The 57671-nt window shown below is 67.6% G+C and carries 47 protein-coding genes, 1 tRNA gene and 2 pseudogenes (2 of these 50 only partly in view); 36 read left to right on the top strand and 14 right to left on the bottom strand.

The annotated features are described in order from the left end of the window. From JOF47_RS09350 to JOF47_RS09340, 3 genes are all read left to right on the top strand, one after another. Positions 1-14, top strand: partial view of an ATP-dependent Clp protease proteolytic subunit gene (locus JOF47_RS09350; protein WP_209997307.1) — the 3' portion only. It extends 646 nt beyond the left edge of the window; only the last 14 of its 660 coding nucleotides appear in the window; its start codon lies beyond the left edge, outside the window; its stop codon occupies positions 12-14. A 158-nt stretch (positions 15-172) separates the two neighbouring features. After that, positions 173-1465 (top strand): ATP-dependent Clp protease ATP-binding subunit ClpX, encoded by a 1293-nt coding sequence (gene clpX, locus JOF47_RS09345; protein ID WP_209997306.1) that lies wholly within the window; start codon positions 173-175, stop codon positions 1463-1465. A gap of 68 nt (positions 1466-1533) precedes the next feature. After that, the gene (locus tag JOF47_RS09340) at positions 1534-2151 is read left to right on the top strand and encodes a mycothiol-dependent nitroreductase Rv2466c family protein (protein WP_209997305.1); all 618 of its coding nucleotides are present in this window, start codon (positions 1534-1536) and stop codon (positions 2149-2151) included. A 444-nt stretch (positions 2152-2595) separates the two neighbouring features. On the opposite strand, the gene valS is transcribed toward JOF47_RS09340, so the two are convergent. The 6 genes from valS to JOF47_RS09310 form a co-directional block, all read right to left on the bottom strand. Beyond that, positions 2596-5223 (bottom strand): valine--tRNA ligase, encoded by a 2628-nt coding sequence (gene valS, locus JOF47_RS09335; protein ID WP_209997304.1) that lies wholly within the window; start codon positions 5221-5223, stop codon positions 2596-2598. A 156-nt stretch (positions 5224-5379) separates the two neighbouring features. After that, positions 5380-7068 (bottom strand): glycoside hydrolase family 13 protein, encoded by a 1689-nt coding sequence (locus JOF47_RS09330; protein WP_209997303.1) that lies wholly within the window; start codon positions 7066-7068, stop codon positions 5380-5382. Next, positions 7068-7973 carry a carbohydrate ABC transporter permease gene (locus JOF47_RS09325; protein WP_342592750.1) on the bottom strand — a complete coding sequence of 302 codons (906 nt, stop codon included), beginning with the start codon at positions 7971-7973 and terminating at the stop codon, positions 7068-7070. The genes JOF47_RS09330 and JOF47_RS09325 overlap by 1 nt, the downstream gene beginning before the upstream one ends. Beyond that, the gene (locus JOF47_RS09320; protein WP_245356325.1) at positions 7970-8884 is read right to left on the bottom strand and encodes a carbohydrate ABC transporter permease; all 915 of its coding nucleotides are present in this window, start codon (positions 8882-8884) and stop codon (positions 7970-7972) included. Before JOF47_RS09320 ends, JOF47_RS09325 begins: the two co-directional genes overlap by 4 nt. Positions 8885-8886: 2 nt before the next feature. Next, positions 8887-10182: an ABC transporter substrate-binding protein gene (locus tag JOF47_RS09315; protein WP_209997301.1), complete on the bottom strand. Its 1296-nt coding sequence runs from the start codon at positions 10180-10182 to the stop codon at positions 8887-8889. Between the two features lie 9 nt (positions 10183-10191). Next, on the bottom strand, positions 10192-12339 hold the full coding sequence (locus tag JOF47_RS09310; RefSeq protein WP_209997300.1) for an alpha-galactosidase: 2148 nt from the start codon (positions 12337-12339) through the stop codon (positions 10192-10194). A 148-nt stretch (positions 12340-12487) separates the two neighbouring features. On the opposite strand from JOF47_RS09310, the gene JOF47_RS09305 reads away from it, so the two are divergent. Together JOF47_RS09305 and JOF47_RS09300 are read left to right on the top strand one after the other, a co-directional pair. Beyond that, positions 12488-13684 carry an ROK family transcriptional regulator gene (locus JOF47_RS09305; RefSeq protein ID WP_209997299.1) on the top strand — a complete coding sequence of 399 codons (1197 nt, stop codon included), beginning with the start codon at positions 12488-12490 and terminating at the stop codon, positions 13682-13684. A gap of 61 nt (positions 13685-13745) precedes the next feature. Further along, positions 13746-14114, top strand: coding sequence for a DUF488 domain-containing protein (locus tag JOF47_RS09300; RefSeq protein WP_209997298.1), 369 nt, complete (start codon positions 13746-13748; stop codon positions 14112-14114). Here the strand turns inward: JOF47_RS09300 and JOF47_RS09295 are convergent. Next, the gene (locus tag JOF47_RS09295; RefSeq protein ID WP_209997297.1) at positions 14111-15412 is read right to left on the bottom strand and encodes an amidase family protein; all 1302 of its coding nucleotides are present in this window, start codon (positions 15410-15412) and stop codon (positions 14111-14113) included. The genes JOF47_RS09300 and JOF47_RS09295 overlap by 4 nt on opposite strands. A 76-nt stretch (positions 15413-15488) precedes the next feature. Then, entirely contained in the window at positions 15489-16247 is a 759-nt protein-coding gene (locus JOF47_RS09290; protein ID WP_209997296.1) for a helix-turn-helix transcriptional regulator, read from the bottom strand. A gap of 168 nt (positions 16248-16415) precedes the next feature. Here JOF47_RS09290 and JOF47_RS09285 point away from each other — a divergent pair, with 168 nt between their 5' ends. From JOF47_RS09285 to JOF47_RS22170, 13 genes and pseudogenes are all read left to right on the top strand, one after another. Further along, the gene (locus JOF47_RS09285) at positions 16416-17177 is read left to right on the top strand and encodes a sirohydrochlorin chelatase (protein WP_209997295.1); all 762 of its coding nucleotides are present in this window, start codon (positions 16416-16418) and stop codon (positions 17175-17177) included. Between the two features lie 75 nt (positions 17178-17252). Next, the gene (locus JOF47_RS09280; RefSeq protein WP_209997294.1) at positions 17253-18968 is read left to right on the top strand and encodes a nitrite/sulfite reductase; all 1716 of its coding nucleotides are present in this window, start codon (positions 17253-17255) and stop codon (positions 18966-18968) included. Beyond that, positions 18965-19696: a phosphoadenylyl-sulfate reductase gene (locus JOF47_RS09275; RefSeq protein ID WP_342592749.1), complete on the top strand. Its 732-nt coding sequence runs from the start codon at positions 18965-18967 to the stop codon at positions 19694-19696. Before JOF47_RS09280 ends, JOF47_RS09275 begins: the two co-directional genes overlap by 4 nt. Before the next feature lie 52 nt (positions 19697-19748). Beyond that, a complete protein-coding gene (gene cysD / locus JOF47_RS09270; protein WP_209997293.1) occupies positions 19749-20693 on the top strand; it encodes a sulfate adenylyltransferase subunit CysD in 945 nt (314 codons plus the stop codon). Next, entirely contained in the window at positions 20693-22063 is a 1371-nt protein-coding gene (locus JOF47_RS09265) for a sulfate adenylyltransferase subunit 1 (RefSeq protein ID WP_209997292.1), read from the top strand. The genes cysD and JOF47_RS09265 overlap by 1 nt, the downstream gene beginning before the upstream one ends. A 53-nt stretch (positions 22064-22116) precedes the next feature. Next, the gene (locus JOF47_RS09260) at positions 22117-23247 is read left to right on the top strand and encodes an ABC transporter substrate-binding protein (protein ID WP_209997291.1); all 1131 of its coding nucleotides are present in this window, start codon (positions 22117-22119) and stop codon (positions 23245-23247) included. Beyond that, on the top strand, positions 23244-23966 hold the full coding sequence (locus JOF47_RS09255; RefSeq protein ID WP_209997290.1) for an ABC transporter ATP-binding protein: 723 nt from the start codon (positions 23244-23246) through the stop codon (positions 23964-23966). Before JOF47_RS09260 ends, JOF47_RS09255 begins: the two co-directional genes overlap by 4 nt. Beyond that, positions 23956-24852, top strand: coding sequence for an ABC transporter permease (locus JOF47_RS09250; RefSeq protein ID WP_209997289.1), 897 nt, complete (start codon positions 23956-23958; stop codon positions 24850-24852). Before JOF47_RS09255 ends, JOF47_RS09250 begins: the two co-directional genes overlap by 11 nt. 77 nt (positions 24853-24929) lie before the next feature. After that, on the top strand, positions 24930-26183 hold the full coding sequence (gene cobA, locus JOF47_RS09245) for a uroporphyrinogen-III C-methyltransferase (protein WP_210001535.1): 1254 nt from the start codon (positions 24930-24932) through the stop codon (positions 26181-26183). Between the two features lie 59 nt (positions 26184-26242). Continuing rightward, on the top strand, positions 26243-27745 hold the full coding sequence (locus JOF47_RS09240; protein WP_209997288.1) for an FAD-dependent oxidoreductase: 1503 nt from the start codon (positions 26243-26245) through the stop codon (positions 27743-27745). A gap of 88 nt (positions 27746-27833) precedes the next feature. Continuing rightward, positions 27834-28595, top strand: coding sequence for an SDR family oxidoreductase (locus tag JOF47_RS09235; protein ID WP_209997287.1), 762 nt, complete (start codon positions 27834-27836; stop codon positions 28593-28595). Positions 28596-28815: 220 nt separating this feature from the next. Further along, positions 28816-30103, top strand: a pseudogene (locus JOF47_RS09230) (IS110 family RNA-guided transposase). A 146-nt stretch (positions 30104-30249) separates the two neighbouring features. Beyond that, positions 30250-30345, top strand: a pseudogene (locus JOF47_RS22170) (hypothetical protein); the annotation flags it as partial. A 155-nt stretch (positions 30346-30500) separates the two neighbouring features. On the opposite strand, the gene JOF47_RS09220 reads toward JOF47_RS22170, so the two are convergent. After that, entirely contained in the window at positions 30501-32243 is a 1743-nt protein-coding gene (locus JOF47_RS09220) for an HNH endonuclease (RefSeq protein ID WP_209997286.1), read from the bottom strand. Positions 32244-32343: 100 nt separating this feature from the next. Further along, a complete protein-coding gene (locus JOF47_RS09215) occupies positions 32344-33372 on the bottom strand; it encodes an endonuclease/exonuclease/phosphatase family protein (protein ID WP_209997285.1) in 1029 nt (342 codons plus the stop codon). Positions 33373-33717: 345 nt separating this feature from the next. On the opposite strand from JOF47_RS09215, the gene ileS reads away from it, so the two are divergent. From ileS to ndk, 4 genes are all read left to right on the top strand, one after another. Beyond that, positions 33718-37023 carry an isoleucine--tRNA ligase gene (ileS, locus tag JOF47_RS09210; RefSeq protein ID WP_209997284.1) on the top strand — a complete coding sequence of 1102 codons (3306 nt, stop codon included), beginning with the start codon at positions 33718-33720 and terminating at the stop codon, positions 37021-37023. Continuing rightward, entirely contained in the window at positions 37020-38381 is a 1362-nt protein-coding gene (locus tag JOF47_RS09205) for a bifunctional folylpolyglutamate synthase/dihydrofolate synthase (RefSeq protein ID WP_209997283.1), read from the top strand. The genes ileS and JOF47_RS09205 overlap by 4 nt, the downstream gene beginning before the upstream one ends. Before the next feature lie 3 nt (positions 38382-38384). Beyond that, positions 38385-38828: a DUF4233 domain-containing protein gene (locus JOF47_RS09200; RefSeq protein ID WP_209997282.1), complete on the top strand. Its 444-nt coding sequence runs from the start codon at positions 38385-38387 to the stop codon at positions 38826-38828. Between the two features lie 71 nt (positions 38829-38899). Further along, a complete protein-coding gene (ndk, locus tag JOF47_RS09195; protein ID WP_209997281.1) occupies positions 38900-39316 on the top strand; it encodes a nucleoside-diphosphate kinase in 417 nt (138 codons plus the stop codon). Between the two features lie 109 nt (positions 39317-39425). Here ndk and JOF47_RS21900 read toward each other — a convergent pair whose 3' ends face one another. Together JOF47_RS21900 and JOF47_RS09185 are read right to left on the bottom strand one after the other, a co-directional pair. After that, positions 39426-39824 (bottom strand): ribosomal maturation YjgA family protein, encoded by a 399-nt coding sequence (locus JOF47_RS21900; RefSeq protein ID WP_209997280.1) that lies wholly within the window; start codon positions 39822-39824, stop codon positions 39426-39428. Beyond that, the gene (locus JOF47_RS09185) at positions 39817-40452 is read right to left on the bottom strand and encodes a vitamin K epoxide reductase family protein (RefSeq protein WP_209997279.1); all 636 of its coding nucleotides are present in this window, start codon (positions 40450-40452) and stop codon (positions 39817-39819) included. Before JOF47_RS09185 ends, JOF47_RS21900 begins: the two co-directional genes overlap by 8 nt. A gap of 557 nt (positions 40453-41009) precedes the next feature. Here JOF47_RS09185 and JOF47_RS09180 point away from each other — a divergent pair. The 12 genes from JOF47_RS09180 (at position 41010) to JOF47_RS09125 (ending at position 54360) form a co-directional block, all read left to right on the top strand. Continuing rightward, a complete protein-coding gene (locus JOF47_RS09180; RefSeq protein ID WP_209997278.1) occupies positions 41010-44480 on the top strand; it encodes an Rne/Rng family ribonuclease in 3471 nt (1156 codons plus the stop codon). A gap of 195 nt (positions 44481-44675) precedes the next feature. Then, complete coding sequence (gene rplU, locus JOF47_RS09175) at positions 44676-44984, top strand: 50S ribosomal protein L21 (RefSeq protein ID WP_068737763.1); 309 nt, start codon at positions 44676-44678, stop codon at positions 44982-44984. 48 nt (positions 44985-45032) lie between these two features. After that, a complete protein-coding gene (rpmA, locus tag JOF47_RS09170; RefSeq protein WP_068737764.1) occupies positions 45033-45287 on the top strand; it encodes a 50S ribosomal protein L27 in 255 nt (84 codons plus the stop codon). Positions 45288-45437: 150 nt separating this feature from the next. Next, on the top strand, positions 45438-47009 hold the full coding sequence (gene obgE / locus JOF47_RS09165) for a GTPase ObgE (RefSeq protein WP_209997277.1): 1572 nt from the start codon (positions 45438-45440) through the stop codon (positions 47007-47009). 9 nt (positions 47010-47018) lie between these two features. Next, the gene (gene proB, locus JOF47_RS09160; protein WP_209997276.1) at positions 47019-48158 is read left to right on the top strand and encodes a glutamate 5-kinase; all 1140 of its coding nucleotides are present in this window, start codon (positions 47019-47021) and stop codon (positions 48156-48158) included. A gap of 84 nt (positions 48159-48242) precedes the next feature. Next, complete coding sequence (locus tag JOF47_RS09155; RefSeq protein WP_209997275.1) at positions 48243-49562, top strand: glutamate-5-semialdehyde dehydrogenase; 1320 nt, start codon at positions 48243-48245, stop codon at positions 49560-49562. Positions 49563-49663: 101 nt separating this feature from the next. Beyond that, entirely contained in the window at positions 49664-49885 is a 222-nt protein-coding gene (locus JOF47_RS09150; protein ID WP_209997274.1) for a hypothetical protein, read from the top strand. After that, a complete protein-coding gene (gene nadD, locus JOF47_RS09145; protein ID WP_210001533.1) occupies positions 49878-50516 on the top strand; it encodes a nicotinate-nucleotide adenylyltransferase in 639 nt (212 codons plus the stop codon). Before JOF47_RS09150 ends, nadD begins: the two co-directional genes overlap by 8 nt. Positions 50517-50528: 12 nt before the next feature. Next, positions 50529-52199: a hypothetical protein gene (locus JOF47_RS09140; RefSeq protein ID WP_209997273.1), complete on the top strand. Its 1671-nt coding sequence runs from the start codon at positions 50529-50531 to the stop codon at positions 52197-52199. A 41-nt stretch (positions 52200-52240) separates the two neighbouring features. Beyond that, entirely contained in the window at positions 52241-52654 is a 414-nt protein-coding gene (rsfS, locus tag JOF47_RS09135) for a ribosome silencing factor (protein WP_209997272.1), read from the top strand. A gap of 73 nt (positions 52655-52727) precedes the next feature. Beyond that, a tRNA-Ala gene (locus JOF47_RS09130) sits at positions 52728-52800 on the top strand. A gap of 234 nt (positions 52801-53034) precedes the next feature. Continuing rightward, positions 53035-54360 (top strand): serine hydrolase domain-containing protein, encoded by a 1326-nt coding sequence (locus JOF47_RS09125; protein WP_245356323.1) that lies wholly within the window; start codon positions 53035-53037, stop codon positions 54358-54360. Between the two features lie 19 nt (positions 54361-54379). On the opposite strand, the gene JOF47_RS09120 is transcribed toward JOF47_RS09125, so the two are convergent. Further along, entirely contained in the window at positions 54380-55312 is a 933-nt protein-coding gene (locus JOF47_RS09120) for an NAD-dependent epimerase/dehydratase family protein (RefSeq protein WP_209997271.1), read from the bottom strand. A gap of 130 nt (positions 55313-55442) precedes the next feature. Between JOF47_RS09120 and JOF47_RS09115 the strand changes: the two genes are divergently transcribed. Together JOF47_RS09115 and JOF47_RS09110 are read left to right on the top strand one after the other, a co-directional pair. Further along, positions 55443-56147, top strand: coding sequence for a TetR/AcrR family transcriptional regulator (locus JOF47_RS09115; protein WP_209997270.1), 705 nt, complete (start codon positions 55443-55445; stop codon positions 56145-56147). 54 nt (positions 56148-56201) lie between these two features. After that, complete coding sequence (locus tag JOF47_RS09110) at positions 56202-56996, top strand: nucleotidyltransferase domain-containing protein (protein WP_209997269.1); 795 nt, start codon at positions 56202-56204, stop codon at positions 56994-56996. Between the two features lie 13 nt (positions 56997-57009). Here the strand turns inward: JOF47_RS09110 and JOF47_RS09105 are convergent, their stop codons facing one another. Continuing rightward, on the bottom strand, positions 57010-57671 hold the final stretch of the coding sequence (locus tag JOF47_RS09105) for an FAD-binding oxidoreductase (protein WP_209997268.1). Its footprint extends 712 nt past the window's final position; only the last 662 of its 1374 coding nucleotides appear in the window; the start codon falls outside the window, past its right edge; the stop codon is at positions 57010-57012.

The raw sequence follows: 57671 nt of genomic DNA, 5'->3' as shown, positions 1-57671 counted from the left end.
CCATCTCGCACTAATCGGGTGCATGCAATGGGCGGTTCGTGGGGTGTGAAATTCGCACCACGGACCGCCCGTTCGCCCATTCCGACGCTCCTCTGTCATAGAGTTAAGACAGTTCAGCATTTCCGGTTCTCTTGGACCGGTCTTACCGGTACCAGATAAGGGGACCAACACTATGGCACGCATGGGTGAAGGGTCTGATCTGCTCAAGTGTTCCTTCTGTGGGAAGAGCCAGAAGCAGGTTCGCAAATTAATCGCCGGGCACGGTGTCTACATCTGCACCGAGTGCATTGAACTTTGCAACGAAATCATCGAAGAAGAACTTGCCGAGGTTGAAGAGGGAGCTTCCTTCGAGCTTCCCAAGCCCAAGGAAATCTTCGACTCGTTGCAGGAATACGTGATTGGCCAGGAGGGCGCCAAGCGTTCGCTGGCCGTTGCCGTCTACAACCACTACAAGCGCATCCAGGGCGGAGCGGCGGCCAAGCCGGTTTCGGCGCTGTCCGATGCCAATTCGCTGGACGAAGTCGAGGTGGCGAAATCCAACATCCTGCTCATCGGCCCGACCGGTTGCGGCAAGACCTACCTCGCCCAGACCCTGGCCCGCCGACTCAACGTGCCCTTTGCGGTTGCGGATGCCACGGCGTTGACCGAGGCCGGCTACGTGGGCGAAGACGTCGAAAACATCCTCCTCAAGCTCATCCAAGCGGCGGACTACGATGTGAAAAAGGCCGAGCAGGGCATCATCTACATCGACGAAATCGACAAGATTTCCCGCAAGAGTGAGAACCCCTCGATCACCCGCGACGTATCGGGCGAAGGAGTGCAGCAGGCGCTGCTGAAAATCCTCGAAGGCACGGTCGCCGCGGTGCCGCCGCAGGGCGGCCGGAAGCACCCGCACCAGGAATTCATCCAACTGGACACCACAAATGTGCTGTTCATTGTCGCGGGCGCCTTCGCCGGACTGGAGGAGATCATCTCTTCGCGTGCCGGACGCAAGGGAATCGGTTTCGGTGCACCGCTCTCGGCGCTCAAGTCAGAGGAAGCCTCGTATTCGGACGTCCGGCCCGAGGACTTGTTGAAGTTCGGGTTGATTCCCGAATTCATCGGCCGCCTCCCGGTCATCAGCACCGTGGAAAAGCTCGACCGCGCTGCCTTGATCAAGATCCTCAGCGAGCCGAAGAACGCCCTGATCAAGCAGTACCAGAAGATGTTCAGGATGGATGGGGTCGAACTCACCTTTGAATCCGGCGCCCTCGAGGCAATTGCCGACCTGGCACTGGCCCGTGCCACCGGTGCCCGCGGCCTTCGTGCGATACTTGAGGAAACCCTCAGTGCCACCATGTTCGAGATGCCCAGCCGCGACGACGTCGCGGAGGTCATCATCACGGCCGATGTCGTGGTCAACGGCGCCGAACCCACGTTGATTTCCGAGCAACTTGCCGTCAAACGCGGCAAAAAGTCAGCCTGATTTTCATCACAGCTTGAAGCCCGCACATACTTGCGCGGGCCACCCGAGTCCACAAAGGAGCAAAGCACTTGTCCGAAAAAACCCGTGTCGATTTTTGGTTCGATCCCGCCTGCCCATTCGCCTGGGCCACCTCGCGTTGGGTGCTGGAAGTCGAAAAGGTCCGTGACGTTGAAGTCGCATGGAACGTCATGTCGCTGGCAGTGCTCAACGACGGCCGCGAAGGCCTGAGCGAACAGTACCAAGAGCTCCTTGCCAAGGCCTGGGGTCCGGTACGTGTGATCATTGCCGCAGCTGAGGCGCACGGCGAGGAAGTCATCGGCAAGTTGTACACGGCCATGGGTGAGCTGCTGCACCACGAAAAGGTTAGCGACTACGACGAGGTCATCTCCCGCGCACTTGAAACCGTGGGGCTCCCTGCGGAGCTTGCTGCCGTTGCTTCGACCGCCGACTTCGACGACGCCCTGCGCGTCAGCCACGACAAGGGCATCTCCCAGGTCGGCCAGGACGTGGGAACCCCGATCATGTCGTTGAACGGCACCGCATTCTTCGGCCCGGTCATCACCCGGGTGCCGGCCGGCGAAGAAGCGGGAACAATGTTCGACGCCACGGTGACGCTGGCAGCCTACCCGCACTTCTTCGAGCTCAAGCGCAGCCGCAACGAGCGCCCGGAGTTCAGCGTCAACTAGCCGGAAAAAGCCGTCAAGAGGCAGTACATATAGGAATTACCGGCAAGGGCTGGGGTGGAGCACAAAGTTCCGCCCCAGCCCTTGCCCGTACCTGCCGGAGTGCGTATAAAAGATATACGCATCACTACCGGAATGATGCCGAACGAAAACCAAAGACGCAGAGACGTGGTCGTGGAATCTCTTCGAACACGGTTGTAGCAGCGATACAACAAGACCTACGTACCAAGGATTTCGTCCGGTTCTCGAATCATCGCTGAAAGAGAACCTGCCGAGTCGAAGCCCCTCCGACATAAGTGTTTGTTGGCCGAAGGGGCTTCCCCTCTGTCCGCCGCAGGGTGGGCGGAAACGGGGATGCTCCACCGGTGCAGAAACACCGAGGTCGGTGACCGCGCCACATGGCGGTCACCGACCTCGGTGTTTTTTGTTGCGGCCGTGCAGTTGTGGCTAGGCCTGGACAGGTTCCTCGGCCGAAGCCAACACGACATCGTTGACGGTGATCGAGCCTTCGGCCGCAACCAGTGTCAGGTCCTTGGCATTGCCGGCGGCCAACAGGTCGCCGAGGCCGCGGCGCAGCAACTCAAGCTGGGCCTCGGGTGCCGAAACGACGCCGCTGAGAACCTCGGTGCGCTGCTTGACCTTCGCCTCGGACTTGGCCTTGCGGATGCCCGAGAGCGCCTCGCCGACGATCGGAAGCACCGCGGTGTCCGCGCCTGCAACTGCGTCGGCCAGGTGGGCCGAGCTCGGCCATTCGGCGCGGTGCACCGAACCTGCACGCCACCAGCCCCAGACCTCTTCGGTTGCGAACGGCAGGAACGGGGCGAACAGGCGAAGCACGGCATCAAGGGTGGTGGCCAGGGCGGCGAGCACGGAGGCCTGTTCCTCCTCGCCGCGGGCGCCGTAGGCGCGGTCCTTGATGAGCTCAACGTAGTCGTCGGTGAACGACCAGAAGAACGACTCGGTGATGTCCAGCGCGCGGGCGTAGTCGTAGGCGTCGAAGGCGCGGGTGGCGTCGTCGATGACCTGCGACAGGCGGGCGAGCACGGACTTGTCCAGGCCGTTGGTGATGACCGAGGCGTCGCCGGTGACGACGTTGGCCTGGGTTGCACCGAGGTTCAGCACGAACTTTGAGGCGTTGAGGATCTTGATCGCCAGGCGGCGGCCGATCTTCATCTGGTTGATCTCGTACGCGGTGTCGGCACCCAGCTTGGCGCTGGCGGCCCAGTAGCGCACGGCATCGGATCCGTAGTCGTTGAGCACGTCGGTGGGGACCACCACGTTGCCCTTGGACTTGGACATCTTCTTGCGGTCCGGGTCAAGGATCCAGCCGGAGATCGCCGCGTGCTTCCACGGGGCAACGTCGTGTAGCGCATCGGCACGCACTGCGGAGGAGAAGAGCCAGGTGCGGATGATGTCGTGGCCCTGCGGGCGCAGGTCGAACGGGAAGACCTTGTTGAAGAAGTCCTCCTCGCGGGACCAGCGGCCCACAATTTGCGGGGTCAGCGAGCTGGTGGCCCAGGTGTCCAGCACGTCGGCATCTCCGATGAAGCCGCCGGCGACGTTGCGCTGGGACTCATCGAAGCCCGGGGCCGCGTCCGCAGCCGGGTCGACCGGAAGCATCTCGTCGGTCGGCAGGATCGGGTTCTCGTAATCCGGGTCGCCCGCGGCGTTCAGCGGGTACCAGACCGGCACCGGAACGCCGAAGAAGCGCTGGCGGGAAACCAGCCAGTCGCCGTTCAGGCCGGAGATCCAGTTCTCGTAGCGCGAGCGCATGAAGGACGGGTGGAATTCGATCTGCTCGCCGCGGGCGATCAGGCGTGCTCGGCGGTCCTCGTCGCGGCCGCCGTTGCGGATGTACCACTGGCGGGAGGAGACGATCTCCAGGGGCTTGTCGCCCTTTTCGAAGAAGTTCACCGGGTGGGAAATCTTCTTCGGCTCGCCGTCGAGCAGGTTCGCGGCGGCGAGCAGCTCGACGACGCCCTCCTTGGCGGAGAACACGGTCTTTCCGGCGATCGCGGCGTAGGCCTCGCGGCCGGCCTCGGTGGTGATCCACTCCGGGATCTCGGCGATGACGCGTCCGTCGCGGCCGATGATGGCGCGGGTCGGCAGCTGCAGTTCGCGCCACCAGGTGACGTCGGTCAGGTCGCCGAAGGTGCAGACCATCGCGATGCCCGAGCCCTTGTCGGCCTTCGCCAGCGGGTGCGGGTAGACGGTGACGGGCACGTCGAAGAGCGGGGAGGTGACGGTCTTGCCGAAGAGCGGCTTGTAGCGCTCGTCGTCCGGGTTCGCGACCAGACCGGCGCAGGCCGCCAGCAGTTCCGGGCGGGTGGTCTCGATGAAGATCTGCGTGCCGTCTTTGGCGGTGAACGGGTAGCGGTAGTACGCGCCCGGCATCTCGCGGTCCTCGAGCTCGGCCTGGGCCACGGCGGTGCGGAACGTGACGTCCCACAGCGTCGGTGCCTCGGACATGTAGGCGTCGCCGGCGTTCAGGTTCGCCAGGAAGGCCCGCTGGGACACGGAGCGCGACACGTCGTCGATGGTGCGGTAGGTCAGGTCCCAGTCGACGGACAGGCCCAGGGTGGAGAAGAGGTGCTCGAAGACCTTCTCGTCCTCGACGGCCAGTTCCTCGCACAGCTCGATGAAGTTCTTGCGGGAGACGACGTCCCAGTCGCGCTGGTTCTTCGCGGGGGTGGCCGGCGGGCGGTAGCCCTCGACGTAGGAGTAGGTCGGGTCGCAACGCACGCCGTAGTAGTTCTGCACGCGGCGTTCGGTGGGCAGGCCGTTGTCGTCCCAGCCCATCGGGTAGAAGACGTTCTTGCCCTGCATGCGCTGGTAGCGTGCCAGCACGTCGGTCTGCGTGTAGGAGAACATGTGTCCCACGTGCAGCGAACCGGAGGCCGTCGGCGGGGGAGTGTCGATCGAGTAGACCTGCTCGCGCGTGGTCTGCGGGTTGAACTTGTAGGTTCCCTCGGCACGCCAGCGGGCGTCGAGGCGTTCCTCCAGGCCCTCCAGTGCGGGCTTGTCGGGAACGGAAACTGTTGCGGGCGTGTCTGTGCCCAAGGTGTCTTCTGCCATGTGTTCCATTCTTCCATGTCCGCGCCGTTACCCCCAGTCGGGGCGGGGGTGGTGCGCGCCACATGGGTTGGTCGTCTGGCGGCCGTGGCACAAGGCGCCCGCACCGTGGCCGGTTGGCCGGGTGCGGGTGCCTTGGTGCCCAGGGCGGGGTGCAGGTTACGGGGCGATCCAGAACGTGGTTTCCCCGGGGACCTGGGCCAGCACCGAGGCGGATGTTCCGCTGGAAAGCACGATCCTCGCCGGGTCGATGCCGGCCGGAAGCTCCTGCGGCGCATCGCCGAAGTTGGCAAGCACCGCCCAGCCGTTGGGCCGGACATAGTGGGTTAGCGCCTCGCCGGGTTCGGAAACCCAGGACAGGGATTCCCCGGTTTGCAGGGTGCGACGCAGGGCGAGCGCCTCCCGGTAGAACTCGAGGGTCGAGCCGGGCACGCCCGCCTGCGTGGCCGCCGAATGGTCCGCGAACCACTCGGGTTGCGGCAGCCAGGGGGAACCGCCGAACCCGAAATCGGTTGCCGCGGAATCCCACGGCAGCGGCACGCGGCATCCGTCGCGGCCCTTGACCTTGTTGCCGGTGCGGAACCAGGTGGGATCCTGCAGGGATTCGGCGGGCAGGTCGGCGACCTCCAAGAGGCCGAGTTCCTCGCCTTGGTACAGGTAGGCGGATCCGGGCAGCCCCAGCATGAATGCCGTTGCGGCGCGCGCCCGGCGCAGGCCGCGCTCGGTTCCCGGTGCCGGGGTGCTGCCGCCGGAAAGCAGCCAGGATTCAAGCCCCGCCTGGTCGGTGCCGTCGGGCAGCGCGTATCGGGAAGGATGGCGGATGACGTCGTGGTTGGAGAAGACCCAGGTGGAGGACGCACCGGAGGCCTCGGCCTCGGCCAGGCAACGGGTGACGATGTCGCGGAACGCGGTGGCGTCGAAGGGTGCCTGCAGCAAATCGAAATTGAACGCCTGGCCCAGGCCCGTGGGGTGGGCATAGCGCAGCCGGCGATGGGTGAATGGCACCCAGGCCTCGGCCACCGCTGTGCGCGGGGGATCGTACTCGTTGAGCACGCTTCGCCAGCCCGCATAGATCTCGTGGACCTCGTCGCGGTCAAAGAGCACGTCGGTGCCGTCGTCCACCTTGATCTCCAGCGACGGCTTGGAGCGCAGCGGCAGCTTCATGTCCTTGACCAGCGCATGGGCGACGTCGACGCGGAAACCGTCCACGCCGCGGTCCGCCCAGAAGCGGAGCGTGGCGTGGAAGTCCTCGCGCACCTCCGGGTTGTCCCAGTTCAGGTCCGGTTGTTCGGAGGCGAAAAGGTGCAGGTACCACTGACCCGGCTTGCCCGCATTTTCCCCGGCGACCTCGGTGACCCGGGTCCAGGCCGGTCCGCCGAAGTGCGAGGGCCAGTCCGAGGGGGGCAGTTCCCCGTTTTCGCCCAGTCCGTCGAAGAAGTGGTAGCGAGCGCGTTCGGGGGAGCCCGGCGCCGCCGCAAGGGCTGCCTTGAACCATTCGTGGCGGTTGGAGCTGTGGTTGGGCACCACGTCGGCGATGACCTTGATGTTTGCCGCGTGTGCGGCGCCGACCATCGCGTCAAAGTCGTCCAGGTTGCCCAGCCGCGGATCCACGTTGCGGTAGTCGTCTACGTCGTAGCCGCCGTCGGCAAGGGCGGAGGGGTAGAACGGGGAAAGCCAGATCGCGTCGATGCCCAGCTCCGAGAGGTAGCCGATGCGGGAGGTGACGCCGGAGATGTCGCCCATCCCGTCGCCGTTGGAGTCGGCGAAGCTGCGCGGATAGATCTGGTAGACGGCGGCCTGTCGCCACCAATTTGCGTCGAGCGCGGTGGTTGAAACGTTCTCGTTCATTATTTGATGGATCCTCTCATGACACCGGAAATAACCCAGCGTTGTGCGAATAGGTAGACAAGGAGCAGTGGCGCCATCGCCATCAGGTAAGAGGCGAAGGCGGTGGAGTAGTCGGTGTTGAACTGGCTCTGGAAGACGTACTGGACCAGCGGGAGCGTGCGGGTGGCGGGATCGGAAAGGATCACCAGGGGCAGCAGGAAGTCGTTCCACGCCCATAGGCAGGTCAGGATTCCGACCGTCGCATTCATGGGGGTCAGCAGCGGGAAGATGACCTTCCAGAAGCTGGTCCAATGGCTGGCCCCGTCCATGATCGCGGCCTCCTCGAGTTCCGGGGGGATCGACTTGATGAACGCGGTGTATACGAAGATGTTGAAGCTCAGCCCGTAGACCGTGTAAAGGAGGAACAAACCGACAGGGTTGTCCAGGCCCAGAAGCGCGGTTTCCTTGGTCACCGGAAGCATGATGATCGGGAACGGGACAAAGAGTGCGGCGATGAAGAAGTAGTACAGCGCCTTGAAGAACGGTCGATTCATGTTCCGTGCAATGGCGTACGCGACCATGGAATTGGTGATGATCGTCAGGACCACGGCAGAGGCCGTGACGATTCCGGAGACCAGCAGGGCGTTGGGGAAATCCGTTAGTTCCCATGCCTTGGAGAAGTTCTCGGGGTGAATGCTCGTGGGCAGCTCAAATCCCGTTCCACCGAGCTGGTCCGGGGACTTCAGTGCCGTGACCACGGTGAAGTACAACGGTATGAGTACCGTCAGCGAGAGCACTGCCACCAAAACGGTGACAGGAACATTGACATTGGAGGTTCTTCGTTTCTTGGGCGGGCCCTGCTGCGGTTCAGGCCCGGATTTCTGTTCGCGGTCCACTGCCCGCCGGGTCATGTTTTGCGTGCTCACGAGAAATCGGCCTCCTTGCGTTGTAGGGTCCGCATTTGCAGCAGTGACAGAACCACGATGACGATCAGGTACACCACGGAGTTGGCCATTTGGTAGCCGTATTCCCCGCCCTGGAACCCTCCCCGGTAGATGACCATCGCCACGGATTCCGTGCTGGTTCCGGGGCCACCGCCGGTCAGTGCAACGATCTGGTCGAAGGCCTGCAGGAAGCCCTTGAGCGCCAGGACCATGTTGATGGTGAAGAACGCGGAAATCATGGGAAACGTGATGGAGGTGAATTGCCGCCAGTGCGACGCCCCGTCGATGCTTGCCGCCTCATAGAGTTCCGCCGGAACCGTTTGCAGCCCCGCCAGGTAGATGATCACGCTAAAGGCGATGGACTGCCAGGCGGTCACCCCGACAATGCCCAGCCAGGCAAGATCGGGATTGGTGAGAATCGATGTGGAGAGCCATTCGATGCCAAGGGCCCGGCCGACGAGCGGCAGGTTGTTGGACAGCAGGTAGTTGAAGACGTAGCCGACGATCAGCACCGACAGCACATTGGGGATGAAGAAGATCCCGCGGAAGGCAGTCTGGAACTTGATTTTCGCATTCAGCAGCAGGGCGATGAAAAGCGCGCCGATGTTCACCACGATCGTCGCGGTGACGGCGAAAAGGAAGGTGAACCCGTAGGAGGAGAGGATCCTGTCGTCCCTGAAGAGGTTCACGTAGTTCTGAAGGCCGACGAAGTCCCATTCGCCGTAGCCCGCATAGTTGGTGAAGCTGTAGAAGATTCCGGTCAACGCCGGAACCGTGTGAAGCACGACGAAGAGCAGGAGGGCCGGGACCACCATCCAATAGAACGTTCGGTTCACGGTTTGGCTTCGGAGTTTGTTCTTGGCCGGGCCGGTGGCGAGGCGTGGTACGCTCATGGTCATTCTCCTTTCTTCGTTGAGGTTCGTGCAGCGGCCTTGGCGAATTCGTTGTCTGCCCGGTGGAGGAACGCAGCGGTGTCGCCGTCAAGCATGAACTGCTGCAGCATTGCCGTGAACGGAATACTGGTGGGGACCTGGTGGTCGAAGTAGCCGATCAGGCGGCCCTCGCCGAAAATGTCCTGGACCCCCTCCAGGGCGGGATCCGCAATGGATCCGGCATCCGCAAGCGGCACGATTGCGGACTGTGCCGTGGTATAGGCCTTCATCGCCTCGCTGCGCATCAGGAACTCGATGAAGGCCGCTGCTTCCTTTGGATGCTTTGTCTCCCGTCCCATCGCAAGCGTGACGTCGACGCCCGTGACCAGTGTTGTCTCGGCGGGGTTGTTGGTGGTCGGGTACGGGAAGGACGCGATCCTTGCCTCGGGGTTGGCTGCCCGGATCGCGGGAATCGCGAAACTGCCCTGCAGGTACATGGCCGATTTGCCCGCGGCAAAGGCCGCATTCCCGTCGCTGTAGCCGGCGCTGTCGGCACCGGGCTGGCGGTAGCCGAAGAGTTGCTTGAGCTTTTCGGCCGCTTCCTTCCCGTCTTTGGCGAATCCATGCGTGCCCGTCTGCGGGGTCCACGCTGCGGCGCGAATGTCTTCAAAGAATCCCCTGGGCTGCAGATTCCCGGCAAGGTTTACATAGGTGGGCAGGACCGTCCACGCGTCCTTGAGGGTCATGTAAAAGGGGGCAACGCCGTTGGCCTTGAAGGTTTCTGCCGCGGCAATGAGCTCATCCCAGGTGCGCGGTATCTCGACGTTGTGCTTGGCGAAAATATCGGGGTTGTACAGGATCGCGCTGGCGTTGTTCGCAAAGGGCAGACCATTGGTCTCGCTGCCGTGGCAGGTCCCCAAGGAGTTCAGGATTTCTTGGACCTCCGGTTTGACACGCGAAGCGGAGGGAAACGCCGAAAGGTCGGCAAACACGCAGGATGCAGCCAGATCGGCGAAATTTCCGTTGCCGTTGAGCGTGAGCACGTCGGGGGTCTTGCCCTTGACCAGCAGGGTGCGGATGGCGGTGTCGGGGTCGGGAACGGCGTTGATGACCACGTCGATATCCGGGTTCTGCGCCTCGAATTCGGAGACAAGGGCCTTGAATTCGGCGACCGCCTCCGGCTTGAACTGGAAGAAGTCCAACTTTACGCGGGCTTGCTCGGCCGGGGCGCAGGCGGCCAACGAGGTTCCCAGCGCCACGGCAAGGCAGGCGCCGGTGATTCGGCGCCATCTTGCCGTGCGGGATTTTTCGGTGTTCACGGGTGCTCCTTATGCCTCGTGGCGATCAAGCATGATCAGTACCGATTGTTCGGGGAACAGCACCGGGGACTGCATCCCCGTTGTTTCCAGGACTGTGCCGCTTAGGACATGCGAGATTTGCGCCCAGGAAAGCGCTGACTGCCCGTTGCCCACCGCGTCGTTCAACGGTTCGCTCAGCCGCACCCGGTACTTGGCATGGGGGTCCAGCCCCGGCAGGGTGAACCTTCCGGCGGGGTAGGTGATGGATGCCTCGCGCAGCGTGAAGGCAAAGACGGCACGGGAAGCGTCGGTGGCAACCACGCCGCGGATGTCGATGGCCGGGTCCGGGTGGTCCGCATGGACGCTGTCCCCGCCGTGGAACAGGCCGCGGTTTTCCTTGTGGAAGTCCACCCACCGTGCCAGCTCGGCGCACAGCTTTTCGTCGATCCCTGCGATGTTCCATTCGATCCCGAAGTGCCCGAAGATTGCTGTGCGCGCCATGAAACCGAGGTCGTGCTTGCGTCCGGTGGAGTGGGATCGCGGTCCGCCGATGTGGGCGCCCAAGAGTTCGTAGGGGACCAGCAGGTTGGTGTTTTCCTGGTTGTCGAGGCGCTCGATCGGATCGATGCAGTCGGAGGTCCAGATGCGATCGGTGTGTTCGAGGATGCCCAGGTCGACGCGGGCGCCGCCGGATGCGCAGCTTTCAATTTCAAGGTGCGGGTGCCTGGACTTGAGCTCGCCCAGCAACCGGTATAGCGCCAGGGTGGTTTCACGGACCGCCGCGGTTCCGCTGTCCGCGTGGGATGCCTCGAGCAGATCGCGGTTGTGGTCCCACTTGATGTAGGAGATGGGGTATTGCGTGAGCAGGCTGTCGATGCGTTCGAGAAGGTATGTGTAGCAGTCGGGATGGGCCATGTTCAGGACCTGTTGCTGGCGTGCGCTGACCGGCCAGCGGTCGGCCGTGTGAAGGATCCAGTCGGGGTGGCTGCGTGCCAGGTCGCTGTCCGGGTTGACCATTTCGGGTTCGAACCAGAGCCCGAACTCCATGCCGAGTCCCGCGACATGGTCGATGATCGGGGACAGGCCCTGCGGCCAAACGGCCGGGTCGACAAACCAGTCGCCGAGGCCTGCGGTGTCGTCGCGGCGACCGTTGAACCAGCCGTCATCGAGCACAAAGCGTTCAACGCCCACGACGGCGGCCTGGTCTGCAAGCTCCTTGAGGGTCTGCAGGTCGTGGTCGAAGTACACCGCCTCCCAGGTATTGAGGGTGACGGGACGAGGCGTGCGGGGATGCTGGGGTCTTGCCCGCAGGTCACGGTGGAAACGGGCCGAGAGCTGGTCGAGGCCATGCCCCCAGGAGCCGAATGCCCACGGGGTGCTGTAGCTGCCGCCCGGTTCAAGGCTGAGTTCCCCGGGCAGCAGCAGTTCCCCGGCGGTGATGAAATTGTCCGAAGTGATGGTCCGCTCGGCGCTCAACCGGTGGTTGCCGCTCCAGGCCAGGTGCACGCCGTGGACCAGGCCCGAACGGTGCGCAAAACGGGCTTCTCCGGCCAGCATCAACAGGCTGGCGTCGGCGCCGGGGCGGCCGCGTCGGCTTTCCCGCACGTGCGAGCCGATCGTCAGGGGGCGGCGCTGGGCGCTGCGCTCCTTGAGGTGGCGGCCGGTGCTGTCCTGGATCGTCGTGGCGGTGTGCGGGAGCGGAAACACGACGGAGAGCCTGTTGACCAGGTAGGCGTCGGATCCGGTGTTCGTCAGGGTGTGGCGCTGGGAGAGTATGCCGTTTGCGCTGAGTTCGAGCTCGGTGACCAGCTTGAGGTGCGCGACCGGGTCATCGGCACTGATGGACAGGCCGTGCTCGCTGGCTTGAATCCCTTTGGTGGTCAGTGCGGTGGCCCAAGACCGGGACGCTCGGTGGCCCTCGAGCGCCGGACCGTGCTGCCATCCGAAGCGTTCCTGGGGGAAAACGTCCAACCGGGCAGGCTGGTCGATCCCGCCGGAGACGCGTTGCGGGCGGGCCGCGCTTGCAAGATCCTGCAGCTCGCTTTCGTTGAGCTCACCGGTGTCGGGGCCCCAATGAATGATCGTTGGCATTCCGGCGGTGGTCGCGTCGAGGATGACTGAAGTGCCGCCGCGGTGGAGCTGATGGTACGGAGCGAATGGCTGGGCTGTGGAGGTCATTGATTATTTTTACTCCAAAACTAATCGGTGTGTCAAGCGCCACAATTGCCGTCGGGAAGTGTCAGCCAGCAGTCGGGTGTGCAAGTGCGGAGGGGATTTTCGGCGGGTTGGATCGATAATTATGACCAAAATGAAATAAACTGTTCGCATGTCAACGGAAGCCGCAACCAGTAGCGACAAAGCACCCGCGCGTAGTTGGTCCGTCGGGCCTCAAGACCAACGGGCGCTATTGCTCAGTGAACCGGAGCTGGAAGTGGCGCGGGCGATTCTGATCCATGGCCCCAGCTCGCGCGGAGAGCTCTCGCAGCGACTGAAGCTCAGTCCCGCAAGCCTGACCCGTCTGAGCAAGCCGCTGCTGGATGCGGGAATCGTGCGCGAGAGCGACCTGATTCTCGACGGAAGCGTCGGACGCCCCATCCGATTGCTCGATATCCGCCAGGAGGCCAGGTTCTTCGTTGGCATCAAGATCACCGGCAAGATGGCGCAAGGCGTGCTCACCGACCTGCGTGCCAATTCCCTGGTCAGTGGTGCGCGCGAACTTCCGGCCCGCGAGGTGGGGGACGTGCTCGATGCCCTGGTGGACCTGATCGGCGATCTCTGCTCGCGAGCGGGCCGGCAAGTCTCCGGGGTCGGCATATCCATCGGCGGCCAGATATCCGGAGGGGTTCTCGTCGAGCGCGCGCCGTTCCTGGACTGGCGCAATGTTCCGCTGGGAGACCTGCTGGGTCAGCGCACGGGCCTGCCGGTGCTGGTCGAAAACGACGTGACCGCGCTTGTCGCTGCCGAACAGTGGTTCGGCGTGGGACGCGAGGTGGCGGATTTCGCCGTGGTGACGATCGGCGCCGGTGTCGGGTACGGATTGGCCATGCACCGGCAGGTGGTGCGCGGACGGGACACGGGTCTGGGCCTGGGCGGCCATTTTCCCCTGGATCCAAACGGCCCGTTGTGCCTCGAGGGGCACCGCGGCTGCTCCACGGCAATGCTCACTATTCCCAGCATCTGCGCGCAGATTTCCACCGCATTGCAGCGCGATGTCGGATACGGGGAGGCATTTGAGCTGGCGGATGCCGGCAACAAGGTGGCCCACTCCGTATTGCAGGCGTCCGCACACGCGCTGGGACGATTCCTTGCCGCCGCCGCGAACCTGACCATGGTCAACGTAGTGGTCCTTGGAGGGGAAGGCATCGAGCTGTTCAACAGGTACGAGCAGAGCGTGCGCACTGCCCTTGCCGCCGACCGGGATCCGGAGGCAAGCGAGGTGCGGATCTCTGTCCTTTCGGGGGAGTTCGACCAGTGGGCAAGCGGCGCGGCGGCGGTGGCCATCCAGAAATACGCGTTCGGGTAGCGCCATGGTGGCGTCACGGGGGTGGCTGGAGGAAACGGCCGGGCCGGTCTAGGGTTCAGGAATGGGCACTTTTCGCATCATGCGCGCATACGACGACCCGGACGGCGGTTTCCGGGTGCTGGTTGACCGACTCTGGCCCCGCGGGCTCAGCAAGGAACGGGCGCAGCTGGACGACTGGGCCAAGGACGCGGCCCCGTCGCCCGAACTGCGCGTGGCCTTCAACCACATGGCGGAGCGCTATGAGGAATTCCGCGACCACTATGTGCAGGAGCTGGAATCCGGCTCCGCGGCGGCCGGAGCCGATCGCCTGCTGGGCCTGGCCGCGGAACACCCGGACGTGGTGCTGCTCTTCGCGGCCCGCAACCCGGAGCGCAACCACGCACTGGTCCTGCTGGACTACCTCAACGCACGGCAGGCCGCGGCCGGCTAGGCAAGCATCTCCTCCACGCGGGCGGCAAGCGCCAATAAGTCCCGGTCCCGGTGGGCGGCACCCTGGAGCGTGATGCCCACGGGCAGGCCCCGTGCCGTCAGTCCCGCAGGAAGCGTCACCGACGGAACGCCCAGGACCGTTCCCGGACCCGTGTGCCTGGTCATCAGCGGGAAGAGCGGCACCGACTCGCCCAGGTGCTCGACGACGGTGTCATCGCCAACGGGCTGCGGAACCGTCGGCATCGTCGGGAAGAGCAACATGGCAACGCCGGAGGACTCCAACACGCGGGCATATTCGTCCCGCGCGGATTCCATGAGCCCGCGGGCCGCCGCATAGGCATCCGGGGACACCGGGTGCGCCGCATAGTTCTCCAGGATGCCCCGGACATCGGGCGAGACCGCGCGGGCCACCACCTGCTCCCAAGCTTCCCGGGGAGCGAGGTCTTCCGCGGCGGCCAAGTAGGCGGCGAGCAGGCGCGGGGCCTCCCAGCCCACCAAGTCCCACTGCGCGGCATCCGTCAGCGCGAACACCGGATCCAGGTCGACGTCGACGATGCTGACATGCCCCGACAGTTCCGCAAGCACCTGGTTGAAGCGCAGCTCCACGGAGGGATCCAGGTCCCTCCGGAACGCAGTGGGCACGCCGACCACCGGAAGGGGCCCGTCCCATGCGGTCTCCGGCTCGTGGGACACCCAGGCATCGATCCGCGCCGCGTGGGCGACGCTGCGGGCATGCACGCCGACGGTGTCGCGCGACCAGGACAAGCCGATCGTGCCGTCAATGGGCCAACGCCCGGTGCTCGGGCGGAAGCCGACCACGCCGCACGATGCGGCGGGAACCGAAATCGAGCCGCCGGTGTCCGTGCCCAGCGACACCGGGACCAGGCCCGCGGCAACCGCCGCCGCGCTGCCGCCGCTGGATCCGCCGGCCGAACGTAGGGGATCAAAGGGGTTGCGCACCGGACCGAAGGCGGCGTTGTTGCTGGTGATCCCGAACGCCAGCTCATGCATGTTGGTCAGGCCGGCGACGCGCCCTCCGTGCCGCTTGAGCGCGGCAACCACCAGGGCGTCGGCGTCCGCCAGATGCCCGCCGAAGACGGGGCTGGCGGCGTTCGCCGGCATTCCGCGCACCTCGATGTTCGCCTTGACCGCGAAGTCGAATCCGCCGGCAAGATCCGCGGAGGCGGAGGACGACGAGGCGGAGGACGACGAGGCGGAGGACGACGAGCCGGAGGATGCCGAAGGCGCGGCTTCCGGGGGTCGGTGGGTCCAGATTCCGGGGTCCAGATCGTCGCTCATGCCGTGTCCTCAGGGGTGTGTAGGGGGAAGTTCCCGTGGGGAACCCTGCCGGGCACGAGCCTATGCGTGAATCGCATCATGCACCATCGGCAATTCTGCCGACTTGACCCCCGGGCCGCGGGGCCAACAATGCGGCAAGTTCGCTGCGGCTGCCGACCCCGAGCTTGGCAAAGACCCGGGACAGGTGGGTGCGCAGGGTGCCCATCGAGCAGCCGAGTTCGGCGCATGCCCGGCGGTCGCTCAAGCCACGCGCCACGGCGAAGGCCACCTCCCGTTCCCGCGCGGTGAGCGTCTCCAGCCCCTCGGGGAGCCCGGCACCGTCCGGCGGGTGGCCGTCCGCGGGCAGCAAGCGTTGGATCAGCTCGCCGCCGGCCTGGAGCAGGCGGACTTCCTCGTCGTTGAACGGCGCGCGGCCCGCCGCACGCCAGATGCGCAGGTCCAGGGTCCCCGGGACCGAGCGCGCGGGAAAGTAGTTCATCCCCTCGACGAGCCCGTCGACGGCCAGGAAATCGTTGTGGAACTCGGTGTCCAGCAAGCGCGCGGGGGCGATGGCGTCGAAGACGCGGACGGCGCGGCCCGCGGAGCGCATCCTGGGCGTGAGCGGGTCGTGGAACTGGAAATGGCCAAGGTAGTTGCGCATGTTCGCATCGGACATATTGATCCACACCGGGGCGGCGAAGAAATCGTCGGGCCTGATCCGGCAGGAAGCGAAGAAGTCGGCATCGAGCAAGCGCAGGAGTGCATGGCCCAGCTCCAGACGCCGGCCGCGCTCATCGGTCTCCTCGGTGCCGGTGAGCGACTCGAGGAACCCGGAAAAGGCCGGGATTGTGCCCAATGCGGATCCTTTCCCTGTTGTTGGAGGCCTTGGTGCCTTGGCGGCCGCGGTGCACCGGTGCCGGCGCGATGCATGACGGGGGATCGGCACACCAGAGAATAGTGTGTCACGGGCAACGAAACGACACGGTGCTTGGGACACTCCGCCGGCGATGGTTAGGCTTCGGTCATGTCACCACGGAATTCACCTGACCAGCACGAAGAAGTTTCCACCGGGCAACGGCCGCTGCACGTGGTTGCCTGCGCCCACGGCACCGACAACCCCGCCGGCCGCCTGCTGGTGAACGACCTGCGCGAGGACCTGGCCGCGGTGCTTGCCGCCGACGGCATCCACGCGCTGGTCCACGAGGCCTACGTCGACGTGCAGGAACCCCGGCTCGGGGCGGTGCTGGCCTCGCTGCCTCCCGGCGAGGATGCCATCGTCGCCCCGCTGCTGCTCTCCGAGGGCTTCCACACCTCGGTGGACATCGCCGAAGCGGTGGCCACCCGCGCGCAGGCCCGCACCGCCGCGCCGATCGGCCCCGATGCGCGCATGGCCGAGGTGCTGGCGCAGCGGCTGGCCGAGGCCGGCCACCGTCCCGGCGACGCGGTGGTGTTCGCCGCGGCGGGCACGCGCATCGAGGCCGGGGCGCGGCAGGCCGCCCGGATGGCCGGGCACCTGGCCGACTTCCTGGGTGGGGCCGTCACCGTGGCGTACTGCTCCGCCGCCACGCCGTCGGTGCCCGAGGCGGTTGCCGCTGCGCGCGCGGCCGGGGCCTCGAGGGTCGGCATCGCTTCCTTCCTGCTGGCCCCCGGGTTCTTCCACGACAGGCTGGCCAGCGCCGGGGCGGACTATGTTTCCGGCGCACTGCTGCCGTCCGTAACAATCGCGAAATGTGTCGCCGGAAGACTTGCGGAGGCCCTCGGCGAGGGGTCCGCCGACACCGAATAGGTCGCCGTGTGACGAGATGACGTTGCGGGTCGGGGGCGCTGGCGGGCCGCCTCGGGCCGGCCATAAAGTCGGGGCATGACACAGGCAACCGACACCCCGGCCCGCACCCGGCCCGCCCGCCCGGCGGCCAAGCCACACGGACAGTGGAAGATCGACGGCACCGCGCCGCTGAACCCCAACGAGGCGTTCAAGGCGGACGACAACGGGCTGAACGTGCGCGAGCGCATCGAAACCGTCTACGCCCACGGGGGGTTCGACTCGATCGACCCCACCGACCTGCACGGCCGCTTCCGCTGGTGGGGCCTCTACACCCAGCGCAAGCCCGGCATCGACGGCGGCAAGACCGCCACCCTTGAGCCGCACGAGCTCGAGGACCGCTACTTCATGCTGCGCGTGCGCATCGACGGCGGCACGCTGACCACCGACCAGCTGCGCACCATCGGGCAGATTTCCCGCGACTTCGCCCGCGACTCCGCGGACGTGACCGACCGGCAGAACATCCAGCTGCACTGGATCGACGTGGTGGACGTCCCGGAGATCTGGCGGCGGCTCGAGGCCGTCGGGCTGGACACCACCGAGGCCTGCGGCGACGTGCCCCGGGTCATCCTCGGGTCCCCGGTGGCGGGCATCGCGAAGGACGAGATCCTGGACCCGACCCCGGTGATCCGCGAGATCCGCAACCGCTTCATCGGCGACCCGGAGCTGGCGAACCTGCCGCGCAAGTTCAAGACGGCGATCTCCGGGCACCCCTCGCAGGACGTCGTGCACGAAATCAACGACATCGCGCTCATCGCCGTCATCCACCCCGAGCACGGCCCGGGCTACGACCTGTGGGTCGGCGGCGGCCTGTCCACCAACGCCCGGCTGGCCGAGCGGCTGGGAGTCTTTGTCTCCGCCGAGGTGGCCGCCGAGGTGTGGCTGGGCGTGGTCTCGATCTTCCGCGACTACGGCTACCGCCGGCTGCGCAACAAGGCGCGGCTGAAGTTCCTGATGGCCGACTGGGGACCGGCGAAGTTCCGCCAGGTGCTGGAGGAGGAATACCTCGGTTACGCGCTGCCCGACGGGGACGCGCCGGAGAAGCCGACCACGCCCGGGGACCACGTGGGCATCCACGAGCAGAAGGACGGGCGCTACTTCATCGGCGCCAGCCCCAACGCCGGCCGGCTCTCCGGCACGCTGCTGCTGGAGCTCGCCGACCTGCTGGAGCGCCACGGCTCCTCGCGGCTGCGCACCACCCCGCACCAGAAGCTGCTGGCCCTGGACATCCCCGCGGAATCGGTGAAGGCGGCCGCCGCGGAACTCGACGCGCTGGGCCTGGCCACGGCGCCGACGATCTTCCGCCGCTCCGCGATCGCCTGCACCGGCATCGAGTTCTGCAAGCTGGCGATCGTGGACACCAAGGACACCACCATCGCCGCGGTCGCCGAGCTGGAGGCGCGCTTTGCCGCCAAGTCGGCGGTGCGCCTGCCGAAGTCCCTGAGCCTGCACGTGAACGGCTGCCCGAACTCCTGCGCCCGCATCCAGACCGCGGACATCGGGCTCAAGGGACAGCTGCTGCCCGACGGCAACGGCGGGCAGACCCCCGGATTCCAGGTCCACCTGGGCGGGGGACTGGCCTCCACCGAACGCGGGGAGGCCGGCCTGGGCCGCACCGTGCGCGGCCTGAAGGTCACCGCCGACGACCTGCCCGACTACATCGAGCGGGTGCTGGAAAACTACTCGGCCTCCAGCACCGAGGGCGAGTCCTTTGCGCAGTGGTCGCACCGCGCCGCGGACGAGGACGTGTTGTGAGCGCCGCGGACGTGGTCAACACGGACCGGAACGCGGACAGGACTGCTGACCGCGCGCTGGCCGAGGCGGGCGCCGCGGAGCTGGGCTTCGACGCCTCGGCGGCCGAGGTGATCGACTGGGTGAAGGCGAACTTCTCCGTCGAGGAGGTGGCCGTCGCCTGCTCGATGGCCGACGCAGTGCTGCCCGCGGTGGTTGCGGAGGCGCTGCCCGGGGTCGACGTGCTCTTCCTGGAGACCGGCTACCACTTCGGCGAAACCCACGCGACACGCAACGAGGTCGCCGCGGTCCTGGACGTGCGGGTCGTCGACGTGCTCCCGGAGCGCACCGTTGCGGAGCAGGACGCCGAATTCGGTCCCAGGCTGCACGAGCGCGATCCGGGCGCCTGCTGCCGGCTGCGCAAGATGGAGCCGCTGGCGAAGGCGCTGGCCGGCTACCGGCTCTGGTTCACCGGGGTCCGCCGCGACGAGGGCCCCACCCGCGCCGACACCCCGCTCATCACGTGGGACGAGGCGCACGGACTGGTCAAGGTCAACCCGCTGGCCGCCTGGAGCTTCGACGAGCTGACAGGCTACGCGGCCGCCCGCAACGTCCCGGTGAACCTGCTGTTGGCCCACGGCTACCCCTCGATCGGCTGCGCCCCGTGCACCCGGCCGGTGGCCGAGGGCGAGGACCCGCGCGCCGGCCGCTGGGCGGGGCTGGCCAAGACCGAATGCGGCATCCACCGATGAGCCGCACACCCCGCCCGAAAACCCGTGAATCCCACCGACGAAGGAGCAACAGATGAGCGCCACCACGACCGCCGACGCCCCCGTGCGCCCCGGCCCCGCCACGCCCGGCACCGACGTGCTCGACGCGCTGGAGGCCGAATCCATCCACATCCTGCGCGAGGTCGCGGCGGAGTTCGAACGCCCCGCCATGCTGTTCTCCGGCGGCAAGGACTCCGTGGTGATGCTGCACCTGGCCACCAAGGCCTTCTGGCCCGGCGTCGTGCCCTTCCCGGTGCTGCACGTTGACACCGGGCACAACTTCGGGGAGGTCATCGCGTTCCGCGACGAGACGGTCCAGCGGCTGGGCCTGCGCCTGGTGGTCGCCGGCGTGCAGGACTACATCGACGATGGCCGGCTCACCGAGCGCACCGACGGCACCCGCAACCCGCTGCAGACCACCCCGCTGCTTGACGCGATCTCCGCCAACCGCTTCGACGTGCTCTTCGGCGGCGGGCGCCGCGACGAGGACAAGGCGCGCGCCAAGGAACGCATCCTGTCCCTGCGCGACGAGTTCGGCCAGTGGGACCCGCGCAACCAGCGCCCCGAGTTGTGGAACCTGTACAACGGGCGCCACACGCCGGGCCAGCACGTGCGCGCGTTCCCGATCAGCAACTGGACCGAGCTGGACATCTGGCGGTACATCGAACGCGAGAACATCGCGCTTCCCTCCCTCTACTACGCCCACGAGCGGGAGGTCTTCGAGCACTCCGGCATGTGGCGGGCCGTCGGGGAGTTCAGCCGGCCGGGCGCCGGCGTGCCGGTCACGACGCGCACCGTGCGCTACCGCACCGTGGGGGACATGTCCTGCACCGGGGCCGTGCTCTCCGAGGCCTACACGACGGCGGACGTCATCCGCGAGGTCGCCACCACCACCCTGACCGAGCGCGGAGCCACTCGCGCCGATGACCGCATCTCCGAGGCGGCCATGGAAGACCGCAAGAAGGACGGGTATTTCTAATGAGCACCACCAACCTTGAGAGAACCGCGCACGCCACCTCTGCCCACACGCTGGGCAACCGCGGGCTCTTCCGCTTCGCCACCGCCGGCTCCGTCGACGACGGCAAGTCCACCCTGGTGGGGCGGCTGCTGCACGACGCGAAGGCGGTCCTCGCCGACACGCTCGATGCGCTGGCCCGGGCCTCGGCCGAAAGCGGCTTCGGGGGCGGGGACGGCACGCTGGATCTGGCGCTGCTCACCGACGGGCTGCGCGCCGAACGCGAGCAGGGCATCACGATCGACGTGGCCTACCGCTACTTCAGCACCGGGGAACGCTCCTTCGTGCTGGCCGACTGCCCCGGGCACGTGCAGTACACCCGCAACACCGTCACCGGCGCCTCCACCGCCGACGCCGCGATCGTGCTGATCGACGCCCGCAAGGGCGTGCTCGAACAGACCCGCCGGCACCTGGGCGTGATCGGCCTGCTGCGCGTGCCGCACGTGATCGTCGCGGTGAACAAGATCGACTTGATCGACTACGACGGGGACCGCTTCGCGGACATCGCCGCCGACGTGGCGCGCGTCGCCGCCGGGCTGGGCCTGCCGGTGCCGCACACCCTGCCGGTCTCCGCGCTGGTCGGCGACAACGTGGTGGAGCGCTCGGCGCACACGCCCTGGTACACCGGCCACACGCTGCTGGGGCTGCTCGAGTCCCTACCGACCCGCGACGAGCAGGCCGGTGCCGACGAGGCCTTCCGCTTCCCGGTCCAGCTGGTGCTGCGGCCGCAGGGGGCGCTCGCCCCGGGGCTGGATCCAGAGGCGTTCCGCGACTACCGCGCCTACGCCGGGGCGATCACCGAGGGCTCGATCGCCGTGGGGGACCCGGTCACCATCGCCTCGCCCGGCGCGCCGCGCCGGGAGACGACGGTCGTCGGGATCGATGCCGCCGGGCGGGAGCTGGAATCCGCCGCGGCACCGGCCTCGGTGGCGCTGCGGCTTGCCGACGAGCTGGACATCGCCCGCGGGGACACCATCGCCGCGGCCGGGACCCTGCCGGAATCCTCCGCGGACCTGAACGCCCAGCTGTGCTGGCTTGCGACCGCGCCGCTGCGCCCCGGGGTCACGGTGCTCATCAAGCACGGCACCGCGACGGTGCGGGCGAAGGTCAGCTCAATCGTCGGGGCGTTGGACCTGGAGGACTTCGGGCTGCTGCCCGCCGCCAGCCTGGAACTGAACGACATCGGCACCGTCCAGCTGCGGCTGGCCGGCGAACTTCCCACTGAGCCGTACGTGCGCCACCACCGCACCGGGGCGTTCCTGGTGATCGACCCGCAGTCCGGCAACACGCTGGCCGCCGGGCTGATCGGCGAGCGCCCCGCCACCGCCGGCTGACCCACACCCGCCAACACACACCCGCCAACACCGACACAGAAGGACACCCGACCATGGACACCATCAGGTACACCGCCGATGGCCCGCACCGCGGCCCCGGCCGCCGGGCGCTGCTCGCCGGCGGCACCGGCCTGCTCGGCCTGCTGGTGCTCGGGGCGGCGGCCACCACCACGGTGCCGCGGCCCGGGGCGGCCGGCAGCGTGGCAGCCACGCCGGCGGCCACCCTGCGGCTGGGCTTCTTTGCCAACCTCACGCACGCACCGGCGTTCGTCGGCACCGCCAACGGGCTCTTCGCCCGCGAGCTTGCCGGCTCCGGCACCACGCTGGAAACCAGCATCTTCGGTGCCGGTCCGGCAGCCGTTGAGGCGCTGAACGCCGGGGCCATCGATGCCGCCTACCTGGGGCCGAACCCGGCGATCGCCGCCTTCGCCTCCAGCGGCGGGCGCGGGCTGCGCGTGGTGGCGGGGGCCGCGGCCGGAGGGGCCCAGCTGGTGGTCCGTGCCGGGATCACCGACGCCGCCGCGCTGCGCGGGACGACCCTTGCCACCCCGCAACTTGGCGGCACCCAGGACGTCGCGCTGCGCACCTGGCTCGCGGCCCGGGGGCTGAAGAACGACCTGCGCGGCGGGGAGGTTTCCATCACCCCGACGGCCAACGCGCAGACCCTGGAGCTCTTCCGTTCCGGGGCCATCGACGGCGCGTGGCTGCCCGAGCCGTGGTCCTCCCGGCTGGTGCTGGAGGCCGGGGCCACGGTGCTGGTGGACGAGGCGGAGCTGTGGGACGGTGCAGAGACCGGCGCCCCCGGGCTGTTCCCGACCACGGTGCTCGCGGTGTCCCCGGACTTCGCGGCCCGCCACCCCTCCACCGTCGACGCCCTGCTGCGCGGGCACCTGGCCGCACTTGACTGGATCAACACCGCCAAGCGTGCCGAGGTGCTTGACACGCTGAACACCCAGCTGGCGCAGCTCGCCGGCGCCGCGCTGGGCCCCGCCGTGCTGGAGCGCGCGCTGGACAAGCTGATTTTCGCCCCCGACCCGCTGGCAGGGGCCTACCCGCGGCTGCTGGCCAACGCCGTCGCCGCGTCGCTGGCGGAACCCGCGGGCCTCGACGGGCTGGTGGACACCTCGTTCCTGGAGAGGGCCCGCACCGCGCGCACGGCCGGCGGATCGGGGGCGGCGGCATGAGCATCGTCATCGAGAACCTCTCCAAGGACTACGGCGCGGCGCCCGTGCTCTCCGGCATCAGCACCACGATCGCCGAGGGCGAATTCGTGGCGGTGCTCGGGGCATCCGGGTGCGGCAAGTCCACCCTGCTGAACGTGATCGCCGGGCTCGAGCCGCCCACGGCCGGGTCCGTGAGTGTCCCGGCGGCCGGCGCCGCATTCATGTTCCAGGACGCGGCGCTGCTGCCCTGGCTCACGGCGCGCGCCAACATCGAACTCGCCCTGGAACTGCGCGGGATCCCGCGTGCCGAACGCCGCCAGCGGGCCACCGGGCTGCTGGAACTGGTCCACCTGGGCGATGCCGGGGCCAAGCGCCCGCACGAGCTCTCCGGGGGCATGCGCCAGCGCGCCTCGCTGGCCCGCGCGCTGGGGCAGGACCGGCCGGTGCTGCTGATGGACGAGCCGTTCGCCGCGCTGGACGCGATCACCCGAGACCTGTTGCACGACGAGCTCGAACGGCTCTGGCGCGCCCACCGGCGCACCGTGGTGTTCGTGACCCACAACGTCCGCGAGGCCGTGCGGCTGGGCCAGCGGATCCTGCTGCTCTCCTCCCGCCCCGGCCGCATCGCCGCCCAGTGGGAGATCGACGGGTCGGTGCGCAGCGACCCGGCCGCGGCCGCGGCGCTCACCCAAGACATCACCGCCCGGCTACGCGAGGAGATCCGCCATCATGCCCACTAGCCCCGGCGCAACTGCCACTGCCACTGCCGCGATCGACAACCTGAAGGAACTCGAGGCCGGACTGGACAACCTGCAGGAAGGCCCCGCGCCCGTGCGGCGGTCCGCCTCCTCGCGGGTGCTGCTGCCGCTGGGCACGATCCTCGGCCTGCTGAGCCTGTGGCAGCTGGCCGCCTGGTTCGCCTCCCCGCGCGCCGACCTGTTCCCCGGGCCGGTCGAGGTGTTCGGCACCGCCGCCGGGCTGGCCGCCGACGGCCGGCTGGCCGAGGCCGCGCTCACCTCGCTGCAGCGCGGCGTGCTCGGCTTCCTGCTGGCCCTGGGCATCGGCACCCCGCTGGGGCTGCTGCTCTCGGCCTCGCCGACGCTGCGCCGCGGCGTAGGCCCGCTGGTCTCCGGCCTGCAGGTGCTGCCGTCCGTCGCCTGGGTGCCGGCGGCCATTATATGGTTCGGCCTGACCGACGCCACCGTCTACTTCGTGGTTGTCATGGGCGCCACCCCGTCGATCATCAACGGGTTGCTCTCCGGCGTCGACACCGTCCCGCCGCAATACCGGCGGCTCGGCACGGTGCTCGGGGCTTCCCGCGCCCAGGGCCTGCTGCGCATCGTGCTTCCCGCGGCGCTGCCCGGCTACCTGGCCGGGCTCAAGCAGGGCTGGGCCTTTTCCTGGCGCTCGCTGATGGCCGCGGAGATCATCGCCGTCGGCGGGTCCATCGGCTTCGGCCTCGGTTCGCTGCTGCAGCAGGGCCGGGACCTGTCCTCGATGGCGGTGGTCGCCTGCGCGATCCTGGCCATCCTGGTGGTCGGCATCGTCATCGAACTGCTGGTCTTCGCCCCGCTGGAACGCAGGCTGCTGCGCCGCCGCGGCCTGGCCCCGAGAGCCGGACGATGAGCCACCCCGAATTCCACCACCCGCACGACCACGCCCACCAGCAGACCCACCAGCACACCCACCAAAAGGAGCAGGCCATGACTACATCCAACGAGTCGCCCATCCACCCGCTGGCCCTGCGCCTGGCCGGCAAGGACGTGCTCTGCGTCGGCGCCGGGACGGTGGCCGCACGCCGGATCGCGCAGCTGCTCGACGCCGGCGCCCGGGTCACCGTCATCGCCCCTCAGGCCGTCGCATCGATCGCCGAGGCCGCGGGCTCCGGAAAGCTCGTCTGGCTGCGGCGCGGCTACGAGCCCGGGGACCTGGACGGCATGTGGCTGGCCCACACCGCCACCGGCAACCGGGCGCTGGACGCGCGGGTGGCGGCCGATGCCGACGCGCAGCAGACCTGGTGCGTCAACGCGTCGGACCACGCGGCCTCCAGCGCCTGGACCCCCGCCGTCGCGCGGACCGGGGAGGGAACCACCGTGGCCGTCACCGCCGGCGGTGACCCGCGCCGCGCCGCCGGGCTGCGCAACGCGATCGCGCTGGCCGCCGACACCGGGCTGCTGCCGCTGCGCCGGCGCCGCTCAGGCACCGGATCCGTGGCCCTGGTCGGCGGAGGCCCGGGCGACCCGGGGCTGATCACCGTCACCGGGCGCCGGCTGCTGGCCGCCGCCGACGTGGTGGTCGCCGACCGGCTGGGCCCGCGCGACCTGTTGAACGAGCTCGATCCGTCCGTGCGCATCATCGAGGTCGGCAAGGCCCCCGGCGACCACCTGGCCACCCAGGATGAGATCAACGCGGTGCTGGTCGCCGAGGCGCAGGCCGGCAACCGCGTGGTGCGGCTCAAGGGCGGGGACCCGTTCGTGCTGGGCCGCGGCGGCGAGGAGGCCGCATACTGCCGCGAGCACGGCGTCGAGGTCAGCGTCGTCCCCGGGGTCACCAGCGCCATCTCCGTCCCTGCCGCCGCCGGGATCCCCGTCACCCACCGCGGGGTGGCCACCGGCTTCTCGATGGCCACCGGGCATGAGGAGCTCTCCGAGCTCCCGGCCCGCGCCGACCACACCCTGGTGCTGCTGATGGGCGTGGCCCGGCTGGCACGCAACACCGCCACGCTGCTGGGCCGCGGGCTGCCCGCCGACACCCCGGTCGCGATCATCGAGCGCGGCTGGTGCCCCGACCAGCGCATCACGATCGACCGGCTGGATTCCATCGCGGCCACCGCCGCGCGGATCGGCGTCGCGAACCCCGCGGTGATCGTCATCGGCGACGTGGTGCGGGTCAGCCCCCATGCCGCAGGACGCCTGGAACCGGCCGCCCGCACCCGCCAGCTGCTGCCCGTCGGCTGACCCGCCATTCAGCCTGCCCCCGGAACACCCACAATCCAGATATACCCCAGGAGGACCCCATGACTGAGAAAAACACCCCGGTGCCCGTGAGCACACCCGCCGCCTTCGCCGCCCGCCCGCTGCGCGTGGCCATCATCGGCGCCGGCCCGGCCGGCGTCTACGCCGCGGACATCCTCACCAAGGCGGAGCGCGACTTCGAGCTTGCGATCGACCTCTTCGACCGCTACCCGGCACCGTACGGCCTGATCCGCTACGGCGTCGCCCCGGACCACCCGCGCATCAAGGGCATCGTCAAGGCCCTGCACAAGGTGCTGGACCGCGGGGACATCCGCTTCTTCGGCAACGTCGACTACGGCACCGACCTGTCGATCCAGGAGCTGCGCGAGCACTACGACGCGGTCATCTTTGCCACCGGCGCCATCAACGACGCGGACCTGAACATCCCGGGCATCGAGCTGGACGGCTCCTACGGCGGCGCGGACTTCGTGTCCTGGTACGACGGGCACCCCGACGTGCCGCGCACCTGGCCGCTCGAGGCCACGCAGATCGCGGTGCTGGGCAACGGCAACGTGGCACTGGACGTGGCCCGCGTGCTCTCCAAGCACCCCGAGGACCTGCTGGTCACCGAGATCCCGGACAACGTGTACCAGGGGTTGCGCGAATCCCCGGTCACCGACGTGCACGTCTTTGGCCGCCGCGGCCCGGCCCAGGTGAAGTTCACCCCGCTGGAGCTGCGCGAGCTGTCGCACAGCCACGACGTGGACATCGTGCTCTACCCGGAGGACTTCGAGTTCGACGCGGCCTCCGACGCAGCCATCAAGACCAACAACCAGGTCAAGACCATGGTCGGCACGCTCACCAACTGGCTGATCGAGCAGGAGGAACGCGAGGAACGCGGGGAACGCGGGGACATCGCCCAGGGAACCGAACGCCCGCGCCGCCGCCTGCACCTGCACTTCCTGCATTCCCCGGTGGAGGTCACCGGGACCGACGGCAAAGTCAGCGGCATCAGGTTCGAGCGCCAGGAACTGGACGGCACCGGAAACGCGCGCGGCACCAGGGAGCTCATCGACTACCCGGTGCAGGCCGTCTACCGCGCCATCGGCTACTTCGGCTCGGCGCTGCCGGAGATCGAGTACGACGGGCGCACCGGCACCGTGCCCAATTTCGAGGGCAAGGTGCTGGACGCGTCCGGCATCCAGGTGCCCGGGCTCTACGCCACCGGCTGGATCAAGCGCGGCCCCGTCGGGCTGATCGGACACACCAAGTCCGACGCCGCCGAAACCATCGCCCACCTGCTGGCCGACCTGCACCAACTGCCGGTGGCGGCCAACCCCGCACCCGATGCCGTGCCGGCGCTGCTGGACGCCAAGGGCGTCGCCTACACCAGCTGGGACGGCTGGCTCGCGCTGGATACGCACGAGCAGGCCCTCGGCGCCGCGGCCGACCCTGCACCGACCCACGACGGACCGGTGCCGCGCGAACGGATCAAGGTCGTGGACCGCGCCGAGATGGTCGCCGTGTCCCGCGCGGTCGAGGAACCGGCGGCCTCCCGCGGCTGAATTGTGCGTCCGGACTGACTCCTTCGGCCGCCGGAGACCCGGGCTCCGGTGGTCGCTGGACCGCGCCCGGACTGGCTAGAATTTGAGCATGTCATCACAGATTTCACATGCAGCAGTAGTCACCGGCGCCTCCACCGGAATCGGCGAGGCCACGGTGCGCGCGTTGTGCACCGCCGGTTGGACGGTCTTCGCCGTGGCCCGCCGCGCCGATCGCCTTTCGGCGCTCGCGGCGGAAACCGGCGCCATCGCCGTTCCCGCGGACGTCACCGACGACGACCAGGTCGCGAACCTGCTCGCCACGGTCCAGGCCGGCGGCGGCATCGACACCCTCATCAACATCGCCGGCGGCGCGCGCGGCGCCGACTACCTGGGCGCCGCGAAGAACGAGGACTGGGACTTCATGCTCCGGGTCAACGTCATCGGCACCATGAAGCTCACCCGCGCGTTCCTGCCGATGCTGCGCGCCCACGGCGAGGGCACCGTGCTGAACCTGACCTCCACCGCGGCGCTGGCCAGCTACGAGGGCGGGTCCGGCTACAACGCCGCCAAGGCCGCCCAGCGCGCGATGACCCAGGCCCTGCGCCTGGAGGAGGTCGAGAACAACATCCGCGTCATCGAGGTGCTGCCCGGACTGGTGCACACCGAGGAATTCGCGCTGCGCCGCCTCGGCGGGGACGCGGCCGCCGCCCAGGCCGTCTACCGCGGCGTGGAAAAACCACTGCTGGCCTCCGACGTCGCCGAGGTCATCGGCTACGCGGTGAACCTGCCGCACCATGTGAACCTCGACGAGATCGTCGTCCGCCCGGTGGCCCAGGCCGCCAACCACAAGCTGCTCCGCAAAGACTCCTAGACTCGCAGTTCGCAGACTCCCGTTACCTTTTTAGTGATCCCGGAATCGAGCACCGTGCGAGAGGATGGGGTTGCTGGCCTGTCGGTCCCGGCATGATTCAGTCCCCCAGTCATCAATGATCCGGGGGGTGCTGTCACCGGGATTCGATAGGCACCAGGGATATCGCTAATAGGGGCCGGAGCAGAACAGTGAACCAGGGTTCAGGTCGGTCGTAACGTGGATGCCCGGGCCTTGGCGCCGCAGGGACAAGCCAGCATTCGTTTCATCCGTGAGCACGTGGCCAGTTTCCGGAGGGTGCATTTTGATCCACGACCATGAGTCCATCGACGTCTTCATCGGCGTTGAAGTCGGCAAGACCAACCACCACGCGGTGGCCCTGAACCGGGCCGGGAAGAAACTCCTGGACAAGGCCCTGCCGCAGGACGAATCCAAGCTTCGGGACATCATCCGTTCCCTGGCCAAGCACGGGAGGCTGTTGTTCGTGGTGGACCAGCCGGCCACCATCGGCGCCCTGCCGGTCGCCGTCGCCCAGTCCGAGGGCATCCCGGTCGGATACCTGCCGGGGCTGGCCATGCGCCGGGTCGCGGACCTGCACCCCGGCGAGGCGAAGACCGATGCCCGCGACGCCTTCATCATCGCCAACGCCGCCCGCACCCTGCCGCAGACCCTGCGCTCGGTCCAGGTGGCCGACGAGCAGGTCGCCGAACTGTCGATGCTCTGCGGCTTTGACGACGATTTGGCCAAGCAGGCCACCGCAACCTCCAACAGGATCCGCGGGCTTGACCTGCGATCCACCCGGCCCTGGAACGGGTCATCGGCCCGCACCTGGACCACCAGGCCATGCCCGAGCTGCTGGCCAAATACCCGACCCCGGCCGCGCTGTGCAAGGCCGGGAAGGCCCGGGTGGAAACGCTCATGCGCAAGCACGCACCCCGGGTGGGGAAACGCTGGACCCAGGAGATCTTCGCGGCCCTGGATGAGCAAACCGTGGTGGTCTCGGGGACCTCGGCGGCCGGGATCGTGCTGCCGCAATTGGCACTCGCCCTGGCCCAGACGCGGGCCGCCCGCGCCGAGGTGCTGGCGCAGGAAAGAAAAACTCGTGGAGGCCCACCCTCTTCACCAGCTCCGTTCGTCTTTGCCAGCGGTCGGTGTCAGGACCGAAGCCCGCATCCTCACCGAGGTCGTTGGCAAGGACTTCAAGACCGCAGGACACCTCGGATCCTACGCCGGGCTGGCCCCGGTGACCTGGCGATCCGGGACCTCCATCCGCTTAGGACCATTCCTCGAGGAAGGGAAACAAGGTGCTCAAGCGCGCATTGTTCCTGTCGGCGTTCGCCGCGCTCAAATGCAAGGACCGAAATTCCCGGGCCTACTACGACCGCAAGCGGGCCGAAGGCAAGAAGCACAACCAAGCCGTCATCGCCCTGGCCCGGCGCCGCTGCAACGTCCCGTTCGCGATGCTCCGCGACGGGGCACTTTACGACGCGACCGAAACCCAACCCGCCTAACCCACACCCACCAAACGCCACGTGGTCCGGTTCAAGATGCGAACCGGACCACTCAACAACGCCCTCCGGAAGGTCAAGGAATTCTTCCCCAAACCCGGCAAAACCCTTGACGAACCAGATAGGGGCACCCCCCCGACCCGGACCTTGCGGCGGAGTCCGGCCGGGCGCTCTTCGACGCCGTCCACGCCCGCTGGTGGCAGCTGCCGGAGGGGGACCGGCCGAGGCATGCCGTCGACGGGCGGAGCCTCGGTGCGCGGTTGCCGCCCGGCCACGGACGCAGCGACACCCAGTTGGCCCCGAGCCAGTCGGCCATCGAACTCATCGACACGCACGATCCCATCAGCCACCTGGGGTGGGGCGCCGGCCTTCTATCCCCTGGTTCCCTGCCGTGCGTAGTTCAAGCGGCCGGGGGTTCCGCCGCGGGATGGAAGATCCAGTTGCGCCTGGGTGTCCGCGGCGGGTCCACCGATGCCGGCGCGATGACGTGGGGCAGCCCCTTGAGCATCACAATGCTGAAGTGCCCGGCGTGGTGGGCCACGTGGCAGCGCACGCACAGCAGGCAGCCGCGAGAAACATCGGTCCTGCCGCCCGCGCTCCACTCGTCCAGGTGGTGCGCCTCGGTCCGGTTGACCGGCATCGAGCATCCCGGGTTGCAGCAGCCCTTGTCGCGGGTGGCGATGGCGCGGCGCTGGGCGCGGTTGAAGTACCGCCGAGTCCGTCCCAGTTCCAGTGGAACGCCGTCGCCGTTGAGCACGACCGGGAGGATTCCCGCATTGCAGGCGATGCGCCGGCAGTTCGAGGCCGAGATGTGCTGGCCGTGGTCGGTCACCCCGGCGTTCTCCAGCTGGCCCTTGAGGGCCTGGAAATCGATGGTCACCGCGAGGGTGAAGTGCGGCAGCATCGGCATCTGCCCGCCGTTGTCGCTGTCTTTGCCGCCGGACTTTTGTCCGGGCGCGCCGGCTGACGCGCCGGCGGTGGTGGTGACGATGCGGATCGAGTCGAGCACAAACTGGTGCAGGCGCTGTGCGCGCTGCCTGGCGTAGGCCTGGTCGAGGGTTTCCCCGGGCAGCAACTCGATTCCCGGGTCTAGCAGCGCCGCACCGGGCAGGGTGTCGACGATGTCCCCGAATCCCTGGACAGGCCGCGCATCCGGCGGAAGCGAAGGGTCCATGGCCCACTCGGGAACGGGAAGCGGCGGCGTGCTGGATTCCGGCGCCGGAGCGGGTTGCGTCCCGGCCTTGGTCGTGGGGTTGTTCAGGACGTCGGCGGCGGTGGCAAGCAGCTCGTGTCCCTCGGCGTTGGTGATGATCCTGTACTCGTACCCCTTGTGGCTGTGGCCCAGGTAGAACGCGCCGATGAACATGGACTCCGATTCCTCGCTGCGCTCCACGACGCCCGCATCGAGCCGCCGGGCCTGGTCCTCGAGCAGCGTGGCCGTGCCCTGTGAATTGCGGGTGACGACCGCCGCCGCAAGTTCGGCCTCGAATTGGCGGGCGACCGCGTCCGGGTTCGGTTGCCTGCCGATCTCCGGGCCCATGGCCTCGAGCTTCTTCGCGAGGCCGGCCACGGTCCGCGGATCGGCCGTGGCATCGCTGAACACCTTGCCGAGTTGCGGGAACCTCGGCGGGACCGCCCGGCCGTTGAAGCCGGTGTGCGGAAGCAGGTTGGCCGCCGTTTCCACGCGGTGCAGTGCCTGGAAGTGCGTGAGGTTCTGCTGGGTCTTGAGATACTCGGCCTCGTCACGGTACAGGGGCTTGCGACCGGGAACGCTGGCGGCGTCGGCGGGAAGCGCGCGTTCACCGGCCAAGAAGGCGGCGGGTTCGGCCAGCAGCCCGTTCACTTCGGCCAGCGGGGCTTCGGTGATGGTGTGCAGCTGGGCATCGGTGGCGCGGGCGGCCGCAAGGACCTGGCCGTAGCCGCTGACCCGGTAGAAGTCCTCCGTCAGTGCAACAAACGCCGCGGCGCGAACCTGCGAGGGGCCGACGGACGCCGCCGCCTTGTCAAGCGCCACCCGGAACACGGGCTTCAGGACGGCGAGCAGGCGCAACCCGTCGTCGGCGGCAACCCGGTCCGGGTGCCCGCAGACGATCGTCTCGATGGCCGCCACGACGCTTGCCGTGAGGTCTTGCTGTGTTCCCATGGCACCAAGCATGGACGATGGCGCGCCGCCCCGGGGGGACCTGCCGTAGGGAATGTGGACAAGTGCTGCGGGGTTGCTGGGACTGCTTGCGTTGCCGGGGTCAGCCGAAGTTCAGCGTCACCAGCACCGCCGCGTGGTCGCTGCCGGGGATCCGCCCGGTGGCGTAGTCGCAGGTTGACACGTCGGCGGAGGTGAGTACATGGTCGATCACGATGCCGGGGGAGTACTGGTGCTCGCGCGGCCAGGTGGGCTGCAAGCGTGCCAACCCGCCCGTCGAGGCATCGCTCAGCGGGGCGTCGGCATTGGCGTGCAAAAGGTCGCGGAATTCGCGGTGGTCGTAGGTGGCGTTGAAGTCCCCGGCCAGGATGCGGGTGCCGCCCCCGGTGTTCACGGCGGCCAGGGCGGCGAGGTCGTGGCGCCAGGAGTCGACGGCGTCGGGCAACGGGGGAAAGGTGTGCACATTGGTGATTTCCACGCGCCTCTCCCGTCCGTCGGACCCGAAAACGGTGAAGGACGCGGTGGGGTTCTCGAACGACATGGAATCCAGCCCGGGCACGTCGCGGACCGTGAGCGGGAACTGCGAGAAGATCCCTGCCCCGGCGGCGCCGCCCTCGGGCACCTGAGTGGTGTGCGGAAGCAATTCATCGAGACCGGCCGCGCTCAGCTCGGCACCCAGTGCGGGTGTGAATTCCTGGATGGCCAGCAACTGCACCTGCTCGCGCCGGACCGTCTCGACGACGGCGGCCGCATCCGCGCGGCCCAGCCTGGCGTTCAGGCTCATCATGCGCAGCCCCGGGGCCGAACAATCTTGGGTAGCGGTGCCTCGCACGTTTCCCGCGGGAGCGAACGGCGCGACCAGCAGCACCGCCAGGGCGATGGCCGCTCCTGCGGCAACGAGCGCGGGGAACGTGCGCCGGGCGAGCGCAAAAAACAGCAGCGCCCCGAGCGACGGAACTATGAAAAGCGGGGTCAGCGACAGCAGCTGGACCCACGGGGTGCCGACGGACAGGCCGGTGAGCCGGAGCCCCAGCAGCAACAGCACCGGGACGAGCAGGGCCCAACCGATTCCGGCGGCCCAGGTTCGGCGGCGCGGCAGGGGAGGGACGGGGTCGGCGGAAAGCGGGTGCATCGGACAAGGATAGCCGGGCATGGTGGGTCCAGACCGGAGCCGGCCGGGTTGAAGCTTCGGCGCGTTGGCGCGCTAGACTGGGAGGAACACGACGTCGACCCGGCCATCACCGGTGAGTCCTCGGAAGAACGGCCACCCATGCAGCACCCGGGCGGGCCCAGTAGAACCGAGCGGGTAAGCCCGTCACAGCAGTCAATGAGCGGCCGGATCCGGCCCCGGGACACCGGGCGGAGAGGGCAAGCGGGGTGGTACCGCGAGGTGGAGTGACCAATTGCTCCGTCGTCGTCCCTGTGTTGGAGAACGCCTAAGCGCAAACACGCGCCACCGATCCCAGGACTGCCGCAGATGACCAGCTACCCCAAGGCCTCGACCGACCCCCACGGCACCACGCCGTCCTCTCCCCGTTTCCCGGAGATCGAGGAGCGGGTCCTTTCCTACTGGAAGAACGATTCGACCTTCCAGGCCTCCATTGACGCCCGCGATGCCGGCGTTGACGGCGCCAACGAGTTCGTCTTCTACGACGGCCCTCCCTTCGCCAACGGCCTGCCGCACTACGGCCACCTGCTGACCGGCTACGTCAAGGACCTGGTCGCCCGTTACCAGACCCAGCGCGGCTCCCGCGTGGAGCGCCGCTTCGGCTGGGACACCCATGGACTGCCGGCCGAGCTCGAGGCCATGAAGCAGCTGGGCATGACGGACAAGGTGCAGATCGAGGCCATGGGCATCGACAAGTTCAACGACGCCTGCCGCACCTCGGTCATGAAGTACGCCGACGAGTGGCAGAGCTACGTCACCCGCCAGGCGCGCTGGGTCGACTTCGAGAACGACTACAAGACGCTGAACGTCGAGTACATGGAATCGGTCATCTGGGCCTTCAAGCAGCTGCACGAGAAGGGCCTGACCTACCAGGGCTTCCGCGTGCTGCCGTACTGCTGGAAGGACGAGACCCCGCTGTCCAACCACGAGCTGCGCATGGACGACGACGTCTACAAGGACCGCCAGGACCAGACCGTCACCGTCTCCTTCCCGCTGCTGGCCGGCGAGTCGGAGATCTCCCGGGAGCTTGCGGGCGTGCAGGCGCTGGCCTGGACCACCACGCCGTGGACCCTGCCCACCAACATGGCCCTGGCCGTCGGCCCCGAGGTCGTCTACGCGGTGCTGCCCGCCGGCGAAAACGGCGTGAAGGCCTCCAACGCCACCGGCGACTTCATGCTCGCCGAGGACCTGCTCGGAGCCTACGCCAAGGACCTGGGCTATGCGGACGCCGCCGCCGCCGAGGACGCCATCACCAAGCGCTACACCGGCAAGGACCTGGCCGGCCTCAGGTACGCACCGCTGTGGGACACCTTCGCCGATGTCGAGACCTGGAACACCGCCAACGCCTGGCAGCTGCTGGTCGCCGACTACGTGACCACCACCGACGGCACCGGCATCGTCCACCAGGCCCCGGCCTACGGCGAGGAGGACCAGAAGATCTGCGAGGCCGCCGGCATCCCGGTGATCCTCTCGGTCGACGAGGGCGCCAAGTTCCTGCCGCTGTTCAAGGGCGGGGAGCTGGCGGAGATCGTCGGCGTCCAGGTGTTCGACGCCAACAAGGCCATCACCAACCTGCTGAAGAACGACGCCCGCCTCATCAAGCAGGCCTCCTTCGAGCACTCCTACCCGCACTGCTGGCGCTGCCGCAACCCGCTGATCTACCGCGCGATCTCCTCCTGGTACGTCGAGGTCACCAAGATCAAGGACCGCATGCTGGAGCTGAACCAGCAGATCAACTGGATCCCGGAGAACGTGAAGGACGGCCAGTTCGGCAAGTGGCTGGAAAACGCCCGCGACTGGTCGATCTCCCGCAACCGCTACTGGGGTTCCCCGATCCCGGTGTGGGAATGCGACGGCGAGGAGTGCACCCACCGCGAGGTCTACGGATCCCTGGATGAGATCAAGGCCGCCTTCGGGCGCCTGCCGCTGAACCACGAGGGCCAGCCGGACCTGCACCGCCCGTTCATCGACGACTTGGTCAAGTCCCACGATGGCTGTGCCGACGCCGGCACCATGCACCGCGTCGAGGACGTGCTGGACGTCTGGTTCGACTCCGGGTCGATGCCCTACGCCCAGACGCACTACCCGTTCGAGAACAAGGACTGGTTCGACACCCACCACCCGGCGGACTTCATCGTCGAGTACATCGGGCAGACCCGCGGCTGGTTCTACACCATGCACATCCTCTCCACCGCGCTCTTCGACCGCCCCGCGTACAAGAACGTGATCAGCCACGGCATCGTGCTGGGCTCCGACGGGCAGAAGATGTCCAAGTCGCTGAGGAACTACCCGGACGTAAACGAGGTGCTTGACCGCGACGGCTCCGACGCCATGCGCTGGTTCCTGATGGCCTCCCCGATCCTGCGCGGCGGCAACCTGGTTGTCACCGAGCAGGGCATCCGCGAGGGCGTGCGCCAGGTGCTGCTGCCCATGTGGAACGTTTGGCACTTCTTCTGCCTGTACACCAACGCCGCGAACAACGGCGCCGGCTACCAGGCCAAGCTGTCCTACACGTCGACGGACCCGCTGGATGCGTACATGCTCGCCGCCACCGGCGACCTGGTCCGCGAGGCCACCGCGAAGCTCGACGCCTACGACATCTCCGAGGCCGCCGAGACCATCCGCCAGTACATGGACACGCTGACCAACTGGTACGTGCGCCGGAGCCGCCAGCGCTTCTTCGACGAAGACACCAACGCCTTCGACACCCTGTACACCTGCCTGGAGACGCTGACCCGCGTGAGCGCCTCGCTGCTGCCGCTGGCCAGCGAGGAAATCTGGCGCGGGCTCACCGGCGGGCGCTCGGTGCACCTGGCCGAATGGCCCGACGCCGAAGCCTTCGGCCGCCACGACGAGCTGGTCGCCGCGATGGAAGCCACCCGCCGGATCGCCTCCGTCGGTTCCTCGCTGCGCAAGGCCGCCAACCTGCGCGTGCGCCTGCCGCTGGCCGGCATGACCGTCGCCGCGCCGAACGCCGCGGCGCTGGCCGGCACGTTCGCGACCATCATCGCCGACGAGCTGAACCTGCGTTCCGTCACGCTGATCGACGCCGCAGAGGCCAACGCCGCCGAGTACGGCATCAGCCAGCAGCTGGTCGTCAACGCCCGCGCGGCGGGCCCGCGGCTGGGCAAGAATGTGCAGCTGGCCATCAAGGGAGCCAAGTCCGGGGACTGGTCGGTGTCCGACGCCGGGACCGTCACCGCTGGCGGCCTGGACCTCGAACCCCACGAGTACACGCTGGAAACCGTGGTCGCCGCCGGCGCGTCCGAGGAATCGATCGCCGCGGCCGTGCTGCCCGGCGGCGGCTTCCTGGTGCTAGACACCGAGGTCACCGCCGAGCTGGCCGCGGAGGGAACCGCGCGGGACATGGTCCGCGCCATCCAGTCCGCCCGCAAGGACGCGGACCTGCTGGTCGGGGACCGCATCCGCACCGAAATCACCGCCGATGCGGCCACCGTGGCCGCGCTGCATGCCAACGCCGAACTGATCAAGGGCGAAACCCTGAGCACGGGCCTGGTGCTTCTCACCGCCGAGGACGGCGCCGCACCGGTCGTCCGTGTCGAAACCGTGGCTGCCGCCGAGGCCGCCGAGAATGAAATGGGACCAACCACGTGAGCAACTTTGACAGGTTTTCTGTAGAGGGCGTCTACGCCGAGCTGCTGGCGCGCGCGCCGGAAAACAAGATCGAACCGCGCATGGAACCGATGTTCCGCGCCATGGAGATTCTCGGGGAGCCCAACAAGGCGTTCCCGATCATCCATGTGACGGGCACCAACGGGAAAACCAGCACGGCGCGCATGATCGAGTCGCTGCTGCGCGCCCACGACCTGCGCACCGGCCGCTACTCCTCGCCGCACCTGACATCGGTCACCGAACGCATCGCGATCGACGGCGACTCGGTGGACGACGAGACGTTCGTGCGGATCTGGCACGAGATCGCCCCGTACCTGCAGATCGTCGACGACGAGCTCACGGCCAAGGGCGAGAACCGGCTGACCTTCTTCGAGGCGATCACCATCCTGGGCTTCGCGGTCTTCGCCGACGCCCCGGTGGACGTGGCGATCATCGAGGTCGGCCTGGGCGGCATCACCGACGCCACGAACGTCGGCGACGGCCAGGTCTCCGTGGTGACCCCGATCTCGCTGGACCACACGGACCTGCTGGGGGATACCACCGAGCTGATCGCCGAGGAGAAGGCGGGCATCATCAAGCCCGGCGGCTTCCTCATCTCCGCGGCACAGCCGGCCGACGCCGCGCAGGTGCTGCTGGACCGCGCCCGCGAACTCGAGGTCCCCTACCGGTTCGAGGGCGTCGAATTCGGCGTCGAGGACCGCATCATCGCCGTCGGCGGCCAGCAGCTGGACCTGCAGGGGCTGGCCGGGCGCTACCCGGGCATCCTGCTGCCGCTGCACGGCGAACACCAGGCGCAGAACGCCGCGGTGGCGCTGGCCGCCGTGGAGGCGTTCATCGGGGGAGGCGAGACGGAGCTGAACCACGACCTGGTCATGGAGGGCTTCGGCGCCGCCACCAGCCCGGGGCGCCTGGAGGTCATCCGCACCGCCCCGAGCGTGCTGCTTGACGCCGGCCACAACCCGGACGGCATCCGCGCCTCGGCCAAGGCCGTCAAGGAGGCCTTCGGGTTCTCCAAGCTGGTGCTGGTCATCGGCATCCTCGCCGAAAAGGACGCCCCGGCGATGCTCGCCGAACTGCGCGAACAGTACATCGACCTGGTGGAGGACGTCTGCATCACGCAGTCCAACTCCCCGCGCGCCATCCCCGCCGGCGAACTGGCCGGAATGGCATTGGAGGCCGGTTTCAACGAGGAGGACCTCTTTGTCACCGAGCGCCTCGACGACGCCCTGGAATGGGCCGTCGGCCGTGCGGAGGACTCCGAGGACTTCGGCGGCGGCGTGCTCGTCACCGGGTCGATCACGTTGATCGGGGAGACCCGCATGCTGATGGGAGGCGCGTAGGCCATGGCACGAATGACCAAGGCGCAGCGTGAATGGCGCCCGGGCCAACCGAAAAAGCCGCGCTCCACGCGTGTGATGTTCGCCTCAACGGTGCTCACACTGGAGGCCTTCCTGGCGTTTTTCGTCGCGCTGGCCTACTCCGGGCTCAACCGCGAGACGGTCAGCCCGGTGTTGGCGCTCGGCGCCGGCGCCGTGCTGGCGCTGGCCTGCATCTTCACCTGCGCCCTGCTGAAAAAACCGCTGGGATACGCCATTGGCTGGGCCCTGCAGGTCGTTTTCATCCTGACCGGCTTCCTCATGCCGGAGATGTTTGTCATCGGCCTGGCGTTCGCCGCCACCTGGTGGTACGCGGTGACCAAGGGGCACTCGATGGACGTGGAGACCGCCCGGCGGGCCCGGGAGCAGGCCAAGTGGGACGCCGCGAACCCGGAGCCCGACGCCCCGTAGCCGGCGCACAACCGTAGAATCAGTACCAAATACCATTTTCCGCACCACAAACACGTGACAGGAGCAGCTTCATGACCATTGAACGCACCCTCATCCTCATCAAGCCCGACGGCGTCAAGCGCCGGCTGACCGGCCAGATCATCGCCCGCGTCGAGGCCAAGGGCTACGACGTCGTCGAGCTCAAGCAGGTCCACGCGACCCGCGAACTGCTCGAGGCGCACTACGAGGAGCACGTGGGCAAGCCGTTCTACGAACCGCTCGTGGAGTTCATGCTTTCCGGCCCGGTCGTGGCCGTCATCGCCGAGGGCCACAACGTCATCACCGGTTTCCGCTCGCTGGCCGGCACCACCGACCCGACCACCGCCGCCCCGGGCACCATCCGCGGCGACCTGGGCCGCGACTGGGGCCTGAAGGTCCAGCAGAACCTGGTCCACGGTTCGGACTCGGTCGAGTCCGCGACCCGCGAAATCGGCATCTGGTTCGCCTAAGCGGTTCAACGACTAAAGGGCAAACGCCAAGGGCCCGGCACCTTCCCCCATCGGGGGAGCGGTGCCGGGCCCTTGGTCCGTCCGGACCGGTTTCAGAGCCGGGCGGGGTTCACTCCCGGCCGGCCCGCACCGATCCGATGAGCGAATCGATGCCGAACGCCAGCGCCGTGCCGATCGCGTAGGCCAGCAGGTCCAACGGGACAAAGGTGGACCCGAGCACCAGCCGGATCGGCGGGAAGGCGGCGCCAAGCGTTGCCGGGATCGAGGTGATCTGCAGCAGCTCGATGGCCGTGCAGAAGGCCAGGGTGATCGCGGCGTTGGACCAGGCGGCGGCGCGCGGACGCAGGAACACTAGCAGGACATAGATGAGCACCGCGTAGAGCACGCCCCCGGAGAGGTCCGCCGCCGGCCCCGCGGCAAGGAACCGGGCCCCGAGGCCCAGGACAACCACCGGCACAACCAGCAGCCCCGCGGCCAGCCGCCGCCTGCGCGCCCGCGGGTCAGCCACCGAAGAACGCCTGCGGGAAGCGAAGGACGACGCTCGCGGCCGCCAGGATCAGCAGCACGACGGTCAGCACCCACGTCCATTCGGCGAGGAACCGCTTGAGGCCCGCGGGGGCCGGGATCACGCCGTGGGCCGCGTTGCGGGCCGTGGTGAACATGAACATCGGGATCATCATCGCCCACACCACCATGCAGTACAGGCACAGCGCGTTGATCTCGTACAGCGCCTGGGACCAGAGCCAGATGATGAAGACCATCGCCAAGGTGACGCCCGCCTGCAGCCCCAGCCAGTACCAGCGGGCAAACCGGGCCCCGGCCAGCAGCGCCATGCCGATGGTGATGACGATGCCGAAGCCCACGATGCCCAGGAACGGGTTCGGAAAGCCCAGGAGCGCGGCCTGGCTGGATTTCATGATGGTGCCGCAGGAGACCCACGGGTTGAAGTCGCAGCTGGTCACGTAGTCCGGGTTCTTGTACAGGGCCAGGCGCTCGAGCACCAGGATGCCGGAGGCGATCCAGGCGACGCCTGCGGTGAGCACCAGGAAGAACCCGAACGGCTTGGCCCGCCGCAATGCCGGAAGGCCTGCCTCGTCGATGCTTGTCGAGTCCGCGTCGGCTCGGGACGTGCTCATCAATAACTCCCTTGGTTTTCCTGCAGTGGTTCGGCGGCGCCGGCGATGCGGTGCCGATGCTTGAAGTCTAGTGCTCGAAACCGTGTCAACGGCCCCGGAGCACGGCAAACCGCATGTCAAGACGGAGTAGCCAACGCGGTCGGGGGAGGGGTCCGCGGGCTGCGCGACATGCCCGAACGCGTCGAATCGCGCAGGTGGGTCCATAGAAGTTCCGCGGTATGAGACAATTGCAGTGGTTGTTCGCGGATCCACAGTCTGCTTTCAACCCAACGACAGGCTTTCAAGCCCGATTGCGATGCATCTGCTGTGTAGAGACCGCCTATATGAAGGTCTGAGCGAATACCGCGATTTGGTCGCCGCAACAAAAAGCGGCTTGTTTGGAAAAGCGCCGTTGGTTTTGCCGGATGCCGCGCCCCACAATGGTTGGCGTACCCTGCAAGACGAGCACACGACTTCCGCTAGGACACGCGGCCACACCGGCCCGGTTACTGCGAACCAACCAAGGCTCGGCGAGCTATCTGTGGGAGCAGCCGATCCATGAGGAGCACTCTTTTAAAATGGCAGCAAATCGCGACGAATCAAAAGCGGCAGGTCAGGCCCCCAAGGCACGAACCCGCACCAGCCGCCCACGCAACACCTCCAGCGAACCCACGGTCCCGGCCCGCCCGGTGCGCCGTGCGATGACCCTAGCCGAACTCAATGAAGCGGCCGCGGCGCCCACCAGCAAGACCCGCGCCAACGTTGCGCCGCGCACCGCAGCGGCCCGCACCACCGCGGCACGCCGCCGCCCGGCCGCCAACGCCAAGGCCGAGGCCCCCGCGGCAGCGCCAACCGTTGAGACCCCGGCCGCCGCACCGGTGGCGGCCGCACCCGTGAAGAAGGCCCCGGCCAAGCGCGGCCCGCGCCGCGCCACCTCGGCCGTCACCAGCCCGGTCGCCAGCACCGATGCCCCGGTCGGCCTCATTGAGCCTGCCCCCGTTGCGGCATCCGCAGCCGAGCCCGCCGTCGAAGCCCCGGCCAAGGTCGAGGAAAAGGCCGAAGCGAAGGCACCGGCCAAGCGCCCGACACGTTCACGTTCCCGCCGCGCCTCGGCACCCGCCGGCGACGCTGCCGGCACCCCGGCCAAGGAAGCCGCCGTTGCGGCTCCCGTGGCCGAAGTTCCGGTGGTTGAAACTGCCGTTGTCGAAGCATCAGTGGTTGAAGTAACCGAAGAAGTTGTCGTCGTGGCTGAAGCCCCGGTCGAAGCAAGCGCAGAAGTAACCGAAGAAGCCCCCGCAGAGGCACCGGCCAAGACGGCGCGCAAGCGTCCGACCCGTTCCTCGCGTTCGGCCAAGGCGCCCGCCGCCGAGGTTGTTGCCGAGGCTCCGGCCGAAGTTCCTGCCGTCGCCGCGAGCATCGTCGAGGCCGTCGCCGCGGAGGCCATGGCCACCGGCGGAACCGAATCCGCAGGCATCACCGATCCGTTCGCGATTCCGGAAATGGCACTCTCCGTGCTGTTCCAGGCTCCCGACCTTTCCGCGGTCGCACCCGTCGCCGCCGACGAGGACGAAGACGAGGATTCGGCCGGCAACCGCCGCAACCGCCGTTCGCGTTCCCGCACCCGCACCGAGGGCGAAGCCGCCGAGGGTGCCGAGACCGACGAGGACGAGACCGATGGCGACGCCGTCGTTTCGCGCCGCCGCCGCCGCCGCCGCCGCGGCGAGGCCGACCTGGAACTGGCCGGTGGCGAACAGGACGATCCTCCCAACACGATCACCCGCGTGCGCGCACCGCGCACGTCCCTGGATTCGGTCATGTCCAACAAGGTCACCGCCGTCAAGGGTTCGACCCGCTTGGAAGCCAAGCGCCAGCGCCGCCGCGATTCGCGCGAGTCCGGCCGCCGCCGCCAGGTGATCACCGAGGCCGAGTTCCTCGCACGCCGCGAATCCGTCGACCGCCAGATGATCGTGCGCCAGCGCGAGGACCGCATCCAGATCGGCGTCCTGGAGGACGGCATCCTTGCCGAGCACTTCGTCTCCAAGACCCAGCAGGATTCGCTGATCGGCAACGTCTACATCGGCAAGGTGCAGAACGTGCTGCCTTCCATGGAAGCCGCCTTCGTTGACATCGGACGCGGCCGCAACGCCGTGCTCTACGCCGGCGAGGTCAACTGGGATGTCGCGGGCCTCGACGGCCAGCCGCGCCGCATCGAACACGCCCTGAAGTCCGGGGACACCGTGCTGGTGCAGGTCACCAAGGATCCGGTGGGCCACAAGGGTGCCCGCCTGACTTCCCAGATCTCCCTGCCGGGACGCTACCTGGTCTACGTGCCGGGCGGCTCGATGACCGGCATCTCCCGCAAGCTTCCCGATGTCGAGCGCAACCGCCTGAAGAAGATCCTCAAGGACCACCTGCCGGAAAACGCGGGCGTCATCGTCCGCACCGCGGCGGAGGGCGCCTCCGAGGAAGAGTTGATGAACGACATCAACCGCCTGCGCGCCCAGTGGGAGGGCATCGAGGCCGCCTCGACGTCCACCAAGACGCTGGCCCCGGAACTGCTCTACGGCGAACCGGACCTGACCATCAAGGTCGTCCGCGACGTGTTCAACGAGGACTTCACCAAGTTGATCGTCTCCGGCAACGAGGCATGGGACACCATCGAGGCCTACGTGACCTACGTGGCCCCGGACTTGATCTCACGCCTGGAAAAGTGGGAGAGCAACGTAGACATCTTCAGCACCTTCCGCATCGACGAGCAGATCCACAAGGCACTTGACCGCAAGGTCTTCCTGCCCTCGGGCGGCTCGCTGGTCATCGACCGCACCGAAGCCATGACGGTTGTCGACGTCAACACCGGCAAGTTCACCGGCTCCGGCGGCAACCTCGAGGAAACCGTCACCAAGAACAACCTGGAGGCGGCCGAGGAAGTCGTTCGCCAACTGCGCCTGCGCGACATCGGCGGCATCATCGTCATCGACTTCATCGACATGGTGCTCGAGTCCAACCGCGACCTGGTGCTCCGCCGCCTGGTCGAATGCCTGGGCCGCGACCGGACCAAGCACCAGGTTGCCGAGGTCACCAGCCTTGGCCTGGTGCAGATGACGCGAAAGCGCATGGGCACCGGCCTGCTGGAGGTCTTCGGCGAGAACTGCGAGGCCTGCAACGGCCGCGGCGTGATCACCCACGACGAGCCCGTTGAGCACCGCCGTACGTTCAACTCCGCCGGCGAGCCGCATGTAGCTGCCAGCCGTGGCCAGGAGAAGCCTTCGCGGGCCGAGCGCCGCCGCCGCAACCGCGCATCGGAAGAGCCGACCACGGTCGAGCACACCACCGAGGCGGAAACCGAGGTTCATGCCGTGGAGCCGGAGGCCAACGAGGCCAAGGCCACCGCGGCGCGCACGGCCTTTGCCAACATCGCCGCAGCCGCACACGCTGCCCACGAACACGAGGATGCCGCGGCAGAAGCCGCCGGTGCCACGCTTACCGTGGGTGGAGAGCAGGTTGTGGTGCCGAACGCACGCCGCCGCCGTGCCGGTTCCGAGGCTTCGGCCCCGGAGCTGACCCTGGAGAACCTGGAAGCAGCGCTTCCGGACAATTCCCCGGTCGAGGATGCGGAGTCCCACGACGCCGGCGGACACGAAGATGCCCAGGGCGCCACCCGCGCCCCGCGCAGCCGTAGCCGCCGCAAGAGCCGTTCCAAGGCCCCCGCTCCGGAGCAGGCTTCGCAGGCTCCCGAGCAGGCTGCACCGGTCATCTCCGGCGTGGCAGGGCAGGCTTCCGCCGCAGCACCTTCGGAGGCGAAGGCCGTTGTGGCGACCTCTAAGACTTCGGGCATCGAGCCGGTGGCGCGCGTCAAGCGCAGCCGCCGTGCCACGAGCCCGCAGGGCGGGTCTGACGCCGCAGTTTCTGTGGCATCGGACACGCTTGCAACACCGGGTTCCGCCCATGTTGCTTCGTTGGCAGATATCCCAAAGGCCGCTCAGCCCCTAAACGACGCCAATGCGCCGATTATGCTGGGTGTCGGGGTGCCGGTCAACGAGTTGAAATAATTGGGTCTTGACGACTTGCTGGGGTAAGTTGTATTTGCCCCGGCAGCGCTTTTTAGCGTAGTCTGGATCCTCGGTGCGAACGCCAGCTATCGGATTCTTCCGCTCGGCGTGCCAGCACAGCGCAATCCTCGTTTGTATTTGAGGTAGTGATGCGCAGCAAGACATATTGAACGTCGAGTAGAAGTGAGTACCCACGTGGTGTACGCAATTGTCCGCGCTGGCGGCCGCCAGGAAAAGGTTTCTGTTGGAGACCTCGTTACCCTTGATCGCCTGAAGGCCGCCCCAGGCGCCTCCATTGAACTGCCGGCCCTGTTGCTGGTAGATGGCGAGAAGGTAACTTCCGCAGCCGACGAGCTGGCCAAGGTTAAGGTGACCGCTGAGGTTATTGAGAACCTTCGCGGCCAGAAGATTGTCATCCAGAAGTACAAGAACAAGACCGGTTACAAGAAGCGCCAGGGTTTCCGCGCTATGTTGACCAAGGTCAAGGTCACCTCGATCGCTTAATTGCGGTTGATTCCAAGAATTCTCAATACCTGAAGGTAGGCATATTCAATGGCACATAAGAAGGGCGCGAGTTCCACTCGCAACGGTCGCGATTCCAACGCCCAGTACCTTGGCGTTAAGCGCTTCGGTGGTCAGGTCGTTTCGGCCGGCGAAATCATCGTTCGCCAGCGTGGCACCCACTTCCACCCGGGCGCCGGCGTGGGACGTGGCAAGGACGACACCCTGTTCGCACTGCAGGCCGGAGCTGTCGAATTCGGCACCCGTCGCGGCCGTCGCGTCGTGAACATCGTTATCGCTGACTAATTAGCGCATAACCGCATTCATTACACATTGGAGGGTGGGCCGCACGGCTCACCCTCCTTGTGCTTTTCCAGAAAAACCCATGTTTCCTCGGTCGCTACAATAAAGATCGAACGAAACTCTTCACCCCCTTTTTGCTAGGAGCTTTCAACCGTGGCAGCCTTCATCGACCGAGTGGTCCTCCATGTCTCCGGTGGTACCGGTGGGCACGGCTGTGTCTCCATCAAACGCGAAAAGTTCAAGCCCCTCGGTGGTCCCGACGGAGCCAGCGGCGGCAATGGCGGCGACGTCATCCTGCGCGTTGACTCGCAGACCACGACGCTACTTTCGTACCACCATTCACCCCACCGCCACGCCGGCAACGGCGAAGGCGGCAAGGGCGACCTTCGCCCGGGCAAGAACGGCGAATCCCTGATCCTTCCGGTGCCCGAGGGCACCGTGGTCAAGAACCGTGCCGGCGACATCCTCGCCGACCTCATCGGCGAAGGCACCGAGTACATTGCCGCCGCCGGTGGCCTGGGCGGCCTGGGCAACGCCGGCCTCTCTAGCCAGAAGCGCAAGGCCCCCGGCTTCGCGTTGCTGGGCATTCCCGGCGACGAAGCCGAGATCATCCTCGAGCTCAAGTCCGTTGCAGACGTTGCCTTGGTTGGATACCCGTCGGCTGGCAAGTCCTCGCTGATTGCTGCGATCTCCGCGGCACGCCCGAAGATCGCTGACTACCCGTTCACCACCCTGGTCCCGAACCTCGGCGTAGTCGAAGCCGGCGACGTCCGCTACACCGTTGCCGACGTCCCGGGTCTGATCCCCGGCGCCTCGCAGGGCAAGGGCCTGGGCCACGAATTCCTGCGCCACGTCGAACGCTGCGCCGCACTGGTGCACGTGCTCGACTGCGGCACGCTCGAAGCCGACCGCGACCCGGTCACCGACCTGGACATCATCCAGGCCGAACTGGATGCCTACGAGACCGACTCCTCGTTTGCCGGCGCCGATGGACAGATCATCCCGCTGAACGAGCGCCCGCGCCTGGTCGCCCTGAACAAGGTCGACATGCCGGACGGCCGCGACATGGCCGAGTTCGTGCGCCCGGAACTGGAAAAGCGCGGCTACCGCGTCTTCGAGGTCTCCGCGATGAGCCGTGAAGGCCTGCGCGATCTCTCCTTCGCCATGGCCGAACTGGTCACGGAGGCCCGGGCCAAGCTCGAGGCAGCCCCGCTGGTTGTCCCCGTCGAGGTAGTGCGTCCGCGCGCCACCAAGGCCAGCAAGGCGGGGTTCGTGATCCGCAAGGAAGAGCGCAACCTCGAAGCCCTGTACCGCGTCATTGGCGAAAAGCCGGAACGCTGGATCAAGCAGACCGATTTCCGCAACGACGAGGCCGTCGGCTACCTTGCCGACCGCCTGGCCAAGCTCGGCGTCGAAAACCAGCTGTACAAGATGGGTGCCCGCCCGGGCGACGCCGTGGTCATCGGCTCGGAAGCCGACGCCGTGGTCTTCGACTGGGAGCCGACGATGGCTGCCGGCGCCGAACTGCTCGGTTCGCGCCGTGGCCAGGACGTGCGCATCGAGGAATACGGTGCACGCCCGTCCCGTGGCGAAAAGAAGGCCATCCACTCCGACCGCAAGGACGCCAAGGCCGCGGCCCGCGACGAGCTGGAAGCCGAGCGCAAGGCCGGCATCTGGACCGAGTCGGTGAACTACAAGCACCAAGAACCCAAAAAGGGGGAGTAGGAAACGACCGTGCGCGCCACCAACCACCCCTCGGGCATTGACGAACGCCAGGACATCCCGCGTGCTTCGCGCATAGTGGTCAAGGTCGGCTCCTCGTCGTTGACCACGCTCAACGGCGGGATCTCCGAGGAAGCACTCTCGAACCTCGTGGACAGGCTCTCGGCGGTCAGCACCGCAGGGACCCAGCTGATCCTGGTCTCCTCCGGCGCTATCGCCGCCGGCCTGGCGCCCCTGAACCTGGGGCGTCGGCCGCGCGACCTGGCCACGCAGCAGGCCGCGGCCTCCGTGGGGCAGGGGCTGCTGATGGCCAAGTACACCCAGGCGTTCGCCGCCCACGGTGTCACGGTGGGCCAGGTCCTGCTCACGGCCGACGACCTGATCCGTCGCCAGCAGTACGCCAACGCGTTCCGCGCGTTGAACCGGCTGCTGGCCTTGGGCGTGGTGCCGATCGTGAACGAGAACGACACCGTGGCAACGCACGAGATCCGTTTCGGGGACAATGACAGGCTCGCCGCTCTGGTGGCGCACTTGGTCAAGGCCGATGCGCTGATGCTGCTCTCCGACGTCGACGCCGTCTACGACGCCCCGCCAAACGACGGGGGAGTACGGATTTCGCGCGTCGACAGCAATGCCGACCTGGAAACCGTGAGCATCGGTTCCACCGGCGGGGCCGGACTGGGCACCGGCGGCATGGCCACCAAGGTCGAGGCCGCCACCATGAGCGCGGAATCCGGGATCCCGGCGCTTGTCACCTCCACCGCCAACGCCGCCGCGGCGCTGGCGGGGCAGGACGTGGGAACGTGGTTCTCGGCCCGCGGCGGACGCCGCTCCACCCGCATGCTCTGGCTGGCCCACCTTGCGGCCACGCAGGGGCGCCTGCTGCTGGATGCCGGCGCGGTCAGGGCCGTGGCCTCCGGCGTCGCCTCGCTGCTGCCCGCGGGCATCACCGGGCTGCACGGCTCGTTCGAGGCCGGGGACGCGGTGGAAATCACCGACGCCAAGGGCACCGTGATCGCCCGCGGCCTGGTGAACTACTCCTCGGAGGAACTGCCGCAGATGCTCGGCCGTTCCACGCACGAGCTGGCCCAGGACCTCGGAACCCAGTACGAGCGCGCCGTGGTGCACGTGGACGACCTGGTCGTCGTCTAGCGCCATCCGCCGTTGCACACCCGGCCGGGCCCGCCCTTTGACACAAAGGGCGGGCCCGGCCGCTTGGTGCGTAGACTGATATGCATGAGCCAGATAGCCAATGCATCCCTGAATCCCAGCGACGTGACAGCCGGGGCCGACGGCCCGCAGGCCGCGGTCGCAGCGGTGTCCGCCATGGCCGACCGCGCCCGTACCGCCTCCCGTGTGCTGGCCCGCGCGGACCGGAACTGGAAGGACCGCGCGCTCCTGGCGATCGCCGCGGCACTTGATGAAAAGCGCGCCCGGATCATCGCGGCAAATGCCAAGGACATCGAGGCCGGACGGGCCAACGGAACCAGCGATGCCATGCTGGACCGGCTCAAGCTCGATGACAGGCGCGTCGATGCGCTGATCGCCGCCCTCCAGGAACTTGCCGGCCTACCCGATCCGGTGGGCACCGTGCTGCGCGGCCAGACGCTTCCCAACGGCCTGCGCCTGCGTCAGGTGCACGTGCCCATGGGTGTCATCGGCGCCATCTACGAGGCCCGCCCCAATGTGACCGTCGACATCGCCGGCCTTGCGCTCAAGAGCGGCAATGCCGTGCTGCTGCGCGGCGGCACGGCTGCCGCGGCGTCGAACAAGGCGCTGCTGGCACTGATCCGCGACGCGCTGGAATCGGTGGGACTGCCCGCCGACGCCGTCGCCTCGGTCGACGCCTACGGACGCGACGGAGCCGACGCCATGATGGGTGCCCGCGGCAAGATCGACGTGCTGATCCCGCGCGGGGGCCGCGAACTGATCCAGCGCGTGGTGACCACCGCCAAGGTTCCGGTCATCGAAACGGGTGAGGGCAACGTGCACATCTACCTGGACGAATCGGCCGACGCCAAGATGGCGGTGCCGATCCTGCTCAACGCCAAGATCCAGCGCCCCTCGGTCTGCAACACCGTGGAGACGCTGCTGATCAACGCCAAGTCGCAGGCCGCTGGACAGGTGCTTGCCGCCCTGGCGAAGTCGGGTGTGCGCCTGCACGTCGACGAACGCGCCGCGGCACTGGCGGGGGACACCCCGACGGTCCCGGCCGTCGACGCGGACTGGGACACCGAATACATGGACCTGGACCTGGCCGTCGCCGTCGTCGACGACCTCGATGGTGCCATTAGCCACATTCGCCGCCACACCACGGGGCACACCGAAGCGATCCTGACCAACAACCTGGCGCACGCCGAGCGCTTCATCGCCGAGGTCGATTCGGCCGCCGTCATCGTCAACGCCTCCACTCGGTTCACCGATGGAGGGCAATTGGGCCTGGGTGCCGAGGTCGGCATTTCCACCCAGAAGATGCACGCGCGCGGGCCGATGGGGCTTCGCGAACTCACAACCACCAAGTGGATTGTCCAAGGTGATGGGCATGTTCGTTCGTAGCGGCGCGCCAAGGTGGGTACGATAGAACCTAACGAGACAAATAGTTTGAACACCGTGTCGTGCGTTCGCAGCGAAACCGGCACACAACATCCTGGAGAAACATGTTTACCCAGTCCCTGAACGCGGCTATCCTTGCTTCCGAATCGGCCGGGGGATTGCCCACCGAAACCATGGCGCTGATCATCGGTGGCGGCATCTTCCTGCTCTTCATGTTGATGCTGCTGATCACCATGTCCTACACCAACGTCGGCAACCGCCACGAGGTCAAGGCCGAAACCGACGACACGCACCGTCAGCACGCCAACAAGCACGGCCATCACTAGCCGTCTCGAGGCCGAGCGAACGGACCGCCCATTTCGCCTAGGCGTCATGGGCGGCACGTTCGATCCGATCCACCACGGCCACCTGGTTGCCGCCAGCGAGGTCGCCTCGGTGTTTGACCTTGACGAAGTCGTGTTTGTGCCCACCGGCACGCCCTGGCAGAAATTGGACCGCGAGGTCGCCGAGGCCGAACACCGTTACCTGATGACTGTGATCGCCACGGCGGCCAATCCACGGTTCACCGTCAGCCGGGTGGACATCGACCGTCCGGGGCCGACCTACACGATCGATACGCTGCGCGACCTGCGCGCCCAGCGCCCGGATGCCGAGTTGTTCTTCATCACCGGCGCCGACGCCCTGGCGAAGATCATGAGCTGGAAGGACGCCGAGGAACTGTGGACGCTTGCACACTTCGTGGGCGTCACCCGGCCCGGGCACGAACTGCCGGTGCTTGACCGCAACGACGTTTCCCTGATGGAAGTGCCGGCGATGGCGATCTCTTCCACCGATTGCCGCGAACGCGTTCGCACGCAGCATCCGGTGTGGTACTTGGTGCCGGACGGCGTGGTCCAGTACATCGGCAAGTACAAGCTTTACAACGACAAGAACTACGCAGTAAACGGCCAGAAGTAGAACGGCCGGGAAATGGACAAGATGAGCGACGAGACCGGGCCCGCGCTCAGCAGGCGAGCCCTGCGTGAGCAGCGCCGTGCCGAGGCCGAAGCCCAGCTTGCCCGACAGGCGGAAGGCAAGGAGCCGAAGGCTGCCGCCCCGGTCGGGAAACCGGTGGTTGTCAAGCCGTCGGTGTCCGCGCCCGCGGTAAAGCCGCGCGCGAGCCAGGCCGGGGAAGCACGGCCTTCGGCCGCTCCTGTCGCCCCGGCTCCGGCCCCCGCCAAGGCGGCAACACCCAAGCAGGTCCCCGCTCCGGCGGCCGTGCAGGCGCCAAAGCCCCCCGCTGCCAAGGAATCGCCGGCCAAGGTCGTTGCCGCGCCCGAGGCCAAGCCGGAACCGGCAAAGGCCGCTCCCGCCAGGATCGAGCCTGCAAAGGTGGAGCCGGCAAAGCCCGCTCCCGCTGTCGCGGCCCCGGCCAACATCGCCGAGGCTGCGCGCAGCCGCCGTGCCACCGGGGGAGAAATCGACGCCGTGCCACAGCGCGCGGAACGGACTTCCCTGCAACGTGCCCGCGACCGCGAGGCGCTGCGCACCAGGCGCCGCCTGGAACAGGAAGTCTCCGAACTTTCGGCCAAGGAGCCTTCCCCCGGGGACGACCCCGCACCGCTGACCCGCAAGCAAATGCGCCTGCAGACCCTCGGCGCGGCCATGGGCGCCACCGCGGTGGAAGAACGGGACGACGCGGCGGCTGCCGGCGATGCCCCGGAATCCGATGCCGCAATGCCCGCCCCAACCAAACCCGCTGCTGAAAAACCAGCTGCAGCAAAGTCCGCGGCCGCCAATGCCCCGACGTCGCAGAAGCCCGGCGCCGGCACGCAACTGAGCGTCGAGGATGCCTTGGCGTTGCGCCGCCGTTCCGGCGGGGCCGCACCTGTGGACCCGGCGCTGATCCAGCCGGCCGAGGACCTCGGCGACGTGGATCTCGAGGTCCTGGCCCAGCAACGTGAACTTGCGGCGCGGGCGGCCATCATCAGCCGCCGTGCTGCTGAGCGCCAACGCCTCGAGGAATCCAACTCGCAGCGCGCCGGCCAGCGCCGTTCGGACCCGTTCACCGGTTCCATGAACCAGCTGCGCGACGAGGACATCGAAAAGAAGCTGGTCAACACCGGCATCTCGGGTCCGGAAACGCGCGGTTTCCACATCTCGATGACGGACCAGGGCACCATTCTGGACGCCCCGGGCACATCGTTTGCAAAATCCAAGACTTCGGCTTCGGGTGCGCCAGCGCCTGCGGCCAAACCTGCTGAAAAGCCTGCGGCTGCTACTCCGGCCCAGGCAGCTTCCTTTGAGTCAAAGTTAATGGGAGCAAAACCCGCTGCTGCAGCAGCACGCGCAGGAGCGGCGCCGGCAAAGTCCGGAGCCTTCGCCCCTGCCACGCCGAAGGCCGCGGACAAACCCGCGCCCGCGGCACGAGCGACACCGAAGGTCCCGCCCCTGGCGGAGGCCCCCGGTACCGCCGACGTTGAGCCACGCGTCTCCCACCCGCCCGTGCGTGCCGTTCGCGCGCAGGGCCTGGAACCGCTTGATGCGCAGACCGCCGGAATGCGCCGTGCCAACAACATGTACCTGATGGTCATAGCGGCCTTGTCCGTTGGAGGTGCGGCGCTCGTTGCCGGCCTCATCATGATCTTCAACTCCAATTAGCGTGCCCTAGCGGCCGCGACCAAACACTCAAGGAGAATCCCATGAGCGCCCACGAACATTCCATCAACCTGGTGAAGGCGGCAGCCCTTGCCGCCGCAGACAAGCAGGCCGAAAACCTCATCGCGCTGGACGTCAGCGAGCGCCTCGGCGTCACCGACGCCTTCCTGATCGCCTCGGCTTCCTCCGAGCGCCAGGTCAACTCGATCGTCGACGAGATCGAAGACAAGCTCGACGAGCTCTTCGAGATCCGTCCGGTGCGCCGCGAAGGCCGCGGTGCGGGCCGCTGGGTCCTCCTGGATTACGTGGACGTCGTGATCCACGTGCAGCACAACGAGGACCGCGTCTTCTACGCCCTCGAGCGCCTCTGGGGCGACTGCCCGTTGATCGAGCTGCCGACCACCGGCGAGCCGGCAACCGACATGTCGCACATCGAAACCCTCCCGGACGTCCTCTAGGACTCCTCGATTTGCGTCACGCGATTGTCGTGACCTATGATGGATGAGTTGCCCGCAAGGGTGGCTCCCATTCGGGGGTATGGCGCAGTTGGTAGCGCGTCTGCATGGCATGCAGAAGGTCAGGGGTTCGAATCCCCTTACCTCCACCGAACAAGAACCCGCTGGATCATTGAGATCCGGCGGGTTTTTTCGTGTTGCCGTCCCCATGGCGCCGGCGGCCGCGCAAAGCCGGCCCCAAATTGGGCCGCGTGCTGGATGACCGCACGCGTTGGACCCTTGCTATCCTGTGGATCGGGACCGCATGGCACGGGACGGCAAGCACGCAGCCGGCTGGGCCCGCGGACGGGATCGAACCGAATCAGGGAAACTGGGTGCGGTGCATGATGAAAAATTCAAGGGTCGCGGTTGTTGTAGCCGGCGCGTTGATCGCTGTGTCGGGCTGTTCCTCCGGAGGACCGGCCGGACCCACCGCCGGCACCGCCGGAAACACCGGAAACACCGCCCCCGCAACCGGCACGCCGAGCGGCGGGAGCGCGCAGGTGCCGGCATACGCCATGACGCTGCAGCAACAGCTCCCCGAGGTGATGAAGGCCAACGCCATCCCCGGGGTCGTCGTGCTGATCAAGTCGCCCACGCGCGGCGATTGGTCGGGAACCTTCGGCACCGCCGAGATCGGCAAGGAAACACCGATGTCGCTCAGCGATTTCCTGCGGATCGGCAGCAACACCAAGACCATGACCTCGACGGTCATCCTGCAGCTCGTGCAGGAGGGCAAGCTCAAGCTGGACGACCCCATCTCGAAATTCCGGCCCGATGTGCCCAACGGCAAGAACATCACGATCGCCCAGCTCTCCGAGATGCGCAGCGGGCTCTACAGCTACACGTTCGACCCGGGCTTCAACGCAACGCTCGACAAGGAGCCGCAGAAGGCCTGGACGCCCGACGAGCTGCTGTCGATCGCCTTCAAGCACCCGGCGAACTTCCCGCCGGGCCAGAAGTACGACTACAGCAACACCAACATCGTGCTGCTCGGGACGGTCATCGAGGAACTCACCGGCATGAGCGCGTCCGAGGCGTTCCGGAAGCGGATCTTCGAGCCGTTGGGGCTGAAGAACACCGAGCTGCCGGTGAACACGGATTCCGTCCTCCCGATGCCCCACGCGCAGGGATACCAGTTCGGCACCAACGCCGAGACCACCGACTCCTATGCGGTTCCCGCCGCCGACTTGCCTGCCGCGCTCGACGGCACACTCAAGCCGCTGAACTACACCGACGCGAACCCCTCGTGGGCTTGGACGGCCGGCGGGGCCATCTCCACGCCCGAGGACCTTGCGGTGTACGTCAAGGCGCTGGTGACCGGAGGCCTGCTCGATGCGAAGACTCAAAAGCTGCGGATGGACAGCATCCAGCCCACGGTGGCCGGCCAGCCGAACGGCGTCGGGTACGGGCTCGGGATCGCCGAGTTCGCCCCCGGCATTCTGGGCCACGACGGACAGCTGCCCGGGTACTCGTCGTTCATGGTCTACAACAACGACACGGACGACACCATCATCGTGGGCACAAACCTTGCGGCCTCGCCCGTCGACGGGCAGAATGCCGCGGTGGTCCTGGCGAAGAGCATCATCGCCACCCTCTACGGCGCCGCCGACGTTCCCGGCGGGAACCCTGCCACGCCCCAGAGCGGGTCGCCGACACCTTCCGGATAACGGCCGGCGGGGGGTCGGTTCAGCCCGTGTGGGTTTCACGCCACCAGTCCACGGTGGCGCGTGCGCCGTCGGCCAGCGGGGTGGGCGAGAGCCCGAGCAGGGATTGGCTCCGACGCGAGTCCATCACCAAGGGGCTGTCGAACTGGTACGCCATTTCGGCGAGCTCTCGCGTCGCGGGGTGCACAAGCCCGATCGCCCGCAGGATTCCGCCGGGCATCCCGGACACCTTGGGCGCGGGAAGGCCTGCCGCGGCCGCGTAGGCTTCCGCCATGACCCGCTGGCTGGACGGCGGCGCCGTGGGCGCATGGAGCACGCCGTTCCAAAGCTCCGGCCGCTCCGCGGCCCGCACCATGGCCGTGGCAAGGTCGGGCATGTAGGTGAATGAGTGCGGCAGCGACGGGTTGCCGATCGCCAGCAGACGCCGGCCGTCGAAGACGGATTCGAGCATCCGCGCCCCGGCGTGGGCGTTCTCGACGCGGGGTCCGTAGAAGTCGGAGGCCACCACTGAGACGGTGTTGGTCCCCGAGTCTGCGCGTGCGTTCAGTAATTCCGTTCGGACCCCGCGCTTGCCGCCCGCTGCATTGCGGGGCGAATCCTCTGCCATGGTTTGCTCGGGGTTCGAATAGGAGTACAGGCTTTCGGGAAAGACCACGGGGATTCCCCGTTCGCCAGCCGCGGCCAGGACCAGTTCCTCCGCGCGGGGGAGCGTTTCGGTCCATGCCCGGGCGGAGTAGGCGGCATGGATGCAGTGGAACACCGCGGTGGCGCCGGCCATTGCCGCGGCCACCTGGGCGGGGTCGAGGACGTCGGCGCGCATCCTCTGGATTCCGGGGTGCTCCGGGCCACTGCCGGAACGGGTCGCCAGCGTCACGCTGTGGCCCTGGTTGGCCAGATTTAGGGCCACGGTGGTTCCGACGGGTCCGGAGCCGGTGACGAGGTAGTGATTGGACATGGGTTCAAGCCTCCTGTTCGCAATATGAGAGCAGTGCTCTCATATTTAGGTTAGGAAGCCGGGACGCGTAAGTCAAGAGCGGTGCTCACTAAAGTTGACGGCGCTCACCCTCGTGGTGTGGGATGGGTTCATGCAAGGAGCAAAAACCCCGCGTGAACTGGCCCGCGAACGCACCATGGCAGAAATCATGCGCCTCGGACGCGAGCAGCTGGCCCGCCAGGGTGCCGCCGCGCTGTCCCTGCGCGCCGTGGCCAAGGACCTGGGCATCGTGTCCTCCGCCGTCTACCGCTATGTCTCAAGCCGGGACGAACTGCTGACGCTACTGGTGGTCGAGGCCTATACAGAGCTGGGCGACGCCGTTGACGCCGCACTGGAAGGCCCGCCGGCGTCGCACGGTGAAAGGTTCGCGGTGCTGGCCCGCGCCGTGCGTGGCTGGGCGATCGCCGAACCGTCGCGCTACGGGTTGCTCTTCGGAACGCCGGTCCCCGGCTACCACGCGCCCCCCGGGCAGACGGTGCCGGCGGGAACCCGGGTGGTCGTGCGGCTGATGGGGATCGTCGAAGACGCATGGGAGGCCGGCGGGGTCGCGGTGCGGGAACGCGCCCGGGATCTGTCGCAGGGCCTGGCGGCGGATGTCGAATCCCTGCGGGCCGAATACTCGCTCAAGTCCCCGGGATGGCTTATCGCCCGCGGGCTGGGGGCGTGGTCCGGCCTGTTTGGGGCCGTGAGCTTTGAGGTGTTCGGGCAGTACGGCCCCAACACGCTGGGCGACCCGGCCGAGCTTTTCGAACTGACGGTACGGGACCTGGCCGTGAACCTCGGGCTTGGCGACTGACGGTCCGGAAGGTCCGGACCCGGGACGCCGGACGACCAGCGGTAGGGTGTTTGTATGCGAAACATCCCCGACACCCTTGACCCATCGGTGGTCGCCGAGATAGATGCGCGGCTGGAACGGGTCGCAGGCGCGGAAGATGTCGCCGTTTCCTGGGCCGTGGAAAGTGGCAGCCGGGCCTGGGGATTCCCCTCCCCGGACAGCGACTACGACTGCCGTTTCCTCTACCTGCGCCCGGCCAACGACTACCTGGGCCTGTGGCCCCGCCGGGATGTCATCGAGACCCCGCTGGACAAGGTCTTTGATGTCAACGGATGGGACGTGGCCAAGGCGCTGCGCCTGCTGCTCAAGGGCAATGCGACGGTCGTCGAGTGGCTGACCTCGCCGATCGTGTACCGGGGCGAGACCGCCTTCCGCGATGGATTGCTCGACCTGGCCTCCGAGGTCATCGACCCGGCGCGGGTGGGGCGGCACTACCTCCATGTGGGGCGGAACCAGTGGGATCTCGAATCGGAGATCGTCCCGCTCAAAAAGGTCTTCTACGCGTTGCGTCCGGCGGCGGCGCTGCGCTGGCTGCGCACGCATCCGGGCTCCGCCGTGGCGCCGATGGACCTGGCAACGCTGCTGCGGGAGAGCGAAGTGCCCGAAGGTGTGGTGCGCGAAACCCAAGAACTCCTCGCCGTGAAGGCCGTGACCCGCGAGCTCGGGGAGGGGCGTTTCCCCGGGCCCCTCGCGTCCTTTGTGCTGTCCGAGTTCGAGATGGCGCACGAGACGTACGAAATGGCGGACGCAAGCATCGAGCCATGGAAAATGGCACGGGTCGACGAATTCTTCAGGTCGCTCATCCTGTAGTTGCCGGTGTGTGTCAGTCCATCGAGTACCCGAAGCGGAAGCGGCACTCGGGATCCCACGCGGCCTTGAGGGCGCGGAGCCGTTCCACGGTCGGTTCGGCCCAGGCCTTGCGGACGGCCTCCGGCGTTGCGGCAAAGCCCTGGAAGTTGATCTGCGTGCCGCCGTGGGCCCAGGGTTTCATGGCTTCCAGGACGGCATGGCCCGCGGCCTCGACGGCGCCCATCAGTGGTGGCGGGTAGGGGCCCACGACCATCACCGAAAACGCGGCATCGCGCCCGCCGACGGCGTTTTCGTGTTCGGGGCCGCGGGCAAGCGCGCCGCCCAGGTGGCGGATCTCGGCCACGATCAGCGGAACGTCGTTCTGGGGCCCCGCGGCCCCAAGCAGGGCGTCGATGGCCCCGGCGTCCAGCTCGCGCAGCAGCAGCGAACCCTCCCAGGCCGGCATCGGATCGCTCGGGTCCTGGTGGACCGAGGCAATGGCCGAATAGGGCATCAGGCCCACCAGGTCCACGAGCGGCGTGCCGGCCCGGCGCATCGGTTCCAGCAGGGCCGCTCCGGCAGCTTCCTCGCCGACATGGACAAAGCGCAGGTGGACGGAGAGTTTTCCGCGCAGCGGCCCGGGGATCTGCGCGTCGTCGGGCAACCTGAGCAGGGCGATGGACGCGGTGGTCGACT

The sequence above is a fragment of the Paeniglutamicibacter kerguelensis genome, assembly GCF_017876535.1.
Classification (GTDB): domain Bacteria; phylum Actinomycetota; class Actinomycetes; order Actinomycetales; family Micrococcaceae; genus Paeniglutamicibacter; species Paeniglutamicibacter kerguelensis.
This window is presented reverse-complemented; position numbering and strand designations above follow the sequence as displayed.

Coding starts and splice junctions, on each gene's coding strand:
- clpX (WP_209997306.1), top strand. CDS start 173: ATGGCACGCATGGGTGAAGGGTCTGATCTGCTCAAGTGTTCCTTCTGT.
- valS (WP_209997304.1), bottom strand. CDS start 5,223: ATGGCAGAAGACACCTTGGGCACAGACACGCCCGCAACAGTTTCCGTT.
- JOF47_RS09330 (WP_209997303.1), bottom strand. CDS start 7,068: ATGAACGAGAACGTTTCAACCACCGCGCTCGACGCAAATTGGTGGCGA.
- JOF47_RS09320 (WP_245356325.1), bottom strand. CDS start 8,884: ATGAGCGTACCACGCCTCGCCACCGGCCCGGCCAAGAACAAACTCCGA.
- JOF47_RS09310 (WP_209997300.1), bottom strand. CDS start 12,339: ATGACCTCCACAGCCCAGCCATTCGCTCCGTACCATCAGCTCCACCGC.
- JOF47_RS09305 (WP_209997299.1), top strand. CDS start 12,488: ATGTCAACGGAAGCCGCAACCAGTAGCGACAAAGCACCCGCGCGTAGT.
- JOF47_RS09300 (WP_209997298.1), top strand. CDS start 13,746: ATGGGCACTTTTCGCATCATGCGCGCATACGACGACCCGGACGGCGGT.
- JOF47_RS09295 (WP_209997297.1), bottom strand. CDS start 15,412: ATGAGCGACGATCTGGACCCCGGAATCTGGACCCACCGACCCCCGGAA.
- JOF47_RS09285 (WP_209997295.1), top strand. CDS start 16,416: ATGTCACCACGGAATTCACCTGACCAGCACGAAGAAGTTTCCACCGGG.
- JOF47_RS09280 (WP_209997294.1), top strand. CDS start 17,253: ATGACACAGGCAACCGACACCCCGGCCCGCACCCGGCCCGCCCGCCCG.
- cysD (WP_209997293.1), top strand. CDS start 19,749: ATGAGCGCCACCACGACCGCCGACGCCCCCGTGCGCCCCGGCCCCGCC.
- JOF47_RS09265 (WP_209997292.1), top strand. CDS start 20,693: ATGAGCACCACCAACCTTGAGAGAACCGCGCACGCCACCTCTGCCCAC.
- JOF47_RS09260 (WP_209997291.1), top strand. CDS start 22,117: ATGGACACCATCAGGTACACCGCCGATGGCCCGCACCGCGGCCCCGGC.
- JOF47_RS09255 (WP_209997290.1), top strand. CDS start 23,244: ATGAGCATCGTCATCGAGAACCTCTCCAAGGACTACGGCGCGGCGCCC.
- JOF47_RS09250 (WP_209997289.1), top strand. CDS start 23,956: ATGCCCACTAGCCCCGGCGCAACTGCCACTGCCACTGCCGCGATCGAC.
- cobA (WP_210001535.1), top strand. CDS start 24,930: ATGACTACATCCAACGAGTCGCCCATCCACCCGCTGGCCCTGCGCCTG.
- JOF47_RS09240 (WP_209997288.1), top strand. CDS start 26,243: ATGACTGAGAAAAACACCCCGGTGCCCGTGAGCACACCCGCCGCCTTC.
- JOF47_RS09235 (WP_209997287.1), top strand. CDS start 27,834: ATGTCATCACAGATTTCACATGCAGCAGTAGTCACCGGCGCCTCCACC.
- JOF47_RS09220 (WP_209997286.1), bottom strand. CDS start 32,243: ATGGGAACACAGCAAGACCTCACGGCAAGCGTCGTGGCGGCCATCGAG.
- JOF47_RS09215 (WP_209997285.1), bottom strand. CDS start 33,372: ATGCACCCGCTTTCCGCCGACCCCGTCCCTCCCCTGCCGCGCCGCCGA.
- ileS (WP_209997284.1), top strand. CDS start 33,718: ATGACCAGCTACCCCAAGGCCTCGACCGACCCCCACGGCACCACGCCG.
- JOF47_RS09200 (WP_209997282.1), top strand. CDS start 38,385: ATGGCACGAATGACCAAGGCGCAGCGTGAATGGCGCCCGGGCCAACCG.
- ndk (WP_209997281.1), top strand. CDS start 38,900: ATGACCATTGAACGCACCCTCATCCTCATCAAGCCCGACGGCGTCAAG.
- JOF47_RS09185 (WP_209997279.1), bottom strand. CDS start 40,452: ATGAGCACGTCCCGAGCCGACGCGGACTCGACAAGCATCGACGAGGCA.
- JOF47_RS09180 (WP_209997278.1), top strand. CDS start 41,010: ATGGCAGCAAATCGCGACGAATCAAAAGCGGCAGGTCAGGCCCCCAAG.
- rpmA (WP_068737764.1), top strand. CDS start 45,033: ATGGCACATAAGAAGGGCGCGAGTTCCACTCGCAACGGTCGCGATTCC.
- JOF47_RS09155 (WP_209997275.1), top strand. CDS start 48,243: ATGAGCCAGATAGCCAATGCATCCCTGAATCCCAGCGACGTGACAGCC.
- JOF47_RS09150 (WP_209997274.1), top strand. CDS start 49,664: ATGTTTACCCAGTCCCTGAACGCGGCTATCCTTGCTTCCGAATCGGCC.
- JOF47_RS09140 (WP_209997273.1), top strand. CDS start 50,529: ATGGACAAGATGAGCGACGAGACCGGGCCCGCGCTCAGCAGGCGAGCC.
- rsfS (WP_209997272.1), top strand. CDS start 52,241: ATGAGCGCCCACGAACATTCCATCAACCTGGTGAAGGCGGCAGCCCTT.
- JOF47_RS09125 (WP_245356323.1), top strand. CDS start 53,035: ATGATGAAAAATTCAAGGGTCGCGGTTGTTGTAGCCGGCGCGTTGATC.
- JOF47_RS09120 (WP_209997271.1), bottom strand. CDS start 55,312: ATGTCCAATCACTACCTCGTCACCGGCTCCGGACCCGTCGGAACCACC.
- JOF47_RS09115 (WP_209997270.1), top strand. CDS start 55,443: ATGCAAGGAGCAAAAACCCCGCGTGAACTGGCCCGCGAACGCACCATG.
- JOF47_RS09110 (WP_209997269.1), top strand. CDS start 56,202: ATGCGAAACATCCCCGACACCCTTGACCCATCGGTGGTCGCCGAGATA.